Annotated in this window: 64 protein-coding genes; 15 read left to right on the forward strand and 49 right to left on the reverse strand. The window is 59.3% G+C overall.

What is annotated here, in order from left to right; genetic code table 11:
• Positions 1-135: 135 nt before the first annotated feature.
• From rplQ to rpsJ, 28 genes are all read right to left on the reverse strand, one after another.
• Positions 136-519: a 50S ribosomal protein L17 gene (gene rplQ / locus OKB77_RS16020; protein WP_005307999.1), complete on the reverse strand. Its 384-nt coding sequence runs from the start codon at positions 517-519 to the stop codon at positions 136-138.
• Between the two features lie 43 nt (positions 520-562).
• Positions 563-1,552, reverse strand: a complete 990-nt coding sequence (locus OKB77_RS16025) for a DNA-directed RNA polymerase subunit alpha (protein WP_005307997.1) — start codon at positions 1,550-1,552, stop codon at positions 563-565.
• Between the two features lie 25 nt (positions 1,553-1,577).
• Positions 1,578-2,198 carry a 30S ribosomal protein S4 gene (gene rpsD, locus OKB77_RS16030; RefSeq protein WP_005340600.1) on the reverse strand — a complete coding sequence of 207 codons (621 nt, stop codon included), beginning with the start codon at positions 2,196-2,198 and terminating at the stop codon, positions 1,578-1,580.
• Positions 2,199-2,237: 39 nt separating this feature from the next.
• Positions 2,238-2,627 (reverse strand): 30S ribosomal protein S11, encoded by a 390-nt coding sequence (gene rpsK, locus OKB77_RS16035; protein WP_005307993.1) that lies wholly within the window; start codon positions 2,625-2,627, stop codon positions 2,238-2,240.
• Positions 2,628-2,641: 14 nt separating this feature from the next.
• Positions 2,642-2,998, reverse strand: a complete 357-nt coding sequence (gene rpsM / locus OKB77_RS16040) for a 30S ribosomal protein S13 (protein WP_005307991.1) — start codon at positions 2,996-2,998, stop codon at positions 2,642-2,644.
• 139 nt (positions 2,999-3,137) lie between these two features.
• On the reverse strand, positions 3,138-3,251 hold the full coding sequence (gene rpmJ / locus OKB77_RS16045; protein WP_005319705.1) for a 50S ribosomal protein L36: 114 nt from the start codon (positions 3,249-3,251) through the stop codon (positions 3,138-3,140).
• Between the two features lie 27 nt (positions 3,252-3,278).
• Entirely contained in the window at positions 3,279-4,607 is a 1,329-nt protein-coding gene (gene secY / locus OKB77_RS16050) for a preprotein translocase subunit SecY (protein WP_005340602.1), read from the reverse strand.
• Between the two features lie 8 nt (positions 4,608-4,615).
• Positions 4,616-5,053 (reverse strand): 50S ribosomal protein L15, encoded by a 438-nt coding sequence (gene rplO, locus OKB77_RS16055; protein ID WP_005340604.1) that lies wholly within the window; start codon positions 5,051-5,053, stop codon positions 4,616-4,618.
• A 2-nt stretch (positions 5,054-5,055) separates the two neighbouring features.
• Positions 5,056-5,235: a 50S ribosomal protein L30 gene (rpmD, locus tag OKB77_RS16060; protein ID WP_005307985.1), complete on the reverse strand. Its 180-nt coding sequence runs from the start codon at positions 5,233-5,235 to the stop codon at positions 5,056-5,058.
• A gap of 6 nt (positions 5,236-5,241) precedes the next feature.
• Positions 5,242-5,742 carry a 30S ribosomal protein S5 gene (gene rpsE / locus OKB77_RS16065; RefSeq protein ID WP_005340605.1) on the reverse strand — a complete coding sequence of 167 codons (501 nt, stop codon included), beginning with the start codon at positions 5,740-5,742 and terminating at the stop codon, positions 5,242-5,244.
• A 14-nt stretch (positions 5,743-5,756) separates the two neighbouring features.
• Positions 5,757-6,110, reverse strand: coding sequence for a 50S ribosomal protein L18 (gene rplR / locus OKB77_RS16070; protein WP_005340606.1), 354 nt, complete (start codon positions 6,108-6,110; stop codon positions 5,757-5,759).
• A 9-nt stretch (positions 6,111-6,119) separates the two neighbouring features.
• The gene (gene rplF, locus OKB77_RS16075) at positions 6,120-6,653 is read right to left on the reverse strand and encodes a 50S ribosomal protein L6 (RefSeq protein ID WP_005340607.1); all 534 of its coding nucleotides are present in this window, start codon (positions 6,651-6,653) and stop codon (positions 6,120-6,122) included.
• Positions 6,654-6,666: 13 nt separating this feature from the next.
• Entirely contained in the window at positions 6,667-7,059 is a 393-nt protein-coding gene (gene rpsH / locus OKB77_RS16080; protein WP_005307980.1) for a 30S ribosomal protein S8, read from the reverse strand.
• Between the two features lie 21 nt (positions 7,060-7,080).
• On the reverse strand, positions 7,081-7,386 hold the full coding sequence (gene rpsN / locus OKB77_RS16085) for a 30S ribosomal protein S14 (protein ID WP_005340609.1): 306 nt from the start codon (positions 7,384-7,386) through the stop codon (positions 7,081-7,083).
• Positions 7,387-7,396: 10 nt separating this feature from the next.
• Positions 7,397-7,936: a 50S ribosomal protein L5 gene (gene rplE, locus OKB77_RS16090; protein ID WP_005331162.1), complete on the reverse strand. Its 540-nt coding sequence runs from the start codon at positions 7,934-7,936 to the stop codon at positions 7,397-7,399.
• A gap of 13 nt (positions 7,937-7,949) precedes the next feature.
• Entirely contained in the window at positions 7,950-8,267 is a 318-nt protein-coding gene (gene rplX, locus OKB77_RS16095) for a 50S ribosomal protein L24 (protein ID WP_005307977.1), read from the reverse strand.
• Between the two features lie 11 nt (positions 8,268-8,278).
• Entirely contained in the window at positions 8,279-8,647 is a 369-nt protein-coding gene (gene rplN, locus OKB77_RS16100) for a 50S ribosomal protein L14 (protein WP_005307975.1), read from the reverse strand.
• 147 nt (positions 8,648-8,794) lie between these two features.
• Complete coding sequence (gene rpsQ, locus OKB77_RS16105) at positions 8,795-9,043, reverse strand: 30S ribosomal protein S17 (protein WP_005307966.1); 249 nt, start codon at positions 9,041-9,043, stop codon at positions 8,795-8,797.
• Entirely contained in the window at positions 9,043-9,234 is a 192-nt protein-coding gene (gene rpmC, locus OKB77_RS16110; RefSeq protein ID WP_005307965.1) for a 50S ribosomal protein L29, read from the reverse strand. The genes rpsQ and rpmC overlap by 1 nt, the downstream gene beginning before the upstream one ends.
• Positions 9,234-9,647, reverse strand: a complete 414-nt coding sequence (gene rplP / locus OKB77_RS16115) for a 50S ribosomal protein L16 (RefSeq protein WP_005340612.1) — start codon at positions 9,645-9,647, stop codon at positions 9,234-9,236. The genes rpmC and rplP overlap by 1 nt, the downstream gene beginning before the upstream one ends.
• A gap of 13 nt (positions 9,648-9,660) precedes the next feature.
• Complete coding sequence (rpsC, locus tag OKB77_RS16120; protein ID WP_005307962.1) at positions 9,661-10,374, reverse strand: 30S ribosomal protein S3; 714 nt, start codon at positions 10,372-10,374, stop codon at positions 9,661-9,663.
• A 3-nt stretch (positions 10,375-10,377) separates the two neighbouring features.
• Positions 10,378-10,722, reverse strand: coding sequence for a 50S ribosomal protein L22 (gene rplV, locus OKB77_RS16125; protein WP_005319741.1), 345 nt, complete (start codon positions 10,720-10,722; stop codon positions 10,378-10,380).
• 10 nt (positions 10,723-10,732) lie between these two features.
• Positions 10,733-11,011: a 30S ribosomal protein S19 gene (gene rpsS / locus OKB77_RS16130; RefSeq protein ID WP_005307960.1), complete on the reverse strand. Its 279-nt coding sequence runs from the start codon at positions 11,009-11,011 to the stop codon at positions 10,733-10,735.
• Positions 11,012-11,033: 22 nt separating this feature from the next.
• Positions 11,034-11,855, reverse strand: a complete 822-nt coding sequence (gene rplB, locus OKB77_RS16135; RefSeq protein WP_005340614.1) for a 50S ribosomal protein L2 — start codon at positions 11,853-11,855, stop codon at positions 11,034-11,036.
• A gap of 15 nt (positions 11,856-11,870) precedes the next feature.
• Positions 11,871-12,173, reverse strand: coding sequence for a 50S ribosomal protein L23 (gene rplW / locus OKB77_RS16140; protein WP_005307955.1), 303 nt, complete (start codon positions 12,171-12,173; stop codon positions 11,871-11,873).
• Positions 12,170-12,775: a 50S ribosomal protein L4 gene (rplD, locus tag OKB77_RS16145; protein ID WP_005340616.1), complete on the reverse strand. Its 606-nt coding sequence runs from the start codon at positions 12,773-12,775 to the stop codon at positions 12,170-12,172. The genes rplW and rplD overlap by 4 nt, the downstream gene beginning before the upstream one ends.
• Before the next feature lie 17 nt (positions 12,776-12,792).
• Entirely contained in the window at positions 12,793-13,425 is a 633-nt protein-coding gene (gene rplC, locus OKB77_RS16150; RefSeq protein ID WP_005340620.1) for a 50S ribosomal protein L3, read from the reverse strand.
• Between the two features lie 22 nt (positions 13,426-13,447).
• Positions 13,448-13,759, reverse strand: a complete 312-nt coding sequence (gene rpsJ, locus OKB77_RS16155; protein WP_005307944.1) for a 30S ribosomal protein S10 — start codon at positions 13,757-13,759, stop codon at positions 13,448-13,450.
• 356 nt (positions 13,760-14,115) lie between these two features.
• Between rpsJ and OKB77_RS16160 the strand changes: the two genes are divergently transcribed.
• Positions 14,116-15,030 (forward strand): DMT family transporter, encoded by a 915-nt coding sequence (locus OKB77_RS16160; RefSeq protein ID WP_199427770.1) that lies wholly within the window; start codon positions 14,116-14,118, stop codon positions 15,028-15,030.
• A gap of 37 nt (positions 15,031-15,067) precedes the next feature.
• Here the strand turns inward: OKB77_RS16160 and envZ are convergent, their stop codons facing one another.
• Both envZ and ompR read right to left on the reverse strand, forming a co-directional pair.
• Positions 15,068-16,378, reverse strand: a complete 1,311-nt coding sequence (gene envZ, locus OKB77_RS16165) for a two-component system sensor histidine kinase EnvZ (RefSeq protein WP_064339174.1) — start codon at positions 16,376-16,378, stop codon at positions 15,068-15,070.
• Positions 16,375-17,097 (reverse strand): osmolarity response regulator transcription factor OmpR, encoded by a 723-nt coding sequence (gene ompR / locus OKB77_RS16170; RefSeq protein ID WP_005340625.1) that lies wholly within the window; start codon positions 17,095-17,097, stop codon positions 16,375-16,377. Before ompR ends, envZ begins: the two co-directional genes overlap by 4 nt.
• Before the next feature lie 249 nt (positions 17,098-17,346).
• Between ompR and greB the strand changes: the two genes are divergently transcribed.
• Positions 17,347-17,820 carry a transcription elongation factor GreB gene (greB, locus tag OKB77_RS16175; protein ID WP_005355349.1) on the forward strand — a complete coding sequence of 158 codons (474 nt, stop codon included), beginning with the start codon at positions 17,347-17,349 and terminating at the stop codon, positions 17,818-17,820.
• A gap of 201 nt (positions 17,821-18,021) precedes the next feature.
• Positions 18,022-20,331 carry a Tex family protein gene (locus OKB77_RS16180; protein WP_270817970.1) on the forward strand — a complete coding sequence of 770 codons (2,310 nt, stop codon included), beginning with the start codon at positions 18,022-18,024 and terminating at the stop codon, positions 20,329-20,331.
• 70 nt (positions 20,332-20,401) lie between these two features.
• On the opposite strand, the gene OKB77_RS16185 is transcribed toward OKB77_RS16180, so the two are convergent.
• The 4 genes from OKB77_RS16185 to bioH form a co-directional block, all read right to left on the reverse strand.
• Positions 20,402-20,680 (reverse strand): hypothetical protein, encoded by a 279-nt coding sequence (locus OKB77_RS16185; RefSeq protein WP_005355353.1) that lies wholly within the window; start codon positions 20,678-20,680, stop codon positions 20,402-20,404.
• A gap of 85 nt (positions 20,681-20,765) precedes the next feature.
• Positions 20,766-21,533 carry a putative metalloprotease CJM1_0395 family protein gene (locus tag OKB77_RS16190; protein WP_123172164.1) on the reverse strand — a complete coding sequence of 256 codons (768 nt, stop codon included), beginning with the start codon at positions 21,531-21,533 and terminating at the stop codon, positions 20,766-20,768.
• A gap of 1 nt (position 21,534) precedes the next feature.
• Positions 21,535-21,768, reverse strand: coding sequence for a flagellar basal body rod C-terminal domain-containing protein (locus OKB77_RS16195; RefSeq protein ID WP_270817972.1), 234 nt, complete (start codon positions 21,766-21,768; stop codon positions 21,535-21,537).
• A 71-nt stretch (positions 21,769-21,839) separates the two neighbouring features.
• Positions 21,840-22,604 carry a pimeloyl-ACP methyl ester esterase BioH gene (bioH, locus tag OKB77_RS16200; RefSeq protein WP_270817974.1) on the reverse strand — a complete coding sequence of 255 codons (765 nt, stop codon included), beginning with the start codon at positions 22,602-22,604 and terminating at the stop codon, positions 21,840-21,842.
• Between the two features lie 38 nt (positions 22,605-22,642).
• Between bioH and OKB77_RS16205 the strand changes: the two genes are divergently transcribed.
• The gene (locus tag OKB77_RS16205) at positions 22,643-23,371 is read left to right on the forward strand and encodes a ComF family protein (RefSeq protein ID WP_270817975.1); all 729 of its coding nucleotides are present in this window, start codon (positions 22,643-22,645) and stop codon (positions 23,369-23,371) included.
• A gap of 80 nt (positions 23,372-23,451) precedes the next feature.
• Entirely contained in the window at positions 23,452-24,030 is a 579-nt protein-coding gene (gene nfuA / locus OKB77_RS16210) for a Fe-S biogenesis protein NfuA (RefSeq protein ID WP_005340636.1), read from the forward strand.
• 69 nt (positions 24,031-24,099) lie between these two features.
• On the opposite strand, the gene gpsA is transcribed toward nfuA, so the two are convergent.
• Genes gpsA through OKB77_RS16225 form a run of 3 tightly spaced genes read right to left on the reverse strand, consistent with a single transcriptional unit; the run spans position 24,100 to position 26,059 of the window.
• The gene (gpsA, locus tag OKB77_RS16215; RefSeq protein WP_019445045.1) at positions 24,100-25,104 is read right to left on the reverse strand and encodes an NAD(P)H-dependent glycerol-3-phosphate dehydrogenase; all 1,005 of its coding nucleotides are present in this window, start codon (positions 25,102-25,104) and stop codon (positions 24,100-24,102) included.
• Positions 25,105-25,106: 2 nt separating this feature from the next.
• A complete protein-coding gene (gene secB / locus OKB77_RS16220) occupies positions 25,107-25,577 on the reverse strand; it encodes a protein-export chaperone SecB (protein WP_005340639.1) in 471 nt (156 codons plus the stop codon).
• Between the two features lie 50 nt (positions 25,578-25,627).
• The gene (locus OKB77_RS16225; protein ID WP_005340640.1) at positions 25,628-26,059 is read right to left on the reverse strand and encodes a rhodanese-like domain-containing protein; all 432 of its coding nucleotides are present in this window, start codon (positions 26,057-26,059) and stop codon (positions 25,628-25,630) included.
• Positions 26,060-26,305: 246 nt separating this feature from the next.
• Between OKB77_RS16225 and gpmM the strand changes: the two genes are divergently transcribed.
• The gene (gpmM, locus tag OKB77_RS16230; RefSeq protein WP_270817978.1) at positions 26,306-27,835 is read left to right on the forward strand and encodes a 2,3-bisphosphoglycerate-independent phosphoglycerate mutase; all 1,530 of its coding nucleotides are present in this window, start codon (positions 26,306-26,308) and stop codon (positions 27,833-27,835) included.
• 9 nt (positions 27,836-27,844) lie between these two features.
• Complete coding sequence (envC, locus tag OKB77_RS16235; protein WP_199415579.1) at positions 27,845-29,197, forward strand: murein hydrolase activator EnvC; 1,353 nt, start codon at positions 27,845-27,847, stop codon at positions 29,195-29,197.
• 133 nt (positions 29,198-29,330) lie between these two features.
• Here the strand turns inward: envC and OKB77_RS16240 are convergent, their stop codons facing one another.
• Complete coding sequence (locus OKB77_RS16240; protein WP_005340643.1) at positions 29,331-29,981, reverse strand: Qnr family pentapeptide repeat protein; 651 nt, start codon at positions 29,979-29,981, stop codon at positions 29,331-29,333.
• 89 nt (positions 29,982-30,070) lie between these two features.
• Between OKB77_RS16240 and OKB77_RS16245 the strand changes: the two genes are divergently transcribed.
• Positions 30,071-31,078 carry a substrate-binding domain-containing protein gene (locus OKB77_RS16245; RefSeq protein WP_042054228.1) on the forward strand — a complete coding sequence of 336 codons (1,008 nt, stop codon included), beginning with the start codon at positions 30,071-30,073 and terminating at the stop codon, positions 31,076-31,078.
• Between the two features lie 84 nt (positions 31,079-31,162).
• Here the strand turns inward: OKB77_RS16245 and OKB77_RS16250 are convergent, their stop codons facing one another.
• The 3 genes from OKB77_RS16250 to OKB77_RS16260 are packed head-to-tail and all read right to left on the reverse strand — an operon-like array spanning position 31,163 to position 34,116.
• Entirely contained in the window at positions 31,163-31,804 is a 642-nt protein-coding gene (locus tag OKB77_RS16250; RefSeq protein WP_005342660.1) for a bifunctional 4-hydroxy-2-oxoglutarate aldolase/2-dehydro-3-deoxy-phosphogluconate aldolase, read from the reverse strand.
• Between the two features lie 9 nt (positions 31,805-31,813).
• A complete protein-coding gene (gene edd, locus OKB77_RS16255; protein ID WP_100644830.1) occupies positions 31,814-33,610 on the reverse strand; it encodes a phosphogluconate dehydratase in 1,797 nt (598 codons plus the stop codon).
• Entirely contained in the window at positions 33,607-34,116 is a 510-nt protein-coding gene (locus OKB77_RS16260; protein WP_005340649.1) for a gluconokinase, read from the reverse strand. The genes edd and OKB77_RS16260 overlap by 4 nt, the downstream gene beginning before the upstream one ends.
• Positions 34,117-34,361: 245 nt before the next feature.
• On the opposite strand from OKB77_RS16260, the gene gntU reads away from it, so the two are divergent.
• From gntU to OKB77_RS16280, 4 genes are all read left to right on the forward strand, one after another.
• Positions 34,362-35,702, forward strand: coding sequence for a gluconate transporter (gntU, locus tag OKB77_RS16265; protein WP_106844211.1), 1,341 nt, complete (start codon positions 34,362-34,364; stop codon positions 35,700-35,702).
• A 150-nt stretch (positions 35,703-35,852) separates the two neighbouring features.
• On the forward strand, positions 35,853-37,202 hold the full coding sequence (gene pssA / locus OKB77_RS16270; RefSeq protein WP_005342654.1) for a CDP-diacylglycerol--serine O-phosphatidyltransferase: 1,350 nt from the start codon (positions 35,853-35,855) through the stop codon (positions 37,200-37,202).
• Positions 37,203-37,392: 190 nt separating this feature from the next.
• On the forward strand, positions 37,393-39,462 hold the full coding sequence (gene recG / locus OKB77_RS16275; protein WP_270817979.1) for an ATP-dependent DNA helicase RecG: 2,070 nt from the start codon (positions 37,393-37,395) through the stop codon (positions 39,460-39,462).
• 31 nt (positions 39,463-39,493) lie between these two features.
• Positions 39,494-41,611 carry an AsmA family protein gene (locus OKB77_RS16280; RefSeq protein WP_265776197.1) on the forward strand — a complete coding sequence of 706 codons (2,118 nt, stop codon included), beginning with the start codon at positions 39,494-39,496 and terminating at the stop codon, positions 41,609-41,611.
• Between the two features lie 54 nt (positions 41,612-41,665).
• Here OKB77_RS16280 and OKB77_RS16285 read toward each other — a convergent pair whose 3' ends face one another.
• Complete coding sequence (locus tag OKB77_RS16285; RefSeq protein ID WP_139733571.1) at positions 41,666-42,574, reverse strand: bifunctional GNAT family N-acetyltransferase/hotdog fold thioesterase; 909 nt, start codon at positions 42,572-42,574, stop codon at positions 41,666-41,668.
• 51 nt (positions 42,575-42,625) lie between these two features.
• Here OKB77_RS16285 and OKB77_RS16290 point away from each other — a divergent pair, with 51 nt between their 5' ends.
• Positions 42,626-43,306: a spermidine synthase gene (locus OKB77_RS16290; RefSeq protein WP_265776224.1), complete on the forward strand. Its 681-nt coding sequence runs from the start codon at positions 42,626-42,628 to the stop codon at positions 43,304-43,306.
• Here the strand turns inward: OKB77_RS16290 and dtd are convergent.
• From dtd to OKB77_RS16315, 5 genes are all read right to left on the reverse strand, one after another.
• Positions 43,295-43,732 carry a D-aminoacyl-tRNA deacylase gene (gene dtd / locus OKB77_RS16295; protein ID WP_005356887.1) on the reverse strand — a complete coding sequence of 146 codons (438 nt, stop codon included), beginning with the start codon at positions 43,730-43,732 and terminating at the stop codon, positions 43,295-43,297. The two genes, OKB77_RS16290 and dtd, sit on opposite strands and share 12 nt — an antisense overlap.
• Positions 43,733-43,818: 86 nt before the next feature.
• Positions 43,819-44,691: a virulence factor BrkB family protein gene (locus OKB77_RS16300; RefSeq protein WP_005340664.1), complete on the reverse strand. Its 873-nt coding sequence runs from the start codon at positions 44,689-44,691 to the stop codon at positions 43,819-43,821.
• A gap of 176 nt (positions 44,692-44,867) precedes the next feature.
• Positions 44,868-46,109: a malic enzyme-like NAD(P)-binding protein gene (locus tag OKB77_RS16305; protein WP_199427780.1), complete on the reverse strand. Its 1,242-nt coding sequence runs from the start codon at positions 46,107-46,109 to the stop codon at positions 44,868-44,870.
• A gap of 254 nt (positions 46,110-46,363) precedes the next feature.
• Complete coding sequence (locus OKB77_RS16310; RefSeq protein WP_005355439.1) at positions 46,364-47,590, reverse strand: aromatic amino acid transporter; 1,227 nt, start codon at positions 47,588-47,590, stop codon at positions 46,364-46,366.
• A 169-nt stretch (positions 47,591-47,759) separates the two neighbouring features.
• Positions 47,760-49,193: a DUF2867 domain-containing protein gene (locus OKB77_RS16315; RefSeq protein ID WP_199427781.1), complete on the reverse strand. Its 1,434-nt coding sequence runs from the start codon at positions 49,191-49,193 to the stop codon at positions 47,760-47,762.
• A gap of 286 nt (positions 49,194-49,479) precedes the next feature.
• Here OKB77_RS16315 and OKB77_RS16320 point away from each other — a divergent pair, with 286 nt between their 5' ends.
• The gene (locus OKB77_RS16320; RefSeq protein ID WP_190973194.1) at positions 49,480-50,571 is read left to right on the forward strand and encodes a hypothetical protein; all 1,092 of its coding nucleotides are present in this window, start codon (positions 49,480-49,482) and stop codon (positions 50,569-50,571) included.
• A 61-nt stretch (positions 50,572-50,632) separates the two neighbouring features.
• Here OKB77_RS16320 and priA read toward each other — a convergent pair whose 3' ends face one another.
• Positions 50,633-52,840, reverse strand: a complete 2,208-nt coding sequence (gene priA / locus OKB77_RS16325; protein WP_150389943.1) for a primosomal protein N' — start codon at positions 52,838-52,840, stop codon at positions 50,633-50,635.
• 147 nt (positions 52,841-52,987) lie between these two features.
• On the opposite strand from priA, the gene rpmE reads away from it, so the two are divergent.
• Complete coding sequence (gene rpmE, locus OKB77_RS16330; RefSeq protein ID WP_005340673.1) at positions 52,988-53,203, forward strand: 50S ribosomal protein L31; 216 nt, start codon at positions 52,988-52,990, stop codon at positions 53,201-53,203.
• A 110-nt stretch (positions 53,204-53,313) separates the two neighbouring features.
• Here rpmE and OKB77_RS16335 read toward each other — a convergent pair whose 3' ends face one another.
• Positions 53,314-53,964 carry a chromophore lyase CpcT/CpeT gene (locus OKB77_RS16335; RefSeq protein ID WP_021230765.1) on the reverse strand — a complete coding sequence of 217 codons (651 nt, stop codon included), beginning with the start codon at positions 53,962-53,964 and terminating at the stop codon, positions 53,314-53,316.
• Positions 53,965-54,048: the final 84 nt, after the last annotated feature.

The following is a 54,048-nucleotide window of genomic DNA, read 5'->3' on the forward strand; positions in this document are numbered from 1 at the left end:
GCAGTTGAGGCAGTTGAGGCAGTTGAGGCAGTTGAGGCAGTTGAGGCAGTTGAGGCAGTTGAGGCAGTTGAGGCAGTTGAGGCAGTATCAGAATGGATTAAAAGAAAAGCCGGGACAAGCCCGGCTTTTTCTTTATCACTCAGCAGCTGCTTCAGCAGCGGCCGGGCGGTCTACCAGCTCAATATAAGCCATAGGGGCGTTGTCGCCTGCACGGAAACCGCATTTCAGAATGCGAGTATAACCGCCGGCGCGCTCCAGGTAGCGCGGGCCCAGTTCATTGAACAGCTTAGCCACGATCGCGTTATCGCGAGTACGGGCAAATGCCAGGCGACGATTAGCAACGCTATCAGTCTTGGCAAGGGTGATCAGCGGTTCAACTACACGACGCAGCTCTTTTGCCTTAGGCAGAGTCGTCTTGATGATCTCATGACGAACCAGGGAGCTGGCCATGTTGCGGAACATTGCCTGACGATGGCTGCTGTTCCGGTTCAGTTGACGACCACTCAAACGATGGCGCATGACCTTATCCTTCTAACTAAATCTGTGAAACCCGTAATCTGGATTACTCGTCAGCGATGCTGGCGGGCGGCCAGTTCTCAAGGCGCATGCCAAGAGACAGACCACGGGAGGCCAACACGTCCTTGATCTCAGTCAGGGACTTCTTACCGAGGTTAGGAGTCTTAAGCAACTCAACTTCGGTACGCTGTACCAGATCACCAATATAGTGGATAGCTTCTGCCTTCAGACAGTTCGCAGAACGAACTGTCAGCTCCAAATCATCGACAGGACGTAGCAGAATCGGATCAAACTCGGGTTTCTCTTCTTTCTTCTCGGGCACGCTGACATCGCGCAGATCCACGAAAGCTTCCAGTTGCTCGGCCAGAATAGTGGCAGAACGACGGATGGCTTCTTCAGGATCCAGGGTACCATTGGTCTCCATGTCGATGACCAGCTTGTCCAAGTCGGTACGCTGTTCCACACGTGCTGCCTCAACATTGTAGGCAATACGAACGATGGGGCTGAACGCGGAGTCCAGCAGCAGGCGACCAATCGGGCGCTCTTCGTCATCGTTGTGAACACGAGCAGAAGCAGGCACATAACCACGACCGCGCTGAACTTTCAGGCGCATGCTGATTTCAGCATTGGCACCAGTCAGGTGGCAGATTACATGCTCCGGGTTTACGATCTCGACTTCATCACCGTGAGTGATATCACCAGCGGTAACGGGGCCTGTTCCAGACTTGGTCAGGGACAGAGTTACCTCGTCCTTGCCTTCCAGCTTCACAGCGATACCTTTCAGGTTGAGCAGGATTTCAAGAATGTCTTCCTGTACACCTTCTTTGCTGCTGTACTCATGCAGTACCCCGTCAATTTCGACTTCAGTAACTGCACAACCGGGCATAGATGACAGCAAAATACGACGCAGGGCGTTGCCCAGCGTGTGACCAAAGCCACGCTCGAGTGGCTCAAGAGTCACTTTCGCATGAGTCGGGCTAACTTGCTCGATGTCAACTAGCCGCGGTTTAAGAAAATCTGTTACAGAACCCAGCATTGTGTCCTCTCTTTAGAAGCTAGCTTTACTTGGAGTAAAGCTCGACGATCAGCTGTTCGTTAATGTCGGCAGACAGGTCGGAACGCTCTGGCAGACGCTTGAAAGCACCTTCCATTTTAGCGGCGTCAACCTCTACCCAAGTCGGCTTCTCACGCTGACCAGCAACTTCCAGGGAAGCTTTGATACGCGCTTGCTTCTTAGCCTTCTCACGAACGCAGATCACGTCCTCAGGGGAAACCTGGAAAGAAGGAATGTTCACAACGCGACCGTTAACCATGATGGCCTTGTGGCTCACCAGCTGACGAGATTCAGCACGGGTAGCGCCGAAGCCCATACGGTAAACAACGTTGTCCAAACGACCTTCCAGCAGCTGCAACAGGTTTTCACCGGTGTTACCCTTTTGACGGGCAGCATCGCGGTAGTAGTTGCGGAACTGTTTTTCCAATACGCCGTAGATACGACGAACTTTTTGTTTCTCGCGCAGCTGAACACCGTAGTCGGACAGACGCGCTTTGCGCGCACCGTGCTGACCAGGGGCGGTGTCAATCTTGCACTTAGAATCAATCGCACGAACACCTGACTTCAGGAAGAGGTCGGTGCCCTCACGACGGCTAAGCTTAAGCTTAGGACCGATATATCTTGCCATCTTCTTTCTCCAACAATCCTAGACCAAGTAGCTACAGCGTTATACGCGGCGCTTCTTGGGAGGACGACAACCGTTGTGCGGGATCGGAGTCACATCAGTAATGTTAGTGATGCGGAAACCAGCCGCGTTCAGGGCGCGGATGGAAGACTCACGACCGGGACCCGGACCTTTGACCATGACTTCCAGGTTCTTGACGCCATATTCTTTGGCCATCTCACCAGCGCGCTCGGCAGCTACCTGAGCAGCGAACGGGGTGGACTTACGAGAACCACGGAAACCGGAACCACCAGAAGTAGCCCAAGACAGAGCATTGCCCTGACGGTCAGTAATGGTCACGATTGTGTTGTTGAAAGATGCATGAACGTGCGCAATACCGTCGCTCACTTGCTTTTTAACGCGCTTGCGAGCACGAGTCGGAGTTTTAGCCATTTTCTACCTTCCCGTTACTTCTTGATAGCCTTGCGCGGACCCTTACGGGTACGAGCGTTGGTCTTGGTACGTTGACCACGAACAGGCAGGCTACGACGGTGACGCAAACCACGGTAGCAACCCAGATCCATCAATCGCTTGATGTTCATGGAAATCTGACGACGCAGGTCACCTTCAACGGTGAATTTACCTACTTGTTCACGCAGACTCTCGATCTGAGCTTCGTCCAGGTCTTTAATTTTCACATTCTCAGCGATACCGGCTGCGGCACAGATGGCCTTGGAGCGGGTACGACCGACGCCATAAATAGCAGTCAAAGCGATGACTGCATGCTTATGGTCAGGAATGTTAATGCCAGCGATACGGGCCACTATTCACTCCTACATATAGTAGATTACGACCACCACAAAGCCCGTGAGCGGATACGTGGCGGTCAACCAATACACAACAAAAGTTGGCTGGCTATATTAGCCAGCACAACTATTTGTTGCAAGTACTAACCGTAAAAAATTAGCCTTGGCGCTGTTTATGCTTTGGCTCGCTGCAAATCACACGCACCACACCGTGACGCTTGATGATTTTGCAGTTACGGCAGATTGCCTTAACGGAAGCACGAACTTTCATTGCTTAACTCCGTAACTACGCCGACCTTTAGCGGCCGTAGCCCTTCAGGTTGGCCTTCCTCAGGACGTCGCCATATTGATGAGACATCATATGGGTTTGTACCTGAGCCATGAAGTCCATGATAACTACCACGATAATCAGCAGCGAAGTGCCACCGAAGTAGAACTGTACGTTCCAGGCAGTCATCAAGAACTGGGGTACCAGACAGATAAAGGTTATATAAAGCGCACCTGCCAATGTCAGGCGAGTCATAACCTTATCGATGTAACGTGCTGTCTGCTCGCCCGGGCGAATCCCCGGGATAAAGGCTCCACTCTTCTTCAGATTATCTGCTGTCTCGCGGGGGTTGAACACCAGCGCGGTATAGAAGAAACAGAAGAAGATAATGGCTGCTGCATACAGCATCTCGTAAAGCGGTTGACCCGGCTGCAGGACCATAGAGACCTGTTGCAGGATATCAGCTACTTTACCCTCACCCTGACCAAACCAGGAGGTAATGGTCCCCGGGAAGAGGATGATACTGGATGCGAAAATCGCAGGAATCACACCAGCCATATTCACTTTCAACGGCAGGTGTGTGCTTTGCGCGGCAAATACCTGGCGGCCTTGTTGACGCTTGGCATAGTTAACGACGATACGACGCTGACCACGCTCCACGAACACCACAAAGTAAGTCACTGCGAAAACAATCAAGCCCAGCAACAACAACAGCAGGATGTGCAATTCCCCTTGACGTGCCTGTTCGGCCGTAGCGCCAATGGCATGCGGCAGACCAGCAACGATACCTGTGAAAATAATCAACGAGATACCATTACCAATCCCACGCTCGGTTATCTGCTCACCCAACCACATCAAAAACATGGTACCGGTGACCAGACTCACAACCGCTGTGAAATAGAAGCCCAGACCCGGATTAGTCACGAGTCCATGCATCATATTCGGCAGACCGGTTGCAATACCAATGGCCTGGAAAGTTCCCAAAACCAGCGTGCCCCAACGGGTATATTGGCTAATCTTGCGACGGCCGGATTCACCTTCTTTCTTGAGTTCAGCAAGAGCGGGGTGAACCACTGTCAGCAGCTGGATAATGATCGATGCCGAAATGTACGGCATGATCCCCAACGCAAGAATAGAAGCACGCGAGAGTGCACCACCACTGAACATGTTGAACATCTCAATGATGGTGCCCTTCTGTTGCTGGAACAACTCGGCCAGTACGGCGGCGTCAATACCAGGAATCGGCACATAAGAGCCTGCACGGAAAACGATAATCGCCCCGAGAACGAAGAGCAGACGGCTCTTCAGTTCACTCAGACCACCCTGTGCTTTAACATCCAATCCTGGTTTCTTAGCCATTGTACTGATTATTCCTCGATTTTACCGCCAGCGGCCTCGATGGCTGCGCGTGCACCTTTGGTGACGGACAGACCACGAACGGTCACAGCACGGTCAATGTTGCCTGACAGAACAACTTTAGCGAACACGATGTTCTTAGTAACAACACCGGCTTGCTTCAGAGTGCTCAGGTCGACCACATCACCTTCTACCAGGGCGATTTCGTTCAGACGCACTTCGGCAGAAACCAAAGATTTGCGAGAGAAGAAACCGAACTTCGGCAGACGGATTTTCAAAGGCATCTGGCCACCTTCGAAACCGTTGCGAACTTTGCCGCCACCGGAACGAGAGGTTTGGCCTTTAACACCACGACCACCAGTCTTGCCCAGGCCGGAGCCGATACCACGACCACGACGTTGTTTTTCAGGCTTGGAACCAGCGGCCGGAGACAGAGTGTTCAGACGCATGCTTAGCCCTCCACCTTAACCATGTAATAAACCTGGTTGATCATGCCGCGTACGCAAGGAGTATCTTCCAGCTCAACGGTGTGACCAATGCGACGCAGACCCAGACCACGCAGAGTCGCCTTGTGCTTTGGCAGACGGCCGATAGAGCTGCGAGTTTGAGTTACTTTTACAGTGTTAGCCATGTCGCATTACCCCAGAATTTCTTCAACGCGCAGACCACGCTTGGCAGCGATCTGTTCCGGTGATTGACCGTGAACCAGAGCGTCTACAGTAGCGCGAACAACGTTGATTGGGTTGGTGGAACCGTAGGTCTTGGCCAGCACGTTGTGGATACCGGCAACTTCCAGAACAGCACGCATAGCGCCGCCTGCAATGATACCAGTACCTTGGGAGGCCGGCTTCATGAACACGGTGGAGCCAGAGTGAACACCACGCACCGGGTGGTGCAGAGTGCCGTTGTTCAGCTCAACCTTGTTCAGGTTACGCTTAGCCTGTTCCATTGCTTTTTGAATAGCAGCCGGAACTTCACGGGCTTTACCGTAACCGTAACCTACACGGCCGTTACCATCACCCACCACGGTCAACGCGGTGAAGGACATGATACGACCACCTTTAACAGTTTTCGAAACACGGTTTACTGCAATGAGCTTTTCTTGCAGTTCGCCGGCTTGAGATTCGACTTTAGCCATCTTCGACTCCTAGCTTAGAACTGAAGACCAGCGTCACGTGCGGCAGCTGCCAGGGCAGCGATGCGACCGTGATACTTGAAACCGGAACGATCGAAAGATACGTTCTGAACGCCTTTGGCAATAGCACGCTCAGCGATAGCCTTACCTACAGCGGTAGCAGCATCTGCATTACCGGTGTATTTCAGAGCTTCACTGATGGCTTTCTCTACTGTGGAAGCAGAGGCCAGAACTTCGGAACCGTTGGCTGCAATAACCTGCGCATAGATATGACGCGGGGTACGGTGAACAACCAGACGGGTAGCTCCCAGTTCCTGCATCTTTTTCCGAGCACGAGTAGCACGACGGAGACGAGCTGCTTTCTTGTCCATAGTGTTACCTTACTTCTTCTTAGCTTCTTTAGTACGCACTTGCTCGTTGGCATAGCGTACACCCTTGCCCTTGTAGGGCTCCGGAGCGCGGTAAGCACGGATATCGGCGGCGACTTGGCCAACCAGCTGCTTGTCGACGCCACGCAGAACGATTTCTGTAGCAGTCGGGCACTCAGCGGTCACACCAGCCGGCAGCGCATGCTCTACCGGGTGAGAGAAGCCCAGAGCCAGCGCAACAGCATTGCCCTTGATGGAGGCTTTATAACCTACACCAACCAGCTGCAGCTTGCGCTCGAAGCCTTGGGTAACACCGATTACCATGTTGTTGACCAATGCACGGGCAGTACCGGCCTGAGCGTCAGCACCAGCGATGCTGCCGCGCGGGGCGAACTTCAGTACATTGTCTTCTTTGGTCACTTCTACACCGGCGTGAATAGAGCGAACCAGAGAACCTTTACCACCTTTGATGGTCAGTTCCTGGCCGTTCAGAGTCACCTCTACGCCAGCAGGAATAGTGACGGGTGCCTTAGCAACACGAGACATTTCCTACCTCCTATTAAGCGACGTAGCAGATGATCTCACCGCCCATGCTTGCTTTGCGAGCAGCACGGTCAGTCATCACACCTTTAGACGTGGACACGATAGCAACACCGAGACCGCCCATAACTTTCGGCAGATCAGTAGTGCGCTTGTAAATACGCAGGCCTGGACGGCTTACGCGTTGGATCAGTTCTACAACTGGCTTGCCCTGGAAATATTTCAGTTCAATTTCCAGTTCCGGCTTCACGTCACCAGCTACGGAGTAGCCAGCGATGTAACCTTCTTCTTTCAGCACTTTGGCGATAGCCACTTTCAGCTTGGAAGAAGGCATGGAAACCGCAACTTTGCTCGCCGCCTGACCGTTACGGATGCGGGTCAGCATATCCGCGATCGGATCTTGCATGCTCATAAGTCTAACTCCCGAGATTCGTTACCAAGAAGCCTTCTTCAGGCCCGGAATTTCGCCCTTCATGGCATGCTCACGCACCTTGATGCGAGACAGGCCAAACTTGCGCAGGAAACCGTGCGGACGACCAGTAATATTGCAACGGTTACGCTGGCGGGACGGACTGGAATCACGGGGCAGCTGTTGCAGTTGCAGTACAGCATCCCAACGCGCTTCTTCAGAAGCGTTCATGTCAACGATGATAGCTTTCAGCTCGGCACGCTTGGTCGCGTACTTGGCTACCAGCTTGGCACGCTTTGCTTCGCGCGCTTTCATGGATGTTTTAGCCATAACCCTAACCTTACTTGCGGAATGGGAAGTTAAAGGCAGCCAGCAGAGCACGGCCTTCTTCATCGGTATTCGCGGAAGTGGTGATGGTGATATCCAGACCACGGACGCGATCGACTTTGTCATAGTCGATTTCCGGGAAGATGATCTGCTCACGCACGCCCATGGAGTAGTTACCACGACCATCGAACGCTTTAGCGTTCAGGCCACGGAAGTCACGGATACGCGGTACGGAGATGCAGATCAGCCGTTCCAGGAACTCCCACATACGCTCGCCACGCAGGGTTACTTTACAACCTATCGGGTAGCCTTCACGAATCTTGAAGCCCGCAACAGATTTGCGAGCTTTGGTGATCAGCGGCTTCTGACCGGAAATGGCAGCCATATCGGCAGCAGCATTTTCCAGCAATTTCTTGTCAGAGATCGCTTCACCAACACCCATGTTCAGGGTGATTTTCTCGATCCGAGGGACTTGCATGATAGTCTTGTAACCGAACTGCTTGGACAGTTCATTTACTACATCGGATTTGTAGTAATCATGCAGTTTCGCCATCGTTAAACTCCAATTACTTCACAAGTTCGCCGGTGGATTTGAAGAAACGGACTTTTTTGCCGTCTTCAATCCGGAAACCAACGCGGTCAGCTTTGCCAGTGGCAGAGTTGAACAGCGCTACGTTTGATACATCGATGGGGGCTTCTTTGGTGACGATACCGCCAGCCTGACCCAGTGCGGGTACCGGCTTCTGGTGTTTCTTCACCTGGTTGATGCCTTCCACGATTACCTTACCTTTTGCAATCAGGACTTGAGTGACTTTGCCACGCTTGCCCTTGTCTTTGCCGGTAAGAACAATCACTTCGTCTTCGCGACGGATTTTAGCTGCCATCGTTCGACTCCTTACAGTACTTCGGGTGCCAGGGACACAATCTTCATGAACTTCTCATTACGCAGTTCACGGGTCACCGGGCCAAAAATACGAGTACCGATTGGCTGTTGGTTGTTGTTAAGCAACACAGCCGCATTGTTGTCGAAACGGATGACAGAGCCGTCCGGACGACGAACGCCTTTACGGGTGCGTACGACCACCGCGTTATACACATCACCTTTCTTCACTTTACCGCGAGGAATGGCTTCCTTGATGGAAACCTTGATGATGTCGCCGATGCCGGCGTAACGGCGGTGCGAGCCACCCAGAACCTTAATACACATTACACTGCGAGCGCCGGAGTTGTCGGCAACACCCAGCATACTTTGCATCTGGATCATCTTAGTGCTCCGCTTTGTTTACTTCTTATCCCTAATGGGATCTGGCTGCCTTCAAAAGGCGCGAAACTATAACACAGGATTTTCAGAAAAGGTAGCCTAAAAAACAAACGGCCCCTGAAAGGGGCCGCTTGGACTACAAAGTACCGATTAGGCCTTTTCTACAACGGCAACCAGGGTCCAGGACTTGGTCTTGGACAGCGGGCGGCATTCGCGGATTTCCACGAGGTCGCCAGCTTTGCACTCGTTGTTTTCGTCATGCACGTGCAGCTTGGTAGTGCGCTTGATGATCTTACCGTAGATCGGGTGCTTTACCTTGCGCTCGATAGCAACAGTGATGGACTTGTCCATCTTGTCGCTGATTACACGACCTTGCAGAGTACGGATCTTGTCAGTCATTACGCACCTGCCTTCTCAGTCAGTACAGTCTTGATACGTGCGACGTCACGACGCACTTGTTTCAGAGTGTGAGTCTGAGCCAGCTGGCCGGTGGACGCTTGCATGCGCATGTTGAATTGCTCGCGCAGCAGGCCCAGCAGCTCCTGGTTCAGTTCTTCGACGCTCTTTTGACGCAGATCTTGGGCTTTCATCACATCACCGTCTTAATTACGAAAGTGGTCTGAACAGACAGCTTAGCTGCGGCCAGGGCAAACGCTTCACGCGCCAGAGCCTCAGGTACACCGTCCATCTCGTACAGAACCTTGCCAGGCTGGATCGGGCAAACCCAGTATTCCACGTTACCCTTACCTTTACCCATACGAACTTCGAGGGGCTTTTCGGTGATGGGCTTGTCCGGGAACACACGGATCCAGATCTTACCTTGACGCTTAACGTGACGGGTCATGGCACGACGGGCTGCTTCGATTTGACGAGCAGTCAGTTGACCACGGGATGTCGCCTTCAGGCCAAAGGTACCGAAGGATACTTCGTTACCAGAGGTGGCCAGACCGCGGTTACGACCCTTGTGGGTCTTGCGGAATTTAGTACGCTTAGGTTGCAACATTTACCGAATCTCCTTACTTAGCAGCGCGGCGCTTGTTGTCACGCTTGGGCTTTGCAGGAGCTTGCTCTTGAGCAGCGGCAGCGTTAACAGCAGCCAGACCGCCCAGAACTTCGCCCTTGAAGATCCAAACTTTAACGCCGATCACACCGTAAGTGGTGTGGGCTTCAGAAGTTGCGTAGTCGATGTCGGCACGCAGGGTGTGCAACGGCACACGACCTTCACGGTACCATTCGGTACGCGCGATTTCAGCGCCGCCCAGACGACCGGAAACTTCCACTTTGATGCCCTTGGCACCCAGGCGCATTGCGTTCTGTACGGCGCGCTTCATAGCACGACGGAACATTACACGACGCTCCAGCTGGGAAGTGATGCTGTCGGCAACGAGTTTGCCATCCAGCTCCGGCTTGCGGACTTCGGAAATGTTGATCTGAGCAGGCACGCCAGCAATAGTGGCTACAGCTTTGCGCAGTTTCTCAACGTCTTCGCCTTTCTTACCGATGACAACACCCGGACGAGCGGTGTGAATGGTCACACGGATGCTCTTGGCCGGACGCTCAATGGTGATCTTGGACAAGGACGCGTTTTTCAGTTCCTTGGTCAGGAACTGGCGTACTTGAAAATCGCTGTACAGGTTGTCAGCGAAGTCTTTGGTGTTCGCGAACCAGGTAGAATTCCAAGGCTTGGTAATACCCAGGCGAATGCCATTAGGATGTACTTTCTGACCCATTGCTTATCTCCCAGCCTTAGCGTCGGATACCACTACAGTGATGTGAGCGGTACGCTTGAGGATACGATCCGCACGACCTTTGGCACGCGGACGGATGCGCTTCATGGAGGGACCTTCGTCGACCATGATAGTAGCAACACGCAGCGCGTCGATATCGGCGCCTTCGTTGTGCTCAGCGTTTGCAATGGCAGATTCCAGCACTTTCTTAACCAGCACTGCAGCCTTTTTCGGGCTGAAGGTCAGGATATTCAGAGCCTTGTCTACGGACAGACCACGTACTTGATCGGCTACCAGACGAGCTTTCTGGGCAGAAGTACGGGCATAACGGTGTTTAGCGATAGCTTCCATCATTTATCCCTTAGCGCTTCTTAGCCTTCTTATCAGCAGCATGGCCGCGATAAGTACGAGTCGGTGCGAATTCACCCAGTTTGTGACCGATCATTTCTTCGGTAACGAAAACCGGAACGTGCTGACGACCATTATGGACAGCGATGGTCAAACCGATCATGTTCGGGATGATCATTGAACGACGGGACCAGGTTTTAACCGGCTTTTTATCCCCGCTTTCCACCGCTTTCTCTACCTTCTTCAGCAAGTGCAGGTCAATAAATGGACCCTTCTTGAGAGAACGTGGCATGGTGATTCCTCTATGTTAACAATTACTTGTTACGACGACGTACGATGTACTTGTCGGTACGCTTGTTCTTACGGGTCTTGAAGCCTTTAGCCTTCTGGCCCCATGGGGACACAGGCTGCATGCCCTTGTTACGACCCTCACCACCACCGTGCGGGTGGTCAACCGGGTTCATCGCCATACCGCGAACGGTCGGACGAATACCACGCCAGCGGTTTGCACCGGCTTTACCCAGTTGACGCAACATGTGCTCGGAGTTACCGACTTCACCGATGGTAGCGCGGCACTCGGCCAGAACTTTACGTACTTCGCCGGAACGCAGACGCAGAGTTACATAGTTACCTTCACGAGCCAGGATCTGGATGAAAGTACCAGCGGAACGAGCCAGCTGGGCACCTTTACCAGGCTTCATCTCTACAGCGTGAACGGTAGAACCAACCGGGATGTTGCGCATCGGCAGGGCGTTACCTACCTTGATGGCTGCATCAGCACCAGAAGCGATCGCGTCACCAGCTTTCAGGCCTTTCGGAGCCAGGATGTAACGACGCTCACCGTCTGCATACAACACCAGAGCGATGTTAGCGGTACGGTTCGGATCGTATTCCAGGCGCTCTACTTTAGCCGGGATACCGTCTTTGTCGCGCTTGAAGTCGACGATACGGTAGTGCTGCTTGTGACCACCACCGATATGACGGGTAGTGATACGGCCGTTGTTGTTACGACCACCGGACTTGCTTTTGCTGTCCAGCAGAGCGGCGAAGGGCTTGCCCTTGTACAGCTCTTGATTGACGATCTTGACGACGTGGCGGCGGCCCGGAGAAGTAGGCTTGCACTTAACGATTGCCATTTTTGAGAACTCCTCTTACTCGGCTGCGCCCATGAAGTCGATGTCCTGACCAGCTTTCAGGGTCACATAAGCCTTTTTCCAATCGGAACGACGGCCTACGCGTGCACCTGCGCGCTTGGTCTTACCCTTCATGTTCAGGGTACGGACGGTCTCAACTTCGACCTCGAACAGTTTCGCAACTGCAGCTTTGACTTCCGCCTTGGTAGCATCAACAGCAACTTTGAACACGATAGTGTTCTGCTTTTCTGCAACCATGGTGCTCTTTTCAGAGATGTGCGGAGCCTTCAGAACTTTCAGCAGACGCTCTTCACGGATCATGCCAGCATCTCCTCGATTTGCTTAACTGCGTCAGCAGTCATCAGAACCTTGTCGAAAGCGATCAGGCTGACCGGGTCGATACCGGCAACGTCACGCACGTCAACTTTGTACAGGTTGCGAGCAGCCAGGAACAGGTTCTCATCGACTTCAGCAGTCACGATCAGAACGTCAGTCAGTTCCATTTCTTTCAGCTTGGCGATCAGTTCTTTGGTCTTCGGAGCTTCGATGCCGAACTTCTCAACAACGATCAGGCGCTCTTGACGTACCAGCTCGGACAGAATGCTACGGATAGCGCCGCGGTACATCTTCTTGTTTACTTTCTGGCTGTGATCTTGCGGCTTAGCAGCAAAAGTCACACCACCGGAACGCCAGATGGGCGAACGGATGGAGCCAGCACGGGCACGACCAGTACCCTTCTGACGCCACGGCTTTTTGCCGCCACCAGACACTTCAGAGCGAGTCAGCTGCGCACGAGTACCCTGACGGGCACCAGCGGCATATGCAACGACGACCTGGTGAACCAGAGCTTCGTTGAATTCGCGCCCGAAGGTAGTCTCGGAAACTTCAAGAGCGCTCTTGGCGTCTTTCATTACCAATTCCATTACTATCTCCTCAGACGTTACGCTTTGACGGCAGGTTTGACGATCACGTTGCCGTTGGTTGCACCCGGTACTGCACCTTTGATGAGCAGCAGGTTGCGTTCAGCGTCAACACGAACCAGTTCCAGGTTCTGAGTCGTTACACGCTCAGCACCCATGTGACCAGCCATCTTTTTGCCCTTGAATACACGACCCGGAGTCTGGTTCTGACCGATAGAACCCGGAACGCGGTGAGACAAGGAGTTACCGTGGGTCATATCCTGGGTGCGGAAGTTGTGGCGCTTAACAGTACCAGCAAAGCCCTTACCTTTGGATGTGCCGGTAACGTCTACCAGCTTAACGTCAGCGAGAAGATCTACTTTCAGCTCGCTACCAACAGTGAAAGTTTCACCGTTGTTCAGGCGGAATTCCCACAGACCGCGACCGGCTTCTACACCAGCTTTGGCGAAGTGGCCAGCTTCCGGCTTGGTCACACGGCTGGCTTTCTTGGCGCCAGTGGTAACCTGAATAGCGTTGTAGCCGTCGGTTTCTACAGATTTGACCTGAGTTACACGGTTAGCTTCAACTTCGATAACAGTCACCGGGATAGAAACGCCATCTTCAGTGAAGATGCGAGTCATACCCACTTTGCGACCTACAAGACCGATTGTCATTGTTATCAACCTCTTTCCGTAATTAACCCAGGCTGATCTGGACGTCTACACCAGCTGCCAGATCCAGACGCATCAGGGCGTCAACGGTCTTGTCAGTCGGCTCAACGATGTCTACCAGACGCTTGTGAGTGCGGATCTCGTACTGATCACGCGCATCTTTGTTGACGTGCGGGGAGATCAGGACGGTGAAGCGCTCTTTGCGAGTCGGCAGCGGAATAGGACCGCGAACCTGCGCGCCAGTGCGCTTAGCAGTTTCAACGATTTCCGCAGTGGATTGATCAATCAGGCGATGATCAAAAGCCTTCAGGCGGATACGGATTCTTTGGTTCTGCATTGACAGAGCTCCAATAGATAAAAGAACATAAATCAACACCGCCCGACCGAGATTTCTCCCGCCAGAGGTGTGATTTTTCACGTTTCCCCCCATATCGGGAGGACTGTATGGCTGGCTCCTGTAAACAGGAAACTCAGCAGCAGACATATCGTCTGGCTTACCTCATGGGTAAGCGGAGGGGATTATACGGATTTTTCAAATTTGCGCAAGGGAGAGCGAACAGATTATGCGCAGTTTTATGTGACAGATGGATCTCGCCTGCGGCAACGCACTCTGCAGCCAACACCAAGGTAACGACAATGTTACAAGCAGACTGGTAGACTGTGCGCTTGCCTCTGTCAGTGGAACGACATCCCATGCTCAAAGATCAAAAGAAAGCCTATCAGTATGGCCTTTGCGCCGTTGCCCTCTGGTCGACGGTCGCCACAGCCTTCAAGATCTCCCTCGCCTATTTCGAACCTGTGCAACTGTTGCTTGTGGCCGCCTTCACCTCGACTCTCACGCTGACAGCCGTCGTCGCCAAACAGGGCAAACTGCCGCTGCTGAGGAGCTACATCAAGGCCAGCCCTTTCTACTACCTGACTCTGGGCGTGCTGAACCCCTTTCTCTATTACCTGTTGCTATTCAGGGCCTATGACCTGTTGCCTGCCCAGCAGGCACAGACCCTCAACTACACCTGGGCCATTACCCTCAGTCTGCTGGCCGTCCCCTTCCTCGGCCAGAAGCTGCGTCGGCGTGATGGCGTCGCTATCGTGCTGGGGTATTTTGGCGCGCTGGTGATCGCCACCAGAGGGGATGTATTCGGCCTCCAGTTCGACAGCCCCCTCGGCGTGACGCTGGCGCTGGTCTCGACCCTCATCTGGGCCAGCTACTGGATCCTCAACACCCGCAATCAGGGCGATCCCATCGTCAGCCTGTTGCTCGGCTTTATGATCAGCCTGCCTTTTATCGTCGTTGCAACCTGGTTGCTCTCCGATTTTGCCATGACCGCCTGGCAGGGATGGGCTGGTGCCATCTATGTGGGACTGTTCGAAATGGGCTTCGGTTTCGTGCTCTGGCTGATGGCGCTGCGCCATGCCACCAACACGGCCCCCATCAGCAACCTCATTTTCATCTCGCCGTTTGCCTCACTGGTGCTGCTCAATCTGCTGATCGGCGAAGCCATCCATCCGGCCACCCCCATCGGGTTGGCGCTCATCGTTGCCGCCCTGTTGATCCAGCAGCTCAAGTACGGCAAACGCTATCGAGCATCAGTCGAAACCAAGAGCTGACCATGCAGAAGGGCGTATCCACAGATACGCCCTTCTCTCAATCCATCCACTCCTGTGGCTGATGTTTCGGCAGCCGCATCTCGACCAACAAGCCGCCGAGATCCGAGCTTCCCAACCGGATAGTGCCATGGTGCTGGGCGACTATCTTGGCCACGATGGCCAACCCCAAGCCACTACCGCCAACGGTACGCGCCACATTACCCTGAGTAAACGGCTTGAGCACCCGGGAGTAGTCCTGCTCCGGAATGCCGGGGCCATCATCGGAAAGGCGCAGGCGCACCCAGTGCCCGTCGTCCTTCAACTCGGCATACAAGCGGCTCGCCCCATAACGCTGCGAGTTGCTTGAGAGGTTGTTCAACACCCGCCGGATACTGACCGGATTGCAGGCCACCCGCACCGCCTCTTGCGGCAGCGCCAGATCAACCTCCAGCCCCTGCTCCGAGTAGATCAGTAAGGTATCGTGCACCAGCTGGGTCAGATCGATCGGCTCCAGATCCTGGCCCTCATCCGGGCGGATGTAATCGATGAACTGATCGATGATGGCATTGGACTCATCGATGTCGGCGTTGATGCTCTCCTTGAGGTACTCGTCACCGGAGGACATCATCTCGGTCGCCAGCCGGATGCGGGTCAGCGGGGTACGCAGATCGTGGGAAACCCCCGCCATCATCAGGTTACGCTCTTCGATCAGGCTCTTGATGGAGTGGGACATATGGTTGAAGGTGCGGGTCAGTCGCCGCACTTCCCGTGAGCCAAGCTCCCCCAGCGCCTCCGGGAAATGGCCCCTGGCAACAGCAACGGCACCAGCCTCGAGATCTTCGAGCGGGCGCACCAGCTGCCGGGCAAAGCGCCAGGCCGCAAACAGGGTGATCACCAGCAGCACGCTCAGATAGATGATAAGGGGTTCGATATCGTCATCTTCGATCTCGGTCAGCGGGATCCGCACCCAGATTTTGCTGGCCTGCGGCGGCTGGATCCAGATGATGTAGTGATCCTGGATCTCGACCCGCACCTTGGCCGGGCCACCCAGTTCGCGACTGATGTTCTCCTCCAGATAGGGGTACGGCTTGGCCTCGTTGAAGCCATGCTGCACCGCCTCGCTCTGGGTATAGATATCGGTACCGGTCGTCACATAAACCAGCGCCTCGGCATCTTCGCTCAGCGCCAGTTGTTCAGTGTTGACCGGAAAGATCAGCTTGACCTGATTGGCCAGCAAGTGACTGATCTGCTTGACGGTTGGCGCAAGCAGATAGTTATAGAAGGTGACGTAGGAGACCGCTTGATAGACCACCAGGACAGCAGCCAGAAACCAGAGCATGCGCGAGAACATGCTGCCGACTTTTTTCATGCACCGTCACCATCTGGCACGAACACATACCCCAGACCCCACACGGTCTGCAGGTAGCGGGGCTGGGCCGGATCCTGCTCCAGCAGGCGGCGCAGGCGAGAGACCTGCACGTCGATGCTGCGCTCGGTGGCGGTGTATTCGCGGCCACGGGCCAGATTCATCAGCTTGTCGCGGGAGAGCGGCTCGCGCGGATGACTGACCAGCACCTTGAGCACCGCAAATTCACCGCTGGTGAGCGCCATCGGTTCGCCATCCCGACTCAGCTCGCGGGTCGCGAGATTGAGCTGGAAGGCACCGAAGTTGACCACCTTTTCTGCAGCAGAAGGAGCCCCCGGCAGCTCGACGGTATGGCGGCGCAGCACGGCACGGATCCGCGCCAGCAGTTCGCGGGGGTTGAACGGCTTGGGCAGATAGTCATCGGCCCCCATCTCGAGCCCGACGATGCGATCCACTTCATCCCCCTTGGCGGTGAGCATCAGAACAGGGATCTGGTTGCCCGCTTCCCGCAGACGGCGGCAGATGGAGAGCCCATCCTCCCCCGGCAGCATCAGGTCGAGCACCATCAGGCTGAAGTTTTCACGAGTCAGCAAGCGATCGGCCTGCTCGCCATTAGCTACGCCGCGCACTACGAATCCCTGCTCGGTGAGATAGCGTTCCAACAGGGAACGTAATTTCAGGTCATCGTCCACGACCAGGACCTTGTATTGCTGCTGACTCATTGCTTTGCCTCTTCATTCTTTAGCTGCCCCCAATACTAGGGGGGGATATAGCGGGAGCAAAGCACAAATATGTTACCGGTTATTACCCATCCCGAGAGCGTGACGACCATCAAGTCACTGCGCTGTCCAGCCACATCCTCAATGGCTCCCGCCAAGCTGGCGCAATTTCTCTCGACAGCAAGAGGACAAAAGCTAATATTCCCGAGCAGTTAGCGATGAATACCCCTCTTTGACCAGGTCCGCATCACCATGAAGACAAAGCTGATCACCCGCGAAGGCTACAACAAGCTGAAAGAAGAGCTCGATTTCCTCTGGCGTCAGGAGCGCCCCGAGGTCACCAGGAAGGTGGCATGGGCCGCCAGTCTGGGGGATCGCAGCGAAAATGCCGACTACCAGTACAACAAGAAGCGGCTGCGGGAGATCGACCGGCGGGTGCGTTACCTGCGCAAATGTCTCGAAGAGCTGGGGATCGTCGACTATGCCCCCGCGCAGGAGGGCAAGGTCTTCTTCGGCGCCTGGGTCGAGGTGGAAAACGAAGAGGGCGAGACCAAGCGCTTTCGCATCGTCGGCTATGACGAGATCTTCGAGCGCAAGGATTACATCTCCATCGACTCCCCCATGGCCCGCGCCCTGCTCAAGAAAGAGGTCGGTGATGAAGCCATCGTCCGTACGCCAGTTGGTGACGTCTGCTGGTATATCAACGAGATCAGCTACCCCAAATAGCCGGACTACTGGTGAGCTGCTTGCCACAGGCACATCCTGAGTCACAGGTGCAATGGCAAGATATGCGCTCTCCCCTGCGACTTATCAGTCTGACGGGTGCAGACCCCGGCGCAGGGTGGCATCCCGCAACACGACCCCATATAGTGCTCACACTTGGCGCCTGATGGCGCGGACTCGACCACAGAGGCCCTCAACAACATCATGATGCAAACCATAGAGAGACAGATTGCCGGTGAGCTCAATGCTCGCCCCGAGCAGGTGCAGGCCGCAGTGCGCCTGCTGGATGAAGGCTCGACCGTGCCCTTTATCGCCCGTTACCGTAAAGAGGTGACCGGCGGTCTGGACGACAGCCAGCTACGTACTCTGGAGAGCCGCCTCGGCTATCTGCGTGAACTGGAAGATCGCCGTCAGGTGATCATTCGCTCCATCGAGGAGCAGGGCAAGCTGACCCCCGAGCTGATGCGCGAATTGAACGGTGCCGACAGCAAGACCCGGCTGGAAGATCTCTACCTCCCCTACAAGCCCAAGCGCCGCACCAAGGGGCAGATGGCGATCGAAGCCGGGCTGGAGCCGCTGGCCAACCTGCTGCTCAGCGACCCGATGCAGGATCCCGAGCAAGCGGCTGCCGCCTTCCTCAATCCCGAACAGGGCATTGCCGACAGCAAAGCGGCTCTCGATGGCGCCCGCTATATCCTGATGGAGCGCTTCGCCGAGCAGGCCGACCTGCTGGAGAAGCTGCGCGACTACCTGTGGCAGAACGCCACCCTGCGCGCCCGCGTGGTGGCAGGCAAGGAGCAGGAAGGGGCCAAGTTCAAGGACTATTTCGAACACGACGAACCACTGCACAAGGCCCCCTCACACCGGGTGCTGGCCATGCTGCGCGGCCGCAATGAGGGGATCCTCAATCTGGCGCTGGTCACCGGTGACGATGAGAGTGCCAGCCCCTGCGAAGGGATCATTGCCCACCACCTCAAGCTCAATCTGCAGAACCGCCCGGCCGACAAATGGCTGCAAGGGGTAGTGAGCTGGACCTGGAAGATCAAGTTGTCGCTTCAGATGGAGACAGAGCTGATCGGCCGCATCCGCGAGTCGGCAGAGGAGGAGGCGATCAAGGTGTTCGCCATGAACCTCAAGGATCTGCTGATGGCGGCCCCGGCGGGCATGCGCTGCACCATGGGGCTGGATCCGGGCATCCGCACCGGGGTCAAGGTTGCCGTGGTGGATGCCACCGGCAAACTGGTCGATCACGCAACCATCTATCCGTTCGAACCAAAACGCCAGATTGATCAGAGCCTCAAGACCCTGAGCGAGCTGTGCCAGAAACACAAGGTCGAGCTCATCAGCATCGGCAACGGTACCGCTTCGCGGGAGACCGACCGCCTGGTCAGCGACCTGTTCGAGCGCTACCCCGCCGCCAAGGCGCAGAAGATAGTGGTGAGCGAAGCGGGAGCCTCGGTCTACTCCGCCTCCGAACTCGCCTCCCAGGAGTTCCCGGATCTCGACGTCTCGATCCGTGGCGCCGTCTCCATCGCCCGCCGCCTGCAAGACCCGTTGGCCGAGTTGGTCAAGATCGACCCCAAGAGTATCGGGGTAGGTCAGTATCAGCACGACGTCGGCCAGAGCCAGCTGGCCCGCCGGCTGGATGCCGTGGTCGAGGATTGCGTGAACGCGGTCGGGGTCGATGTGAACACCGCCTCGGTCGCCCTGCTCAACCGGGTTTCCGGCCTCTCCCAGACGTTGGCCCAGAACATCGTTGCCTACCGGGATGAGCACGGCGCATTCAAGAGCCGTCAGCAGTTGCTGAAAGTGAGCCGGCTCGGCTCCAAAGCCTTCGAACAGTGCGCCGGCTTCCTGCGCATTCGCGGCGGCAGCAATCCCCTCGACAGCTCGGCGGTGCACCCGGAGTCCTATCCGGTGGTGGAGCGGATCCTCGCCAAGCTGGAGCAGACCGTGGAGAGCCTGCTCGGCAACAGCAGCCTGCTGCGCAGCCTGAAACCGGCCGACTATACCGATGAGCAATTCGGCGTACCTACCGTCACCGACATCATCGGCGAGCTGGACAAGCCGGGCCGCGACCCGCGCCCCGAGTTCAAAACCGCGACCTTCAAGGAAGGTGTGGAGCAGATCAGCGACCTGGTGCCAGAGATGGTACTGGAAGGGGTGGTCACCAACGTCACCAACTTCGGCGCCTTCGTCGATATCGGTGTTCATCAGGACGGTCTGGTGCACATCTCCTCCCTGACCGACCGTTTCGTCAAGGATCCCCGTGAGGTGGTCAAGGCGGGCGACATTGTGCGGGTCAAGGTGCTGGAAGTGGACGCCCCGCGCAAGCGGATCAGCCTCACTATGCGCCTCGACGAAAAGGCAGGGCAACCCGCCCGCAAGCCGGCTGAAGCGCGCAACAGCAGTGCTGGCAACACCAAACCAAGAAATGAGCCGCGCCAAAGCCCCCCTATTGGTGGTGCCATGGGCAACGCTTTCGCGGCAGCGCTCTCCAAAGCGAAAAAGTAGCGACACCTTCCAGAACACCTCTGAATGCAAAAAGCCCCACAAGGGGCTTTTTTACACGCGAAGCTCAGGATCACTGCGTCAGGGCAGCAAGTATGCTCTCGGGCTCTCCATGCTGGGCCAGCACCTCCCGCAGTCGATTGAATGCCTTGCAGGCCTCTTGCGGATACTTGCCGTAAGAGACAACGCCGGTGTGGCTCCAGCCAGCCGCCAGCATCACTTTCTTCTTGAAACTGGTTCCTTCAGTTCCCCCTCCCCCGAGCTGCATCAGAAACTGCTCCATCTGCAGGTGGGGAGGCGGTACACGGGAGAAGGTGGTGAAATCTTCCGCTTTGACTTCATCGAAATGCATGACAGCTCCTGTGAAATTGGAATGGGCCTGATCTTCAGGTTAGTTGCAAAACAGGCAAAGGAGCTGAAAGTTTGGCGAGGGTGATTCAGATATGCAGACTGAGGGACTGGGTAGAAGCCGGGCTGACAGCCTGTCGATAGTGGCCCGCGATGACGCTGTTGCGCTTGTCCATATAGGCACTCAGCACACCGCCAGATTTCGCGCTCTGCTCGGCCATCAGCTCTTTGCGCGCCTTGGCTTCACTCGCGGCGGCGCTGCGTGCAACGGCCAAATCCTGCGCGGAAGGCTCGGCAGGCGCCAGCGCTGCAGAGCGGATCTGCTGCATCTTGGCGATGGTAGCGGCAGGGTCACCGGGTACGACACTGGTATCGATTTGGACTTCGCCACCCGTCGCATAACGCTTGCCATCCGGCCCTTGCGTAAACTGATAGGTGGGCGAGCTGGCGTACTCTCCACCCGCAGACTGGTGCGCCTGCTCGTGAGTGCGCACCTCCTTGTCACGCTCGACAAGATCCTGAACCTGCTGCTCTTGCCGCTGTTGCTGCTCCTGCTGTTTGGGATCTTGCTGCTTGCGCTGCCCATCCTCACCGGTAGCCTCGACAAAGCGATTATCTGGCAGTGTCGTCGGGGCTAATTGCCCGGTTTCACGGCTGTTCTGGGAGCTCTGATTGCTGGAGGCCTGACCGGCTTTGGATTTCTCTTTCTGGGAGCCGACTTCAGATTCGGCAACGGAGGCTTGGCCCGCACGGGCCTGCGGGATCAGTTCTGCCCGGCGATTATCCGTCCTCGCCGCTTCCACCTGGGGTTGCAGCTGTGTCGGGATAAGGGGAGGCAGACTGACATTGATGTTCATCTCACACCCGGATGTCGATCAGGGTTCCCATCATATCGCTGGCAGTCTGCACTACCTTGGCGGAAGCGCCAGCCTGTTCCTCGGCCACCTTGAGATTGACAAGCTCATCGGTCACTTGCACCTGATCCCCGCTGGGGGTGTTGAGGCGGGCGATCTGATTGGATGCCTTGTCGGCAATCTGCTCGGCTCGCTGAAATCCCTGTACCCCGCTGTTGAAAGCAGAATCAATACGCATGGTGTTACTCCTCTGGTCACAGCTTAATTATCCGCCAGACCAGAGGATTAATGAAGCTTGCCGGCTGTTTTTTAGCCAACAAAATCTCGAACGATTTCAATGAATTCGTCAGGGTGGGAGATAAAAGGTGCGTGTGAGGCCTTATTGATAGTCACGCTGCGGCTGGCAGGGTAGAGATCATCCAACAGGGGAATGGCCGCCTTGGGCACCAATGAATCCAGTCGGCCATAGATCCGCAACCAGGGCAGATCTAGCTCCCGCAGCGGTTCGCGCAGGTCAATGTCGGCCAACAGCGTCAGCCCGGCCTCAAGTGCGGCAAACTGGGGCGCCGGGCGCTCGGCCAGCCAGTGGCGCAACTGACGGATATCGTCCCGGGCGTGTTCACTGCCCATTGCCTGGATCGCCAGAAAGCGCTCTATGGTCTGGCGAAAATCCCCCGCCAGCATCTGGTTGAAGCCTGTCAGTACCTTGGGGGCGATCCCCGGCCACTCATCGCGGGCCATAAAACAGGGGGAGCTGGCTACCGTGATCAGGGAGTGCAGCCGATCGGGATGAGTCTGCGCCAACTGGCTTGCCACCAGACCGCCGAGCGACCAGCCAAGCAGATGGCACTTCTGCGGCAAGATGGCGGCCACCTGCTCGGCAAGCCAGAGCAGGCTGTAATCCACCTCGTCTGCCAGCGGGCTGTTGCCAAAACCGGGCAAATCCACCAGATGAACCCTGTAGTGGGGCGCCAATTGCTGGGCAACACCATGCCAGACCGCACCGTTCATCCCCCACCCGTGCAACAGCACCAGATCGGGCCCCTGGCCAAACTGCTCTACCGATATGCTCATCTAGACTCAAGATCCCTGTTCATGCTCATGGGGTCAGCATGTTAAAGCGACTGCTCGCTAAAGCAAGCCCGCTGCTCGGCAGCCACGGTGACTGGCAAGGGAGTTGCATCCTCTGTCATCAAGCTTGCGACAACGAGCCCCTGCTCTGCAGCTGGTGTCGGCAGGCGCTGCACCAGTCACAGCCGAGATGCCGCCTCTGCGCCGCACCGCTGGCTGACTATATAGAAGAGAGCATACCGGTCTGTGGCCGCTGCCAGCGCAGACCTCCCCCCTGGGATCGGTTACAGGTGATTGGCGACTACCAAACCCCCTACCCGATACTGATCCCCCAGCTCAAATATTCCGGCCAGATCCTGCTGGCGCCACTACTGGCACGCCTCTTCGCCGATCATCTGGATGACAACGAGCCGCCGGAGGCAATCATTCCTGTTCCCCTGCACTGGTGGCGGCAGTGGCGGCGCGGGTTCAATCAGGCGGAGGAGATCGCGCAAGCCCTTGGCGAGTTCACCGGCATTCCCTGCGACAACACCCTGTTGCAGCGCATCAAGGCAACACCGCAGCAAACAACCCTGAGCGCCGGGCAGCGGCGGCGCAATCTGCGCGGGGCATTCCGGATCCGCTCCCACCAATACCATCATGTCGCCCTGCTCGATGACGTTGTGACCACAGGCGCCACCGCCGGTCAGCTCAGCCGTCTGCTCCATGAGAGCGGCATCACAAACGTAGAAGTGTGGGCGATCTGTCGTACCCTGCGGCACAGCAAGTAGCCATCGGCATGCTACCCAAGCATTAATAACCGCGTTATCATGAATACCCTAGTCGTACACTCAGGTTTATGAGGATAGTGATGATCAGCATTTCCGACGCCGCCCAGGCCCATTTCCGTAAACTGCTGGAAAAACAGCCTGATGGCACCAATATCCGGGTGTTTGTGGTCAATCCGGGAACCCAGAATGCCGAGTGTGGCGTATCGTATTGCCCACCCGATGCCGTGGACCCGGAAGATCAACACCTGCCCTTCAGCGGCTTCGACTGCATGGTCGATCCCCTGAGCGCCCCCTTCCTGGTGGATGCCACCATCGACTTCGTGACCGATCAGATGGGCTCCCAGCTCACCCTGAAAGCACCGAACGCCAAGATGCGTAAAGTGGCCGATGACGCGCCGCTGATCGAGCGTATCGAGTACGTGTTGATGTCCGAAGTGAACCCCATGCTGGCCGGTCACGGTGGCAAGGTCACCCTGGTCGAGCTGACTGAAGACAAACTGGCCATCCTGCAGTTTGGCGGTGGTTGCAACGGCTGCTCCATGGTCGATTACACCCTGAAAGAGGGGATCGAGAAGCAGCTGCTGGAGAAGTTCCCGGGTGAGCTCAACGGTGTGAAAGACGCCACCGAGCACCAGCGCGGCGACCACTCTTACTACTGATTTGCAGCCCTTGCAGCAAAGAAAAGGCCCCGCCATCTGGCGGGGCCTTTTGCATGGGCAATCGGCAGATTACTCGTCCTTCTTGTCTCGCGACAGCAGGGCGATGGCCGCCTCTTTCGGGTTCTTACCCTCGTAAAGCACCTTGAAGATCTGCTCGCAGATGGGCATCTCGACGCCGCAGCGGGCCGCCAGCAGATGCACCTCTTTGGTGTTGCGATACCCCTCCACCACCTGACCGATCTCGGTCATGGCAGTGTTCACATCCTTGCCAGCCCCGAGGGCCAGCCCGAAGCGACGGTTGCGCGACTGGTTGTCGGTACAGGTGAGCACCAGATCCCCGAGCCCCGCCATCCCCATAAAGGTTTTGGCATCGGCACCCAGCGCCGCCCCCAGACGCTGCATCTCCACCAGACCCCGGGTGATGAGCGCGGTTCTGGCATTGGCGCCAAACCCGAGCCCGTCGGAAAGGCCGGCACCGATGGCGATGACGTTCTTCACCGCCCCACCCAGCTGCAGACCGACGAAATCCGGATTGGTATAGACCCGGAACGAGCGGCCACAGTGCAGCAGGTGGGAGAGATCGTCGGCGAACTCGTCGTGAGTCGAGGCGACCGAGATGGCGGTCGGCAAACCGGCAGCCAGCTCCTTGGCGAAGGTGGGGCCAGAGATCACCGCCAGCGGCATCTCGTCACCCAGCACTTCACGAGCCACATCCTGCAGCAGACGGCCACTGTCCGGCTCCAGACCCTTGGTGGCCCAGGCGATACGGGTATCGGGGCGCAGGAAGGGCTTGATCCGGGTCAGCACATCGCCAAATACATGGCTCGGCACGACCAGCAGCAGCACGGGGGCAGCCTGTACCGCACGTTGCAGATCCGCAGTTAGCTGCAGATCGGCAGGAAAAGGGACATCAGGCAGAAAAGCCTTGTTGCAGCGGTCTTGTTCCAGCTCGGCGACATGAGCAGGGTCGTGACCCCACAGCAGGGTCGGATGACCGTTGCGCGCCAGAGAAATGGCAAGGGCGGAGCCATAAGACCCCGCCCCCAAGACCGAGATAGCGATCTGGTCAGCCATTATCAGGCTTCCGCAGTCGCCTGCTGGGCCTGTGCTTGCGCCATGTGCTGGGCAAACAGGGCATCGAAGTTGACCGGTGCCAGGTTCAGCTGCGGGAAGGAACCCTTGCTCACCATGTTGGCCACGGCTTCGCGGGCATACGGGAACAGGATGTTCGGGCAGAAGGCAGCCAGGCAGTGAGCCAGTTGCGGCTCCGGCAGGTTACCGATGGTGAAGATACCAGCTTGCTGTACTTCGCACAGGAAGGCGGTTTCGGTTTCCAGTTTGCAAGTTACGGTCAGGGTCAGGACAACCTCGTACACGTTCTCAGCCAGGATGTTGGTCTTGGTATCCATATCCAGCTTGACGTCCGGCTGCCACTCTTTCTGGAAGATGTGCGGGGTATTCGGCGCTTCGAAAGAGACATCCTTGGTGTAAACACGTTGGATGTGGAATTCCGGTTGTACTTCCTGGTTGTTGATCTCGTCAGCCATTTCGTTTGATTCCTTGTTATATGGATAAGTGGGCTCAGGCCCTGCTTAAATCAGCGTTTCTTGGTTACCGGCAGATTTTCTGCACGCCATTGGGCCATGCCACCGCCGAGCACGTAAACCTGCTTGAAGCCAGCTTTGCTCAGCTGACGGCCCGCGCCGCCCGCAGTCATTCCCGACTCGCACACCACTATGATTGGGGCATCTTTATGCTTTTCAACCGGGCCCAGATTATTGCTCTGGATCTGGGTCAGCGGCAGGTGCTGGGCACCGGCCAGATGGCCCTTGGCGTACTCTTCCTGACTGCGAATATCCACCACGGTGGCATTCTCGCGGTTGATCAGCAGGGTCGCGGTGTGGTTGTTGACGGTTTTTACCGGGGACAAACGGGCACGCACAGTGGTGTAAACCAGGGTGCCAGCCAGACCCAACCAGGCTGCGGTCAGCAGCGGGTTACGGGCCGCAAAATCCAAATACTCTTGCATCTTCTACTATCCAGGGACCAAGACAAGGGCCCGAGTATACATGGGGGTATTGATAAGATCAGCCATCTTGGCGGCAAAGCGCGAGCAGGCTCCCATCATCATTGGGCTGCGAGCATGGCAGGAAGAGCGTGGCTTGCGGGGCCACGGGAGCGCCCCTTGGCTATCAGGTGACTATTTCGGCAGATGTAGTAATATTACGCTAGTTTCATTTCCCGCATTTTTTCCAATCCGAGAGGACATAGTCTTATGTCAACAGCTAAGAAACCTTTGGTTCTGGTCATCATGGACGGTTGGGGCTACAGCACCAAGCAAGAGCACAACGCCGTCGCTGCCGCCAAGACTCCCAACCTCGATCGTCTGGCCCGTGACTACACCAGCACCCTGATCTCCGGCTCCGGTCTGGATGTCGGTCTGCCGGATGGCCAGATGGGCAACTCTGAAGTAGGCCACGTCAACATCGGTGCCGGTCGCATCGTCTATCAGGAGCTGACCCGCATCTCCAAAGACATCCAGGACGGCGAATTCTTCCAGAACGTCGAGCTGGCCAAGGCTGTTGACGCTGCCGTGACCAACGGCAAAGCCGTTCACATCATGGGCCTGATGTCCCCGGGTGGCGTACACAGCCACGAAGAGCACATCATGGGCATGATCGAAATGGCCGCCAAGCGTGGCGCCGAGAAGATCTACCTGCACGCCTTCCTGGATGGCCGCGACGTTCCGCCGCGCTCCGCCCAGTCCTCCATCGAGCTGTTCGATGCCCTGTTCGCCAAGCTCGGCAAGGGTCGTTTCGCCTCCATGATCGGCCGTTACTTCGCCATGGACCGTGACAACCGCTGGGATCGCGTGCAGCAAGCCTATGACCTGATGACCCAGGGCAAGGGCGAGTTCACCGCCGAGAGCGCCACCGAAGCGCTGGCTGCCGCCTATGCCCGCGACGAGAACGACGAGTTCGTCAAAGCGACCCGCATCGGCGAAGCTGCCCCGATGGAAGATGGCGATGCGCTGATTTTCATGAACTTCCGTGCCGACCGTGCCCGTGAAATCACCCGCGCCTTCGTTGACACCGACTTCACCGGCTTCGCCCGTGCAGTCGAGCCGAAGCTGAACTTCGTGATGCTGACCGAATACGCGGCCGACATCAAAACTGCCTGTGCCTACCCGCCGACCGCTCTGGTCAACACCCTGGGTGAGTGGCTGGCCAAGCAGGGCAAGACCCAGCTGCGCATCTCCGAAACCGAGAAGTATGCTCACGTCACCTTCTTCTTCAACGGTGGCGAAGAGTCCTGCTTCACCGGCGAAGATCGCGAGATCGTGGCCAGCCCGAAAGTGGCGACCTATGACCTGCAGCCGGAAATGAGCTCCGAAGAGCTGACTGACAAGTTGGTTGCAGCCATCAAGAGCGGTAAGTACGACGTCATCATCTGTAACTACCCGAATGGCGACATGGTTGGTCACACCGGTGTATTCGATGCCGCCGTCAAAGCGTGTGAAGCCGTTGACCACAGCATCGGTCGTGTCACCGACGCGCTGGCCGAAGTGGGTGGCGAGTGCCTGATCACTGCCGACCACGGCAACGCCGAGAAGATGCTGGACGAAGAGACTGGTCAGGCCCACACCGCCCACACCAATCTGCCGGTTCCGCTCATCTATTTCGGTCGCAAAGCCGAGGTAGTTGAAGGTGGCAAACTGTCCGATTTGGCCCCCACCATGCTGACCCTGATGGGTCTGCCGGTACCGCCGGAAATGACTGGCAAGCCCCTGATGATTCTGAAATAATCCTTCCCCATGCGGGGATGCGAAGTTATTTCACAGAAAACCAGTCGCGTCGGCCTGTTGGCCGGCGCGCTGTTTTTTTGCCTGTCATTTGGCGCCAGCACACCGGCTTTGGCCGCCAATCAGCAGCTGGGCACCATGCAGTCCCAGATCAAAGAGCAACAGAAGACCATCAAGCTCAGCAAGCAGGAGCTTGCCAAGCTCAATACCCAGCTCAAGGCTGACGAGCAGGCCATCTCGGCCGCCGCCGCTAAACTCAACCAGACCAGGCAGCAGTTGAAGCAGAACCAGCAGACGCTGGCGACCCTGCAAAAAGACAAGCTGGCGCTGGAAGTTCAAGCCAAACATCAAAAACAGTTGCTGGCCAAACAGGCGGAGAGCGCCTTTCAAGCGGGCAACCACGACTACCTCAAACTGCTGCTCAATCAGCAGGATCCGGCCAAACTGAGCCGCTCGCTCGACTACTACGACTACCTCAACAAGGCCCGCATCGACGCCATCGACGCCCTGCGCGCCACCCGTGACAAGCTGGCGAAAAACCAGCAGGCCACCAAAGAGACCGAGACCAGACTGCAGACCCTGCTTGCCGAACAGCAGGAGCATCACCAGACCCTGCTGGCCAGCCAGCAGAGCCGGGCCAAGGTGCGCAACCAGTTGCAGCAGTCGGTACAGGATGACGAGCAGAAGCTCACCAAGCTGGTCAAGGCGGAGAAAGCGCTGAAAGCCCGGCTGGAGGAGCTGCGCCGCAAGCGAGAAGAGCAGGAGCGCCGTGAACGGGCCGAGCGGGAGCGGTTGGCCAAGCTGAAAGCGGAGCAGGAGCGTCAGCGCAAGCTGGCCGAACAGCGCCGCGCCGAGCAGCAGCGACTCGCCGCCCAGCAGAACAAAACCGTCAAACCGGCAGAACCGGTCGAAGAGGTGGCCAGCAGCAAACCGGAGCGTGGCTCGGGCATCAGCAGTGCCGGTCACTATAGCGGCCTCAAGACCAATGGCAGCCTGCGCTGGCCGGTACAGGGACCGATCCTCATCTCCTACGGTTCGCCGCGCACCGCTCAGCTCAAGTGGAAAGGCACCCTGATCGGCGCCAGCGAAGGAACCCAGGTCAAGGCGGTCGCACCGGGACAAGTGGTCTATGCCGACTGGCTCGACGGTTTCGGCATGCTGCTGGTGATCGACCACGGTAAAGGCTATATGAGCCTCTACGGTCACAATCAGTCGCTGCTGCGTCAGGTGGGCCAGAATGTGGAACAGGGTGAACCTGTGGCACTGGTCGGTGACAGCGGCGGTCAGGACAGACCGGGCCTCTACTTCGAAATTCGCTATCAGGGCGAAGCCATCAACCCGACCAAATGGCTGGCCAAGGGGTGAGTCAACCCGGCCGACAAATGCATCACACGCTCACTAGCAAAAGCCTGCATCACGCAGGCTTTTGTCGTTTCAGGAGTACAGCAACCCGCTGTCGCTCCCATTTGATGAAAAATTACCTAATTTTTCGCTAGGCTCAGGGGAAGACAACCAGACCGATCTGCTCCAGCAAGGTCTGCTGCTGATCCTCGTTGATCTGCACCCCTTGCAGATCGACCCGGCGCAGATCCAGCCCCGGCAGATCGCACTGGCGCAGATCGCAGCCCTGCAGCTTGAAGCTGGTCCAGTCGATCTGGCCAAACTCGGAGCCGCTGAGATCGGAACCCGCCAGCGAGGCACCAAACAGGTTGGCTCCCTGCCAGCGGTTGCCGGTCAGCTCGCACTTCTCCAGCAGACAACCCTCGAAGCTGGCATAGCTGAAGTTGTTGCCGGTCAGATGGGCCTCGCAGAAGTAGCTTTTGGCGGTGATCTGGTTGGCGAAGCTGGCATGGCTGAAGTTGATACCGACCGCCTGACAGTCGCGCATCTCCAACCCCAGACACTGGCTGCGGCTGCAATCGGCCATGGTGAGATCGCAGCGCAGGAAGCTGGCCTCGCGCAGATCACAACCCTGCAACAGGCAGCCCCGTTCACTCTCCCGATCGTAGAAGCTGCAGTCGATGAAGCGACTATCGCTCAAATCCAGCCAGGAGAAGTTGCAGCCGATAAAGCGGCACTCCGAGAACTGCTCCCCCTCCACATCCTGTTGCTCGAACCGGACATCCACGAACTGCTTGCCTCTGATCATCGGAAAACTCCTGCAAAAACGGCTTCATATGCTGACTTTATCCGCCAAAAACGGTAATGTTACATGTAACATCCACGCTGGACACCCCTATGAGCCCCACCCGCAAGCGCCGCCCCACCCTGCAAGATATCGCCGACCAGACCGGCGTGACCAAGATGACTGTCAGCCGCTATCTGCGTGACCCACAGACCGTAGCGGAGGGGACCCGCGAGCGGATCGCGGCGGTGGTGGAAGAGCTGGGTTATATCCCCAATCGGGCGCCGGATATTCTCTCCAACGCGACCAGCAAGGCGATCGGCATCCTGATCCCCTCCCTCTCCAACCAGGTCTTCTCGGCGGTGATCCATGGCATCGAGTCGGTAACCCGACCGGCAGGTTACCAGACCTTGCTGGCCCACTACGGCTACAGCCCGGAGCGAGAAGAGGAGCAGGTCGCATCCCTGCTCTCCTATCACGTGGATGGGCTGATCCTCTCCGACAGCCAGCACACCGAGCGCACCCGCAAGATGATCGCCACCGCTGGCATTCCGGTGGTGGAGACCATGGATCTGCCGCAAACCCCCATCGACATGGTGGTCGGCATGGACCATAGAGCCGCCGCCCGGGCCATGGTAACAGAGATGCTGCGCCGGGGCCGACGCAAGGTGGTCTATCTGGGGGCACGGCTCGACGTGCGCACCCAGCTGCGGATGGAGGGTTACTATCAGGCGATGACCGACTTCGGCCTCACCGGCCAGCATCTGCTGACCGAACAATCCTCCAGCTTCACTCTGGGGGGCGAGCTGCTGGATCAGGCGCTGGTACGCTATCCCGACCTCGACGGCCTGTTCTGCACCAACGATGACCTGGCGGTGGGCGCCCTGTTGCAGTGTCAGGCCAAGTGGATCCCGGTGCCCCAGCAGATCGCCATCGCCGGTTGCAACGCCCTCGACATTGGCCACGCCATGACCCCCAAGCTGGCCAGTATCGCCACCCCGCGGGAAGCGATCGGCCGGGAGGCAGCCACCATGCTGCTGGCGCGTCTCAACGGCCAATCCCAATCCGACACCCGCAAGGATATCGGCTTCTCCCTCTATGTCGGGGAGAGTCTGGGTTAATCCCTTCCCTCACCCACTTAAGTCACGCCGATAACAAACAGGCCACCCGAGGGTGGCCTGTTTGGTTTTCTGCACAACGGAGGCTTAGCGTTTAACCAGCTCAACCGCTTCGCGGGAGAGGCGGGTCACCTCTTCCCAGTTGCCGCTCTTGACCGCATCGGCCGGCAGCATCCAGGAGCCGCCGACGGTGGCAACGCACTTGAGCGCCAGATAGTCGGCCACGTTTTTCGGGCCGATACCACCGGTGGGGCAGAACTTCACCTGGGGCAGTGGGGCGGCAATGGCGGAGAGCGCCTTGGTGCCGCCGTTCGCTTCGGCCGGGAAGAACTTCAGGTGGTCATAGCCTGCTTCCAGCGCCTGCATCACTTCAGACGGAGTCGCCACGCCCGGGATCAGCGGTGCAGTGCTCTTGGCCGCGTGGGCCAGCAGGGCCGGGGTCATGCCCGGGGAGATGACGAAGCGGGCACCGGCAGCGACGGCGGCGTCAAACTGCTCGCAGTTAAGCACGGTACCGGCACCGACCATGGCATCCGGCATCGCCTTGGCGATGAGGGCGATGGCATCGAGCGCCACCGGGGTGCGCAAGGTGATTTCGAAGACAGAGATGCCGCCGTCGAGCAGCGCCTTGGCCATCGGCAGGGCCTGATCCAGCTCGTTGATAACCATCACGGGGACCAGCGGGGAGGCGGCAAACACCTCGGCCGGGGTCACTTTCCAGTTCTGCATAGCTCTTCCTTAGTCAAAGATGGTAGCGCCACACTCGGCGCTCGATACCGCGCGACGCATCACGCTGAACAGTTCACGGCCCCACCCCTCTTGTTCCAGAGTGAGGTCAATCTCGGCCTGGGTACGGCCACTCAAATCGGTCAGGCAGTCGAGGCTGCCGTTTACCGCATCAACCCGCAGCAGATCGCCGTCAGCAAGCAGGCCGATGGCCCCGCCGTGCAGCGCTTCCGGGGTGACGTGGATGGCGGCCGGGATCTTGCCGGAGGCGCCGGAGAGACGGCCATCGGTGACCAGCGCCACCTTGAAACCCGCCTTCTGCAGGTTGCCGAGCACCGGCATCAGCTTGTGCAGCTCCGGCATGCCGTTGGCGGCCGGGCCATTGTGGCGCACCACGATCACGGCATCCTGATTGAGATCGCCCGCCTTGTAGGCTGCTTCCACCGCATGCTGGGAGGAGAAGACCCGCGCCGGTGCTTCAATCACCCGATACTCGGGAGCCACGGCGGAGACCTTGACCACGGCGCGGCCCAGATTGCCCGCCAGCAGCTTGGTGCCGCCAGTGGCCTGGAATACGCTGCCGGAAGGCGACAACACGCTAGCATCGCCGCTCTCGCCCACCGGCTGCCATACCAGCTGGCCATCCACCAGTGCCGGACGGCTGAGGTAATCCTGCATCTCGCCAAAGACCGGAGTGGCGTCCATGTGGATCAGCCCCTCTTGCGCCAGACGGCGCATCAGGCCGGGCACGCCGCCTGCCTGTTCGAAGGCGTTCACGTCGGCCGGGCCGTTCGGGTACATGCGAACCAAGAGCGGCACTACGTCGGAGAGATCGCTGATGTCATCCCAGGTCAGTACCAGACCGGCCGCGCGAGCCAGCGCCACCATGTGGATACTGTGGTTGGTGCTGCCGCCGGAGGCGAGCAGGGCCACCAGACCGTTGACCAATGAACGCTCGTCCAGCACTTCGCTCAACGGGCGATAGGCCGGGGAACCCGGGATCATGGCGCTGATACGGCGGGCCGCTTCGGCGGTCAGGGCGCGGCGCAGCTCGCTATGGGGATGCACAAAAGCGGAGCCCGGCAGCATCAGGCCCATGGCCTCGAATACCAGCTGGTTGGTGTTGGCGGTGCCGTAGAAGGTGCAGGTGCCTGCCGCGTGGTAGGCGCCGCACTCCATCTCCAGCAGGGCATCGCGACCCACTTCACCGGCAGCGTACTTCTGACGCACCTTCACCTTCTCGTCATTGCTGATGCCGCTCGCCATGGGGCCGGCAGGCACAAATGCCGTCGGAAGGTGAGCGTGGGAGAGGGCCCCCATGATCTGGCCCGGAGCGATCTTGTCGCAAATGCCGAGCAGCAGAGTGGCGTCGAAGGTGTTGTGAGAGAGCGACAGCGCGGTCGCCTGGGCGATCAGGTCACGGGAGAAGAGGGACATGTCCATCCCCGGCTGACCCTGAGTCACGCCGTCGCACATGGCGGGCACGCCGCCGGCGACCTGGGCGCTGTGGCCCAGCTCGGCCAGTACCGCCTTGATCTGATCCGGATAGCCCTGATAGGGCTGATGGGCGCTCAACATATCGTTGTAGGCGGTGACGATGCCGACGTTGGCGCGGGTCATATCGAGAATGCGACCCTTCTCGTCACTGCTGCAGGCGGCCACGGCGTGAGCCAGGTTGCCGCAGGCCAGCGCGGCGCGGGTCTTGCCCTGCTCTGCCTGACGCTGGATGCGGGCCAGAAATGCCTGACGACGGGCGACACTGCGCTCGCGGATGCGGGCGGTGACGTCGGAAATTACCTGATGAATCATTGGGCTTGCTCCAATGCTGTGACGGCGCGGTCAACCACCTGTTCGAAGGTGCCGTCTATATCAATGTGGAATACACCGGCTTCGCCATCCGGGCGCTCCAGGGTATCGAACTGACTTTGTACCATGCTTTCACGCATGAAGTGGCCCTTGCGGGCACGCATCCGCTCGAGGATCAGCGGCTGGCTGCCATCGAGGAAAATGAAGCTGACCGACTCGTTGCCTTCGCGGATCTGGTCGCGGTACTTCTTTTTGAGGGCGGAACAGACAATGATGCCGGTCTCGTTCTTCTGCTCGAGACTGTAGGCGGCGTCGCGGATCCGCTCCAGCCAGGGGGCACGATCCTCATCGTTGAGGGGGTTGCCGCCAGCCATCTTCTGGATGTTGGCCTTGGGGTGCAGGTCATCACCATCGATGAACTTGGCGCCCAGCGCTTCGGCCACTTTCAGACCCACGCTGGATTTGCCGCTACCACACACACCCATCACGATAATGCACTTACCCGCCATAATTTGACCTCTGTCCCACTTTTCAAAAAACCAGCTGTTGATGGGTTCTAATCTAACACGTTACCGGTAACATGTTACCGGTAACGATTGAAAATGTGAAGTCTGCCACAGACTGAGCAAACCCATAGTCACCTGGGCATATGATGTTGAGCCCTTGCCATAAATCTAAATAAATCATAAAGATATGGTTTGCCGACGGATCGGCAAGGTGTCACGACTGAACTTGGAAAAAGGAACGCATAACAATGTCTGACCTCTCCCTGATCATGACAGCCGCCGGCTCGATTGTGCTGCTGCTCTTCCTGGTGATGAAGGCCCGGCTCCACGCCGTGGTAGCCCTGATCCTGGTCTCCATGGTGGCGGGTCTCGCCGCTGGCATGAACCCGGCCGATATCGCCAACACCATCCAGAAAGGGATGGGTGGCACCCTCGGTTTCGTCGCGGTAGTGGTGGCGCTGGGCGCCATGTTCGGCAAGGTGATGGAGGTGACCGGTGCCCTCGACCGGGTAGCCCACACCCTGCTCGGCAAGTTTGGCGTCAAGCGCGCCAACTGGGCCATGGCCCTGACCGGCTTTGTCTGCGCCCTGCCGCTGTTCTTTGACGTGGCCGTGGTGCTGCTGATCGGCGTCGCCTTCGCCATCGTCCGTCGTGGCGGCGGCAGCGTGGTGAAGATCGGTATCGCCCTGCTGGCCGGTATCGCCACCTGCCAGGCCTTCCTTATTCCGGCGCCGGGCCCGATCCTGGTGGCATCTCAACTGGGTGCCGACTTCGGCTACATGATCCTGTTCGGTCTGATCGCTGCCGTACCGGCGCTGATCCTGGCGGGCCCGCTGTTCGGTGACTTCATCAGCAAGATCGTCGATGTGCCGCTGCCTGCCGATGCCCAAAACAGTGTCCACGATGACAGCAAATCCCTGCCCTCCTTTGGGCTGGCCATGGGCCTCATCGGCCTGCCGCTGCTGCTGATCGGCCTCAAGACCATCGTCGGTCGTTTCGTCGAGGCGGGCTCCACCCTGCACAACTGGCTGGAGTTCATCGGTCACCCCTTCACTGCCATCATGGTCGCCTGTCTGGCCGCCTTCTATCTGCTGGGTATTCGCCGTGGCATGTCCCGTGACGAGGTGATGAGCGTCTGCAACAGCGCCATCCAGCCGGCCGGTGTCATCATCCTGGTGACCGGTGCCGGTGGCGTCTTCAAGCAGGTGCTGGTTGATTCCGGCGTAGGCGCCGCGCTGGGCAACATGCTGGCCGACTCCGGTCTGCCTATCGTCGCACTGGCCTTCATTCTGGCCGCTGCGGTACGGGTGATTCAGGGCTCTGCCACCGTCGCCATGCTGACCGCCTGCGGTCTGGTGCTGCCGATGCTGGAGCCGCTCGGCCTGAACGGTGCCCAGCTGGCGGCCGTCACCATCGCCATCGGCGGCGGTGCCATCGTGCTCTCCCACGTCAATGACTCCGGTTTCTGGCTGGCCAACCGCTACCTCGGCCTCTCCGAGAAGCAGACTCTGCAGACCTGGACCGTGATGGAGACCATCATCGGCACCACCGGCGGCGTGATGGCGATGATCATCTACAGCTTCCTCTGACAAGGGCGAAATGCTGACAAAAAGGCCTCACTCGTGAGGCCTTTTTCATCTTTCTGATGATTCTTTCTTTGGCTGAGAGGGCGAGATTGCTAGAATCGCCTATTCATCGCTCCGAGTGGAACGCTTAACCCCGTGATTTCAGGTTTATCTATGCATTCATCGGCCCATTATCGACAACTGCTGGCGCGCCTGCCCCAGATCGCCGTCGCAGCGGATCAGTTTGAAGTGCTCTACAGCGCCCAGGATTTCAAACGCCGCATTCTTGCGCTTATCGCCAGTGCCACCCGGCGCATCTATCTGGTCGCGCTCTATCTGCAGGATGACGAAGCGGGCCGGGAGATCCTCTCCGCCCTCTACGCCGCCAAGCAGCGCAATCCGGCCCTCGACATCAAGCTGTTCGTCGACTTCCACCGTGCCCAGCGCGGCCTGATCGGCAAAGGCAAGCAGGGCGGCAACCACCTGATGTATCAGGCCATGGCTGCCGAACACGAGCACCAGATCGAAATCTACGGCGTGCCGGTCAAGGGGCGCGAGCTGCTCGGCGTGCTCCACCTCAAGGGCTTCATCTTCGATGATGTGGTGCTCTACTCCGGCGCCAGCCTCAACGACATCTACCTGCACCAGCAGGATCGCTACCGCTTCGATCGCTATCACCAGATCACCAGCCCGGAGCTGGCCCGCAGCATGGTCAACTATGTGGATGACCTGTTCGTGAAGAGCGACGCGGTGCAGCGACTGGATCACAGCGACATCCCCAGCGCCAAACAGCTGAAGGGGCCGATCCGCCGCTTCAAGCAGAACCTGCGCCAGAGCCAGTACCGCTTCAGCACCATGCCGGTCAACACTCAGGAAGTGGCCGTCACCCCCATGGTGGGTCTGGGTAAGCGCAACAATCAGCTCAACCTGATGATCCGCAATCTGGTGCGCGCCACCGAGCGGGAGATCTTCATCTGCACCCCTTACTTCAACCCCCCCAAGGAGTTGAGCAAGGATATCGAGGATCTGCTGCAGCGCGGTTGCAAGGTGACCATCGTAGTGGGCGACAAGACCGCCAACGACTTCTTCATTCCACCGGAAGAGAAGTTCTCGACCATCGGTGGCCTGCCCTATCTCTACGAGACCAACCTGCGCAAGTTTGCCGAGCGCAACCAGCGTCACATCGACGACGGCCGCCTCAACCTGATGCTCTGGTGTTGCGAGCGCAACTCCTACCATCTCAAGGGGATCTTCGTGGATGACGAGTGGGCCCTGCTCACCGGCAACAACCTCAACCCCCGCGCCTGGGCGCTGGATCTGGAGAATGGCCTGCTGGTGCACGATCGTCGCCACCTGCTGCGTCCCCAGTTCAACGCGGAGCGGGAGAACATCCTGACCAACACCAAGCGGATCAGTCACTTCGATCAGGTGGAACAGATCCAGGACTACCCGGAACAGGTGCGCAAGCTGCTGGGACGGATCCACCGGGTCAAGGCTCACCTGCTGCTCAAGCGCATCATCTGACCTTGGGCGCCATGCGCCCGCACCTTGCCTGTTGGCAGCCGCACAAAGGCCTCCCGTTTTCGGCAGGCCTTTGTTATATCCGCCGTTCCCCCCGCCTTGGCGACCCTGCCAGCAGCAACTCGGCTTGCATCGGCCCCGCAACAACCCCTATCATCTGGACATATTTACAGTGTTTTCGGGCATCTAATTGATGAAATTGGATAAAATTCCTCTCGATAGCCTCAAGGGTGTCGGCAGCAAGATGCAGGAGAAGCTCGAGCGGCTGGGACTGGCCACGGTACAGGACCTGCTGTTCCACCTCCCCCTGCGCTACGAGGACCGCACCCAGGTGTGGCCCATCGGCGATCTGCCGCCCGGCCTGCACGGCGCCGTCGAGGGCGAAATCCAGGACACTCAGCTGGTGATGGGGCGCCGCCGCATGATGGTCTGTCGCATCAGCGACGGTACCGGCACCCTCACCCTGCGCTTCTTCAACTTCACCGCCGCCCAGAAAAACAGTCTGGCGGCGGGCCGCCTGATCCGCTGTTTTGGCGAGGTGCGCCCCGGCAAATACGGGCTGGAGATGGCTCACCCCGAGTACAAGCTGCTCGGCGAGGAGCAGGTAGGCCAGACCGAAGAGGCGCTCACCCCCGTCTACCCGACCACCGAAGGGCTGCGCCAGCTCACCCTGCGCAACCTCACCGATCAGGCGCTGGCCCAGCTCGACCTCTACGGCGTCGAGGAGTTGCTGCCCGCTGGCCTCTATCCCCATCAGATTGAGCTGGCCGCCGCCCTGAAATTGCTGCACCGCCCGCCTCCCTCGGTGGCGCTGCCGCTACTGGAAAGCGGCCAACATCCGGCCCAGCAGCGACTGGTACTGGAGGAGCTGCTGGCTCACAACCTCTCGGTCTTGAAGGTGCGCGCTCAGGCACAAACCCAGCTGGCCCGCGCCCTCAAACCAGCGCCCGAGCTGGTTGAACAGCTGCTCGGCGCCCTGCCGTTCAAGCCCACCGGCGCCCAGAGCCGGGTAGTAGCGGAGATAAGTAAGGATCTGCAACAGAGCCACCCCATGATGCGGCTGGTGCAGGGGGATGTGGGATCCGGCAAGACCCTGGTCGCAGCGCTGGCCGCCCTGCAGGCCATCGGCAACGGCTGTCAGGTGGGGCTGATGGCACCGACCGAGCTGCTGGCAGAACAGCACGCCATCAACTTCGCCAAGTGGCTGGAGCCGCTCGGCATCGGAGTCGGCTGGCTGGCGGGCAAACAGAAAGGCAAGGCGCGGGAAGAGTCGCTGGCAGCCATCGCCGATGGCAGCGTCAAGATGGTGGTGGGCACCCACGCCATCTTTCAGGAGCAGGTGGTGTTCCAGCGCCTCGCCTTGGTCATCATCGATGAACAGCACAGATTCGGGGTGCATCAGCGCCTAGCCCTGCGCGAGAAAGGGGAGCGGGAAGGGGTACATCCCCATCAGCTCATCATGACCGCCACCCCCATCCCTCGCACCCTGGCGATGACCGCCTATGCCGACCTCGACACCTCGGTCATCGACGAACTGCCGCCGGGCCGAACCCCCATCACCACGGTGGCGCTGCCCGACAGCCGTCGCGGCGACGTGATCGAGCGGGTCAAGCTCGCCTGCACCGAGGGCAAGCAGGCCTACTGGGTCTGCACCCTGATCGAGGAGTCGGAGGTGCTGGAGTGCCAGGCCGCCGAGGATACCGCCGCCGAGCTGCAGAACCTGCTGCCCGGTCTGCATATCGGGCTGGTGCACGGCCGGATGCGGCCGGTGGAGAAACAGCGGGTGATGGAGGAGTTCAAGGCGGGCATACTGCAACTGCTGGTCGCCACCACCGTCATCGAGGTGGGGGTGGATGTGCCCAACGCCAGCCTGATGATCATCGAGAACCCGGAACGACTGGGGCTGGCCCAGCTGCACCAGCTGCGCGGCCGGGTTGGCCGGGGGGCGGTGGCCTCTCACTGCGTGCTGCTCTATCATGCCCCCTTGTCCAAGACGGCCCAGAGCCGGCTCGGGGTGCTGCGGGAGACCAACGATGGCTTTCTCATCGCCCAGCGCGATCTGGAACTGCGCGGCCCGGGGGAACTGCTCGGCACCCGCCAGACCGGTCTGGCCGATCTCAAGATCGCTGATCTGGTACGGGATCAGCCGCTTATTCCACAGGTGCAAAAAATGGCGCGCTTCCTCATGGATAGGCATCCTAGTCATGTCGAACCCTTGATTCGCCGTTGGCTCGGTCTGCGAGACCACTACTCAAACGCCTGACAACAAATCCCAAAACAGGAGGAAAGCAACCATGAATTCCTGGCTACGCGGCCTGCTCTACACCTTCGCCTTCCTGCTGCTGTTTGTCTGGGTTGCCCTCGGCCTGTTCGACGCCGAGCGCGCCAAAGGCCCCATCGCCAGCTGGATCAGCCAGCAGACCGGCGTGCCGGTCACCATAGGGCGACTGGTGTTCAACCCGCTGCACCCTTACACCCTGCTGGCAGAGCAGGTACGCTACGGCGATGCAGTCTCACTCGACAAGATCTATCTGGAGATCGAGAGCATCGACTGGCTGAGCCGCGACGTGCGGATCGCCCATCTCGATCTGATCCGTCCCGCCATCAAGCTGCCGCTACCCAACCAGCTGCCCAGCCTGCCGGTGCACTCCCTCACCATCAGCGACAGCACCATAGACCGGCTAAGTCTGGAAAGCCCCGAGCTGACCCTGCGCGGCCTCAATGCCACCCTGAGTGACTGGGAGCTGATCGATCCGAAACGGCAACCACAGGCCAACCTGAGCCTCAATATCGGCCAGCTGGAGACCCCGCAATTCACCTTCGCCCGTCTCAACCTGCAAGGACGGCTGGAGGGGGAAGTGCTGCGCACCGACAAGCTGGTGACCAACCTGTTTGACGGTCTGCTGGAGACCGGCATGGTACTGGACTGGCCCGCCCGCACCCTGCAACTGCACGATCTCAAGGCGCGCGGCATGCGGGTGGAGCTGGGAGATCTGACACAACAAGGCTTTCCGCAGCGCTTCCCGTTGCAAAGCGTGTCGCTGGATCGCGGTCAGCTGGACGGCGTCAGCCTCAACGACATCAATCAGGAGCTCTCCTTCAACAACTTCAGCGGCCAGCTCACCGCCTTCAACTGGCAGGCGGGCAGCCAGCCCACCGGCTATCTGAGCGGCACCCTGGGGGACATGGGACGCGGCCTGTTCCAGCTGGAGGAGATCAAGGGCAAGCTCGCTTTCTCCTCACAGCAGATCGATGCCGAACTGCAGGGCAAGGCCTATGAAGGGAAGTTCAATGTCGAGCTCTCCCTCGATACCCAGCAGCAGAAGCTGACCCTGAAAGACGTGGCGCTAAGCGGCATGGATATCAGCCTGCCGCAGGGTTGGTGGCAGGATTGGCAGAGCTGGCGCCCGCAGCAGGTCGATATCCGCAAGCTGGCGTTCGACAAGCTCAAGGTGCTCTCCTTCGACGATACCCAGCCCCTGTCGCTGACCGGCTGGCAGCTCTATCTGAGCGATCTCGCCCTGCGCGATAACCAGCCAGGCCCGCTGCTCGGCCGTGCCCGTATCGAGAGCAAGTGGTTCGAGCTGGTGTGGGATGGCCTCAGCGCCCGCAACGGCGAGCTGGATGGGGAGCTGACCCCCAGCTCCTGGCAACTGGGAAAACTCACCAGCTCGCTGCCGGATGAGGGCACTCTCAGCCTGAGTGGCCAGTGGGGCCGCGAACCGGGCCAGAGCAGCCGCCTCCAACTGCAGGCGACCAAGCTGGATCTGCAGCAATGGGGCAAGATATTCCACTCCCCTGTCTCGTTCGCTGGCAAGGCGGACGTGAGCGCCGATCTGCAAGCCGAACATGGCAAAACGGCGGGCGAGTGGCGCCAGAGCCTGCAGGGCAGCTTTGCCCTCGATGCCGACGAGCCGTTCTGGGACAAGGTGAAGATAGATCCGCTGCTGGATGAGTGGTTCAAGGGAGCGACCCCGCCCACCCTGACACCGGATCAGCTGTGGCAGGCGATGCAGGAGGGTGACACCCCCTTCTACCGCATCAAGCTGCAGGGCAAGATCGACAAGGGGCAGCTGCAGCTCGAACAGGCTGGCGCCTCCACCATCACTCATCTGCTGGCGCTGCAAGGGGGGATCGATCTGGTCAACGAACAGTGGCAGCTCGATCTGGGGATCCTCAACGGCAACCGCTGCGCCGAGCTGCTCGGCCAGTGGCGCGGGCCGCTGACGGAACCCACACTGGCCTGGAGCTTCCCGCAGAAGCAGGACGCCTGCGGCTGGGAAGTGGGAGTACGCTATCCGCCGCAAGGCAACAGCGCCCCGCTCTGGCGACCGGCTCCCGCACCGAAAGCCCAAAACCAGGCCCAAGTGCAGACCCAAGCCGGGCAGACAAGCGACAGCCAGCAAGGGTAAAAACAGACAAGGCCTCATGATGAGGCCTTGTTGTTTGATGGGGAAACGACGCAGTTACTGGCCCGGACGGCGGGGCGGCTGCACCACGTAGTGGCCGCAGAACTCCGCCGCCAGTTTGCTGCCGCTGAACAGCTGGATCTTGAGGCTGAAAGTCGCAGGCTCGCCCCGTTTGAGCGGCTGCAGTACGGCGGGCATCCCCTCGCGGGCCACTCGCGCCTCCGGCTCCTCATCGACCGGGCCATGATATTTGATGGTGCTCTCGGCCAGCACCGGCTCGCCCACCAGCCCCTCCTCTTTAAGCTGCAGCCAGATCAGCCCCCAGCCCGCCAGCACGCACTGGCTGTAGACACTGCCGGCGAACATGCTGCCATGCACGTTGAAATTGGCCGCCAGATTGGCCTTGAGGTGGAAGGTCTGGCCGTCGTAGTGGCTGATGTGCATCCCCATCTTCTCGCTGATGGGTACCCCGCGCGACCAGCGGGTGGTGAGATCCTGACACCACTCCGGCCGATACTGGATAGTCTGCAACGGGCTCAGGGATTTGATCATCTGGCGATGGGGAATCCGGCCAAAGGAGACGGGGCCGCCCCCCACTTCGAGAAAGCCGCACTTGCGATAGAACTCCACCGCCTCCTGACGGGCGTTCATCACCAGCCGTTTCACCTTCTCGCTGCGGGCCAGCTCCTCGAGATCCTCCACCATTCGGGCGCCCAGCCCTTGGCCGCGATATTCGGGCCGCAGCGCCATAAAGCGGATCTGCGCCTCGTCGCCGCCGATAAAGAGGCGCCCCACCGCAATAGGGGTACCATCGGGTGCCAGCATCAGTCGGTGAATGGCGACCGTGTCGTATTCGTCCCGCTCGGAACCGACGGGCAGATTGAAGGGTTTACGCAGAAGTTCCCAGCGCAACTGGTAGTAGGCATCCAGCTCGGCGACTGTCTGAGGGGTGACTACCCGGTACATAGTTTCATCCTTGAGTTACACTGGTCGGAAACCATCTTGCCGTGCAAATTCATGGACTTCAATCTGCAAGCGTACCAAGCCGATCACTTGTTGCACCTCAGCGTCAAACCCCAGCGCCGCCTCACGGTACAGGAAAATGACCAGCACCGCTGGCTGGAGATAGACGGCGTGGTGCAATCCGCCATGTCGCTCGCCGACCCCGCGACCCTCTGTCTGCCCCATCAGCGGCTCATCGCCTGCCTGCTGCCGGAGCGGGCTGAGCAGATCCTCGAACTGGGGCTGGGTGGCGGCGATCTCACTCGCCATCTCTGCCAACGCTGGCCCGATGCTCGCCACGAGTGCGTCGACCTCGACGAAGAGGTGCTGACCGTTTATCAGCAGTTTTTCCAGCATCAGGAGAGCGATGAACGCGCCGCTCCGGCACTCCATCAGGCCGATGCCCTCGCCTTTCTCGAGCAGAGCGAGCAGCAGTACGACCTCATCCTGCTCGATCTCTTCAGTCAGGATGGCAACCCGCTGCTGCTGTTTCAGGAGCGGCTCTACCGGGCGCTGGCTCCCCGCCTCTGCGGCACTCTGGTGATCAACCTGCTGCCGCGCACCGAACTGGAGCTAACCCACGCCCTGACACTGATAGAACAGTGGATTGGCCCCGCCACCCCCTATCCGGTTGCGGGGCTTATCAACGTGATCGTCCACGTCACACCGCGGGACGAAATATCCTCAGACCTGTAGCCAGAAGGTCGTCGGTCCCTCGTTGACCAGCGCCACCTTCATGTCGGCGGCAAAACGGCCGGTTTCGGTCGGGATGCCGCTGGCGGCGGCCTTGGCCACGAAGTAGTCATAGAGGCGCTCGGCCTCGCTCGGGTGAGCACCGCAGGAGAAGCTGGGACGCATCCCTCGCTTGGTATCCGCCGCCAGCGTGAATTGGGAGACAACCAGCAGACTGCCGCCGATCTGGCTGACATTGAGGTTCATCTTGCCCTCCTGATCCGGAAAGATGCGATAACCACTGACCCGATGCAGCAACTTGTCGGCCTTGGCCTCGTCATCCCCCTGCTCTACCCCGAGCAGTACCAGCAATCCCTGACCGATGGCGCCGGTCACCTCCCCCTCGACAGTCACGCTGGCCTCGCTGACCCGCTGAATCAATGCAATCACATCCCTCTCCTTTGAAAACAGAACGACCGCCCCCTCACAGGGGCGGTCGTCGATGCTACCAATAAACCGGTGGCCAAGGCGATGGCTTAGCCAAGCTCCTCACTCGCCGGTTTCTCATATTCACCGAGGCAGGCCGTGGTTTCAGCCCCCAGCAGCACCACCAGCCAGCTGAGATAGACCCAGACAAACAGGATCGGGATGGTGGCCAGCGCGCCGTAGATTGCCTGATAGGAGGGGAAGTTGGTTATGTAGATGGCAAAACCGCGCTTGGCCAGCTCGAACAGGGTCGCCGCTACCAGCGCACCGATAAAGGCGTGGATCAGCCGCACCTTGCAGTTCGGCACCACGGTATAGACCAGCAGGAAGGTGAGCACCGAGAAGAGGAACGGCAAGCCGCGCAACAGCAGATAGCCGATGCCGAACAGGCTCTCGGCGCCAAACAGCCGCAGCGAGAAGATGTAGGAGGAGATGGCGATACTGGCCCCGATAAGCACGGGCCCCAGGGTGAGGATCATCCAGTACATGGCAAAGGCCTGCGCCAGCGGGCGGCCCTGGGTCGAGCGCCAGATGTAGTTGAGGTTCTTGTCGATGGCGGAGATCAGCATCAGCGCCACCACCACCAGCGCCCCAATCCCCACAGCCGTGGTGTTGGTGGCATTGGCGACGAAGCCGTCGATGTACTCCTTGAGCATATCGCCCGCGGTCGGCACGAAGTTGTGGTAGACGAACTGCTCCATCGCCTGTTTGAGGCTCTGGAACACCGGGAAGGCGGACATCATGCCAAAGACCACGGCGATCATCGGCACCAGTGAAAGCAGGGTGACATAGGCCAGATAACCGGCGGTAACCGTCAATCTGTCCTGCTGGAAACGGCCCCAGACAAACTGGGCAAAGTGGCGGCCATCATGGCGCAAGAAGGAGAGGGCGTGGGCCAAACGGCCGCTGACAGGCTGCTGCATCTTGATTCTCGTTAGCGTCATAGTGGCAATATTGTGTCAGAGGAGAGCGCTGTTTGACCACCTTTGCACCCGATTTGCCTCCATATGCCCCAACCTGTCGCCCGGCTGGCGTCTCTGGCTGTCGCCAGAAGCAGAAATAAAAACGGCCCCGCTATGGGGCCGTTTGCAACGCCGGATTACAGCATGTAGTCCGCGGGCAGCTCGATGCGGGCAACGCCGGAGGCCACCGCTGCCAGCGCCACGGCGCGGGCTACGCGCGGCAGCAGACGGGCATCCATCGGCTTGGGAATGACGTAATCCTTGCCGAAGGCGAGCTCGCTCACCCCGGCGGCGGTCAGCACCTCGGCGGGCACCGGCTCCTTGGCCAGCGCACGGATCGCCTCGACCGCAGCAATCTTCATAGCATCGTTGATGCGGCTGGCTCGGGCGTCGAGGGCGCCGCGGAAGATGAAGGGGAAGCAGAGCACGTTGTTGATCTGGTTCGGGTAGTCGGAGCGGCCGGTGCCCATGATGAGGTCGCTGCGTACGGCGTGGGCCAGCACAGGCTTGATCTCCGGGTCCGGGTTGGAGCAGGCGAAGATCACCGGGTTGGGCGCCATCAGGGCGACCGCTTCGGCGGGCAGCACATCGGGGCCGGAGACGCCGACAAATACATCAGCCCCTTCGATGACATCCATCAGGGTGCGCAGCGGAGTCTCGTTGGCGAAGCGCTGCTTGTACTTGTTGAGATCGCTGCGGCCGGTGTGGATAACACCCTGACGATCCAGCATGAAGATGTTGTGTGCTCTGGCGCCACACTTGATCAGCAGATCCATGCAGGCGGTGGCGGCAGCCCCCGCCCCCATGCAGACGATGCGGCTGTCACTGATCTGCTTGCCCTGCACTTCCAGCGCGTTGAGCAGCCCGGCGGCGGTGACGATGGCGGTGCCGTGCTGGTCATCGTGGAACACCGGAATGTCGCAGCGCGCGATCAGCGCCTCTTCAATCTCGAAACACTCCGGCGCCTTGATATCTTCCAGATTGATGCCACCGAAGGTATCGGCGATAGCCGCCACCGTGTCGATAAACTGCTGGCTGGTCTCGTGCTTCACCTCGATGTCGATGGCGTCGATACCGGCGAAGCGCTTGAACAACAGGGCCTTGCCCTCCATCACCGGCTTGGAGGCCAGCGGCCCCAAATTGCCCAGACCCAGAATGGCAGTGCCGTTGGAGATGACGGCCACCAGGTTGCCCTTGCCGGTATAGCGGTAGGCATCGGCCGGGTTGGCGGCGATCTCGCGCACCGGCTCGGCAACACCCGGGCTGTAGGCCAGCGCCAGATCACGGGCGGTTTCGGCAGGCTTGGTCAGGGCGATGGCAATTTTGCCCGGTACGGGCTGGGCGTGGTAATCGAGTGCTTCTTGACGCAGATCGGACATGGGGGACCCCGATGTGGTTGGTGCAAATGAGGTGCCGACAGGGGGCACGCAGAAGGGCGGGGATCATAAAAGAAAGCGGTGGACATGCCCAGCAGATCATGCTGCCATCAGCCAGATCAGACCAGTTATTTCAGCACCTTACCCCACCCACACCTACCACTTTAGTTATAGATCCTGCTATGTGGGGTAAAAATGGAGCAAAAAGGGCGGCAAGTTGGCCTTGCCGCCCTTTCTGTCAGTGCTGTAGACCTGACTCAGTTGCCCAGATAGACCGGCAACAGATTTGCCATCGACAGGAAGTGGAACAGCGCGGTCGCCAAACCGAACAGGATCAGCAGCCAGGCCATCAGCTTGCCGCCGGGGGTGACGAAGTGGGGTGTCACTTCGCCCCGCTCGGCCCGCGCCCGGGTGCGCAGCACCAGCAATGCCGGGATGATGCAGGTCCAGATGGTGGCGGCGGCACCGGCATAGCCGATGGCCAGCAGGAAGCCGAACGGGAAGAGCAGGGAGAGCACCAACGGCGGCAGGAAGGTGACCGCCCAGGTCTTGCAGCGACCGGCGCGGCTGTTGTCGAACTTGAACAGATCAGCCAGATAGTCGAACACCCCGAGCCCCACCCCGATAAAGGAGGAGAGAATGGCCGCCATGGAGAAGCCGTTGATGGCGCTGGCCACCTTCTCCGATTCGATCACCCCTGAAAGCGCGGAAAGCAGCACACTCACGTCACCCCCCTTGGCAATCACGGGAGCAAAATCCTGACGGGGCAGGTTGCCGAAGATCCCCAACAGCCAGAGTACGTAGAGCGCCAGCGCGATCAGGGTTCCCCCCAGAATGGCCCATCTGGCCTGCTGCTCGTTCTGGTAGTAGGCACGCAGGGAGGCAACAGAGTGGTGATAACCAAACGAGGTGAGCGCCACCGGCAGCATCGCCATGGCATAGGGGGCGTAGCGACTCTCGCTGCCCGCCAGATCGAGCAGGGTCGGCAGCTTGATACTGCCGAGCAGCCCGGCCACCCCGAGGGCGAAACTGAGGATCATGAAGGCGATCAGTACCACCGAAATACGGTCAACAGCGCGAGTCGAGTGCCACACCACCGCAGAGAAGAGCGCCACGAACAGCACGGACGCGAGCTTGCTGTCGATCCCCAGAATGCCCTGCAGGATGGCACCGGAGGAGGTGATATAGGCGTAGAGCAGAATGCCGCCAACAAAGTAGACCGAGAGGTTGTTGAGGAGATTGAGCTTCTCCCCCAGCAGCTCGCGAGTCACGGTATTGAAGGAGACCCGCATGTCGTGGTGCTGGAAGGATTCCAGCAGCATCCAGCCGGAGAGGGTCATCATCACCATGGTGACGGTCAGCGCCAGCACCGACCAGAGGGTCCAGGCCCCCGCCCCCGAACTCGGCAGACCGAGCATGCCAGCTCCCACGCAGACGCTGGCAATGATGCAGGCGCCCCCCAAAATTGACGGTTTTTTCTTCATAATCCCTTCTTTTTCTGACTGATTATCTATCCGCGGTAAACAAGACCGCGGCATGATGCCAGCCTTTGCCATGAGACGCCTACCACTATCTGCCATAACCGGGCATGGCCGCCGCATAAAAAGTGCCCCGAACGGGGCACTCTATCAGCGGGGATGGTGTGAATAGGGGTTAATCCATCACCGGGATACCTGCCCTCGCCTCAGCCTGACGGGCGATGGCCTCGGTCATCCCCTGAAAAATGAAGAGGTGGAACGGCAACATGGCGAGCCAGTAGGCCAACCCCCAGGCGCCCTGCGGGTGCCAGTGAGCTGTGACCCGGATGCGGGTCAGGCCAGATTCCTCCGGCAGGATGTTGAACTCCAGCCGCCCGACGCCCGGGGCCTTCATGTTGAACAAGAGATCGAGCCTGCGCCCCTCATCCACCCCGAGGATCTGCCAAGAGTCGAGCATGTCACCCTTCACGAAGCGATCCGGATTGGTGCGACCACGAGTGCGGGCCGGGCCGCCGATCAGATGATCCATCCATTCGCGCACCACCCACAGCTGGTTCATGTAGAAGTAGCGCTGCTCACCCCCCAGCTGCTGCAACACCTGCCACACCACCTCGGGCGAGGCGAGGCAGATGGCATCGCCGCTGGCGGTGCGGTCGTAGAAACCATATTCGGGATGGCGCCAGCGCAGGCCGAGCGGCGTCTCCTGCCCCTGCTGCTCGGCACCCAGCTTCTGCTCCAGCGCCAGACTCTCCGCCAGCGCCTCGTCGAAGCTGAGCAGGGTCTGTGGCAGCAGGGCACGCAGCGGGCCGTCATCGGCCGGAATATCGTGCTTGAGACCGCCCACCAGCGCCTTGGCCACCGGCTGCGGCACCGAGGTGACAAACTGCAGCCACCAGGCGGAGAGACGCGGACTCAAAAACGGGATGGGAATGATAGGGCAACGCTTGCCGATATGGGCGGCGAACTTCTGCAACTGCTGTTGATAGCTGAGCAGTTCTGGGCCGACCGCATTGAAGATGCGGCCATCCACCTCGTCGGCTTCCACCAGCCCACCCAGATAGTGCAGCAAGTTGGAAAGCGCAATCGGCGGCGTACGCGAGCGCACCCATTTGGGTGTCACCATCAGCGGCAGGTTGAACACCAGATCCCGCATCACCTCGAACGCCGCCGAGCCGGGCCCGACAATGATGCCGGCACGCAGCTCCACCGTAGGCACACCGGATTCGCGAAACAGCTCGCCACAGTGGCGGCGGGAGTTGAGATGGCGACTGTTGCAATGCTCCGGCTGGATTGCCCCGAGATAGATGATGCGGCGCACCCCGGCGGCGCGGGCGGCGGCAGCAAAGTTCTTCACCCCCTGCTGCTCCAGCCGGTGAAAATCGGCCCCCGCCCCCATGGCATGCACCAGATAGAAAACGGTATCTATGCCCGCCAGCGCAGGCAGCAAAGTGATGGGCTTGAGGCTGTCGGCGAGGCGAAACTCGACTCCCTCAGGCAAGCGGCAGGGACGGCGCGCCCCGGCAATCACCTTGTAGCCCAGGGTTTGCAGGTGGGGCACCAGATAGGAGCCTATATAGCCCGCCGCTCCCATCACCAGACAATTACGCATGAGTGAAGCCCTCAACATCATTGATGCAAGGGGCGCCAGACAGGAATCCACCATAGCCCGCCACGTCCATCACCAGACAATTTCTCATGTAATTCTCCCTATCCTCACCGATGCCGCTTGTCAGCCAGAGTGCGCCGCGTTACCTGAAAATGTTCAACTACAGCGCCACCATCCAGTCTCTTGCCATCCTGCCACGCCACCACCTTGCAACCTAGTACTAACCACCTCCCTGATTAGTCCGATTTGGTGTTAAGCCCTGCTCACTAACCGGTCGATAACTGACCAGATGTATAGCGCCGAGGGCGAATGTATGCGCATCGATCACTACGACCTCCAGGGGGAGGTGCAATACCGGCAACAACAGGCCCAGAGCCGCAAGGTGCGCAACCTCGGGCCAGTGCCACCCGCCGTCAATCCACCGGAGGGCAACAACACGGCAGTGGCCGGCGAACGCAGCAGCACTCTGACCCTCACCAGCGCCCTGACGCTGCAAACCGCGAGGCAATCAGCCGCCAGCCAGCAAGCGGCAACACCTCCCGCCCCGCCCGCAGCGGAAGTCGGCAAAGAGCAGGATGGCATTCCCGACGATGGGCTGGATAACCGCCAGCGGCTGATCAAGCTGATGATTGAGGCGATGCTGGGCCACGAAATCGAGCTGCCCAAGCCGATCAAGCCCACCGAAGAGGGGGGCGAAGGGGTGACCCAAGGAGAAGCAGCAGCTCAGGCCGCCGAGCCGGATCAACTGGTGGAGGTGACAGACACCCTGCTGCAACAGGAGCAGCTCAACGTGGTGGCATCGGCCAGCGTAGCGACTCGGGATGGTCAGACTATTCAGCTCGATCTCGGCTTTGTGCTCGACTGGCGCCAGCTGGAGGTGAGCCAGCGGCGCACCACCCTCAATGCCCTCAAGGATCCGCTGGTGCTCAGCCTGGACGGCAAGATAGCCGGCCTGACCGACGCCCGGGTCAAGTTCGACATCGATCAGGATGGCAAAGAGGACAGCCTGCCGGGCCTGAGTGAAGGCAGCGGCTTCGTGGCGCTGGATCGCAACGGCAACGGCACCATAGATGACGGCGGCGAGCTGTTCGGGGCCCGCTCCGGCAACGGTTTTGGCGAGCTGGCGACCCTGGATGAGGATGGCAACGGGGTGCTGGACGAGCGGGATAGCCAGTTCTCGGCGCTGCAGTTCTGGCAGCCGGAGCAATCCCCCATCGCTCTGGTGGAGCTGGGGATCGGCGCCATCCTGCTCCATCCCCTCGACACCCCCTTCAACCATCTGGGGGAGAGCGGCAATCAGGGGGTGCTGCGCCAGTCCGGTCTCTATGTAACCGAACAGGGCAAGGGCGGCTGGGTGCAGCAGATCGATCTGCGGGTCTGAACCCGGCACCCGCATGGCAAACCCGGTCGCTGACGAAGCCCGTCAGCGACCGGAATCTGACTCAGTTCAGCTCGGTGGGGTCGATATCGAGGCTCCAGCGTACCCGCTTGGTCTCGGGCCACCCCTCCAGCTCCTTCACCGCCCAATCCAGCAGCTGGGCCAGTGGCGCCCGGTTGGGCCCCTGCACCAGCAACTGCATGCGGAACTTGCCCGCCTTGCGCTCCATAAAGCCGCTGATGGGCCCGAGCACCTGAACGTGGGGATAACGGGCGCTGCGCAGGGTATCGGCGAGGCGGGCGAGGAACAGCTGCACCTCGTCACGGCCGTTGGCCTCGGCCCGAAACAGTCCCTGATAGCTGAACGGCGGCAACCCCAGCAGGCGGCGCTCTTTCAGCGCCGTGTCGGCGAAGTGGCCGTAGCCATTCTGGGTCAGATCCTGCAGCAGGGCGTGCTCCGGATGGTGGCTCTGCAGCACCACCAGCCCGGGTTTGCTGGCGCGACCGGCGCGACCCGCCACCTGGGTGTAGAGCTGGGCAAGCTTCTCGGCGGCGCGAAAATCGGCGCTGAACAGGGCACCATCCACATCCAGCAGACCCACTAGCGTCACGTCCGGGAAGTGGTGGCCCTTGGCCAGCATCTGGGTGCCGATCAGGATCTTGTACTTGCCCGCCTTGATGTCGCCGAGGTGAGTCTCCAGCTCCCCCTTGCGGCGGGTGTTGTCCCGATCGATGCGCACCACCGGATATTGCGGGAACACCGTGGTGAGCAGCTGTTCCAGCTGTTCGGTGCCCACTCCCGACCCGATCAGCTCGTTGCTGCCACACTCGGGGCAGTGGTGGGGCAAGGGGCGCACGCTGTCGCAATGATGGCAGTGCAGCCGTCGTCCGGCCTGATGCCAGGTGTACCAGGCATCACAACGCTCACAAGCGGCGCTCCAGCCACATTGGTGACAGATCAGAGCCGGGGCATAGCCACGGCGGTTGAGAAACAGCATCACCTGATTGCCCGCCGCCAGATGCTCTGCCATCAGCTGCTCCAGCTGGGGGGAAAGCCCGGCCTGCAACCGCACGTTTTTGATATCGAGGATCACCTGACGGGCGGTCTGGGCGTTACCGGCACGCCGAGTCAGGGTGAGATGGTGATACTTACCGGTGCGGGCGTTGTGCAGCGTCTCCAGCGACGGGGTAGCCGAGCCAAGCAAAATGGGGATACCGGCACGATGAGCCCGCATCACCGCCAGATCCCGCGCGTGGTAGCGAAAACCGTCCTGCTGCTTGAAAGAGCCGTCGTGCTCTTCGTCGATGATGATGATGCCGAGGTTGTGAAACGGGGTGAACACCGCCGAGCGGGTGCCGATCAGGATGGCGGCGCCGCCGTCGCGGCAGGCGAGCCAGGCGTCGAGCCGTTCCCGATCGTTCATGGCGGAGTTCATCGCTACCACCGGCACGTTGAAGCGGCGCCGGAAGCGGTTGATGGTCTGCGGGGTGAGACCGATCTCCGGAACCATCACCAGCGCCTGCTTGTCCGCCTTGAGCAGGGGCTCAAGGATGCTTAAATACACCTCGGTTTTGCCGGAGCCGGTAATGCCATCCAGCAGGAAGGCACCGAACTTGTCGCTCTGGCTGGTAACGGCAGAGACAGCCAGCGCCTGCTCGCCATTGAGGCGCAGCCCCTCCCCCGGTTCAAAACGGGCGGCCCAGTCGCCGTCATGGCTTGGCTCCAGCGAGCGCTTCTCCAGCAGCCCCTTCTTCTCCAGCGCGGTGAGAGCGGCGCTCTGGATCTCCTCCTGCTTGAGGGCGGAGGGGGTCTGCGGTCCTTTGCGCAGCAGGGCGAGCGCTTGCTGCTGCTTGGCCGCCCGCTTGAGCTCGTTAAGGTCGATGGCCATGCCCGCCTCGGTGGCAAACCAGAACTCCAGCTCCCGATAGGCGGCTGGCTCCCCCTTGCGCACCAACACCGGCAGGGCATGGGGCAGCACTTCCCCCAGCGGATGCTGGTAGTAGCTGGCGCTCCAGTTCATCAGCGCCAGAATATCCGGCCCCAGCACCGGAGCCGTGTCCAATACCCGTTTGATGGGCTTGAGCTTGTTGCGGGGCACCTGGCTGTCGGCCGGATGATCCACCACCAGCCCGACCAGGGTCTGGGGACCGAAAGGGATCTCGACCCGGCAACCGGGGGCAGGTAACGGCAGGGGAGAGAGATAGTCGAAGTGACGGCGTAACGGTACCGGGACAGCGACACGAACCAGATCCAGCGTTTGGGAAGAATTCACCAGGGGTTGCCTATTTTTTCTGCGAAGCCACTTGCCTGATCTCAGGCATTTCCTATATTATTCGCAGCCTTTGAAACTGTGTTCAACAATCGTGTGGTGTCCGACAAGAGATCGGATGGCGACACGGCCTATTAATTGAGGTTGTCCATGAAAGCTGGTATCCATCCTGACTACGTAGCCATCACCGCCAAGTGCTCTTGCGGTAACGTCATCAACACTTTCTCTACCATCGGTAAAGATCTGAACCTGGACGTGTGCTCCGAGTGCCACCCGTTCTACACCGGCAAGCAGAAAGAAGTTTCTAGCGGCGGCCGCGTAGACAAGTTCAACAAGCGTTTCGGTGCGATGACCACCAAGAAGTAATTTTACTTCTGAAGAATTCTGAAAAAGGCGCCCAATGGGCGCTTTTTTCATTGTCTTTGTCCCGTCCTGAATATGGTTTATCCCTTTCCCTCAGCCAGACGCACTCTCCCCTACTGGCCAAACCCTTTGGAACGACGCAAATAGACATACCCCTCACCCGGGCTACCCCAGCGCGGGCTCCCTGCGTTGTCATAGGCGCGATCCAGCAATCTGACGCTATCGGGGCCAATCCAGATATGCTGCACCAGCGTCGTGGCACCACCAAAATCGGTAGAGCAATGGCCCACCCGGGTATGACCGGCATATTCGCCGGAGGGAGTGCGTGTCAGCCAGATCTCGCATCCGTGACGCAAGGAGAGCTGCTGCGGGGTCAGACTGTCGAGCAGGGCGGGATCATGCCAGGCACCGGCAAAATCGGTGGCTCGGGGCATGGTCAGCTCTGCCATCAGGATCCGCCCGTCAGGGGCAGGTGAGAAGCGATAGATGCGCTGGCGGAAAGGACGGACGGAGCGCATGCTCAGATACTGCTCGGCATAGACCCAGCGATAGCCCTGATAGCCGGGCCAAATCTCCATCAGGCGCAGCTCGGCACTGGTAAAGCGGCTGTCGTAACTGGCCTGCTCCCGGCTCGTAAAGGCCCCGTTGAACCAGCTGAGTAGCGGCTCCATACCGGGCTTGAGTGGGGTAGCCTGAGGCGCCGATCCTGCCAACACCAGACAGGAACAGAGCAGCCCGAATACGGCCACCAGCAACTTTGCCATCGAATCCTTCCGAATCATCATAGTGGCGGCGATTATATGAGCGAATGTCCCCAATAACAGCCATTACGATCAAATCATTGCCAC

Source organism: Aeromonas sp. Y318-3 (assembly GCF_027706185.1).
GTDB classification, from domain to species: Bacteria; Pseudomonadota; Gammaproteobacteria; order Enterobacterales; family Aeromonadaceae; genus Aeromonas; species Aeromonas veronii.

Coding starts and splice junctions, on each gene's coding strand:
- rplQ (WP_005307999.1), bottom strand. CDS start 519: ATGCGCCATCGTTTGAGTGGTCGTCAACTGAACCGGAACAGCAGCCAT.
- OKB77_RS16025 (WP_005307997.1), bottom strand. CDS start 1,552: ATGCTGGGTTCTGTAACAGATTTTCTTAAACCGCGGCTAGTTGACATC.
- rpsD (WP_005340600.1), bottom strand. CDS start 2,198: ATGGCAAGATATATCGGTCCTAAGCTTAAGCTTAGCCGTCGTGAGGGC.
- rpsK (WP_005307993.1), bottom strand. CDS start 2,627: ATGGCTAAAACTCCGACTCGTGCTCGCAAGCGCGTTAAAAAGCAAGTG.
- rpmJ (WP_005319705.1), bottom strand. CDS start 3,251: ATGAAAGTTCGTGCTTCCGTTAAGGCAATCTGCCGTAACTGCAAAATC.
- secY (WP_005340602.1), bottom strand. CDS start 4,607: ATGGCTAAGAAACCAGGATTGGATGTTAAAGCACAGGGTGGTCTGAGT.
- rplO (WP_005340604.1), bottom strand. CDS start 5,053: ATGCGTCTGAACACTCTGTCTCCGGCCGCTGGTTCCAAGCCTGAAAAA.
- rpmD (WP_005307985.1), bottom strand. CDS start 5,235: ATGGCTAACACTGTAAAAGTAACTCAAACTCGCAGCTCTATCGGCCGT.
- rpsE (WP_005340605.1), bottom strand. CDS start 5,742: ATGGCTAAAGTCGAATCTCAAGCCGGCGAACTGCAAGAAAAGCTCATT.
- rplR (WP_005340606.1), bottom strand. CDS start 6,110: ATGGACAAGAAAGCAGCTCGTCTCCGTCGTGCTACTCGTGCTCGGAAA.
- rplF (WP_005340607.1), bottom strand. CDS start 6,653: ATGTCTCGTGTTGCTAAGGCACCCGTCACTATTCCTGCTGGCGTAGAG.
- rpsH (WP_005307980.1), bottom strand. CDS start 7,059: ATGAGCATGCAAGATCCGATCGCGGATATGCTGACCCGCATCCGTAAC.
- rpsN (WP_005340609.1), bottom strand. CDS start 7,386: ATGGCTAAAACATCCATGAAAGCGCGCGAAGCAAAGCGTGCCAAGCTG.
- rplE (WP_005331162.1), bottom strand. CDS start 7,936: ATGGCGAAACTGCATGATTACTACAAATCCGATGTAGTAAATGAACTG.
- rplX (WP_005307977.1), bottom strand. CDS start 8,267: ATGGCAGCTAAAATCCGTCGCGAAGACGAAGTGATTGTTCTTACCGGC.
- rplN (WP_005307975.1), bottom strand. CDS start 8,647: ATGATCCAGATGCAAAGTATGCTGGGTGTTGCCGACAACTCCGGCGCT.
- rpsQ (WP_005307966.1), bottom strand. CDS start 9,043: ATGACTGACAAGATCCGTACTCTGCAAGGTCGTGTAATCAGCGACAAG.
- rpmC (WP_005307965.1), bottom strand. CDS start 9,234: ATGAAAGCCCAAGATCTGCGTCAAAAGAGCGTCGAAGAACTGAACCAG.
- rplP (WP_005340612.1), bottom strand. CDS start 9,647: ATGTTGCAACCTAAGCGTACTAAATTCCGCAAGACCCACAAGGGTCGT.
- rpsC (WP_005307962.1), bottom strand. CDS start 10,374: ATGGGTCAGAAAGTACATCCTAATGGCATTCGCCTGGGTATTACCAAG.
- rplV (WP_005319741.1), bottom strand. CDS start 10,722: ATGGAAGCTATCGCTAAACACCGTTATGCCCGTACTTCTGCCCAGAAA.
- rpsS (WP_005307960.1), bottom strand. CDS start 11,011: ATGCCACGTTCTCTCAAGAAGGGTCCATTTATTGACCTGCACTTGCTG.
- rplB (WP_005340614.1), bottom strand. CDS start 11,855: ATGGCAATCGTTAAGTGCAAGCCTACTTCTCCGGGCCGCCGCCACGTC.
- rplW (WP_005307955.1), bottom strand. CDS start 12,173: ATGATCCGTGAAGAGCGTCTGCTGAAAGTTCTGAAGGCTCCGCACATC.
- rplD (WP_005340616.1), bottom strand. CDS start 12,775: ATGGAATTGGTAATGAAAGACGCCAAGAGCGCTCTTGAAGTTTCCGAG.
- rplC (WP_005340620.1), bottom strand. CDS start 13,425: ATGACAATCGGTCTTGTAGGTCGCAAAGTGGGTATGACTCGCATCTTC.
- rpsJ (WP_005307944.1), bottom strand. CDS start 13,759: ATGCAGAACCAAAGAATCCGTATCCGCCTGAAGGCTTTTGATCATCGC.
- OKB77_RS16160 (WP_199427770.1), top strand. CDS start 14,116: ATGCTCAAAGATCAAAAGAAAGCCTATCAGTATGGCCTTTGCGCCGTT.
- envZ (WP_064339174.1), bottom strand. CDS start 16,378: ATGAAAAAAGTCGGCAGCATGTTCTCGCGCATGCTCTGGTTTCTGGCT.
- ompR (WP_005340625.1), bottom strand. CDS start 17,097: ATGAGTCAGCAGCAATACAAGGTCCTGGTCGTGGACGATGACCTGAAA.
- greB (WP_005355349.1), top strand. CDS start 17,347: ATGAAGACAAAGCTGATCACCCGCGAAGGCTACAACAAGCTGAAAGAA.
- OKB77_RS16180 (WP_270817970.1), top strand. CDS start 18,022: ATGATGCAAACCATAGAGAGACAGATTGCCGGTGAGCTCAATGCTCGC.
- OKB77_RS16185 (WP_005355353.1), bottom strand. CDS start 20,680: ATGCATTTCGATGAAGTCAAAGCGGAAGATTTCACCACCTTCTCCCGT.
- OKB77_RS16190 (WP_123172164.1), bottom strand. CDS start 21,533: ATGAACATCAATGTCAGTCTGCCTCCCCTTATCCCGACACAGCTGCAA.
- OKB77_RS16195 (WP_270817972.1), bottom strand. CDS start 21,768: ATGCGTATTGATTCTGCTTTCAACAGCGGGGTACAGGGATTTCAGCGA.
- bioH (WP_270817974.1), bottom strand. CDS start 22,604: ATGAGCATATCGGTAGAGCAGTTTGGCCAGGGGCCCGATCTGGTGCTG.
- OKB77_RS16205 (WP_270817975.1), top strand. CDS start 22,643: ATGTTAAAGCGACTGCTCGCTAAAGCAAGCCCGCTGCTCGGCAGCCAC.
- nfuA (WP_005340636.1), top strand. CDS start 23,452: ATGATCAGCATTTCCGACGCCGCCCAGGCCCATTTCCGTAAACTGCTG.
- gpsA (WP_019445045.1), bottom strand. CDS start 25,104: ATGGCTGACCAGATCGCTATCTCGGTCTTGGGGGCGGGGTCTTATGGC.
- secB (WP_005340639.1), bottom strand. CDS start 25,577: ATGGCTGACGAGATCAACAACCAGGAAGTACAACCGGAATTCCACATC.
- OKB77_RS16225 (WP_005340640.1), bottom strand. CDS start 26,059: ATGCAAGAGTATTTGGATTTTGCGGCCCGTAACCCGCTGCTGACCGCA.
- gpmM (WP_270817978.1), top strand. CDS start 26,306: ATGTCAACAGCTAAGAAACCTTTGGTTCTGGTCATCATGGACGGTTGG.
- envC (WP_199415579.1), top strand. CDS start 27,845: ATGCGGGGATGCGAAGTTATTTCACAGAAAACCAGTCGCGTCGGCCTG.
- OKB77_RS16240 (WP_005340643.1), bottom strand. CDS start 29,981: ATGATCAGAGGCAAGCAGTTCGTGGATGTCCGGTTCGAGCAACAGGAT.
- OKB77_RS16245 (WP_042054228.1), top strand. CDS start 30,071: ATGAGCCCCACCCGCAAGCGCCGCCCCACCCTGCAAGATATCGCCGAC.
- OKB77_RS16250 (WP_005342660.1), bottom strand. CDS start 31,804: ATGCAGAACTGGAAAGTGACCCCGGCCGAGGTGTTTGCCGCCTCCCCG.
- edd (WP_100644830.1), bottom strand. CDS start 33,610: ATGATTCATCAGGTAATTTCCGACGTCACCGCCCGCATCCGCGAGCGC.
- OKB77_RS16260 (WP_005340649.1), bottom strand. CDS start 34,116: ATGGCGGGTAAGTGCATTATCGTGATGGGTGTGTGTGGTAGCGGCAAA.
- gntU (WP_106844211.1), top strand. CDS start 34,362: ATGTCTGACCTCTCCCTGATCATGACAGCCGCCGGCTCGATTGTGCTG.
- pssA (WP_005342654.1), top strand. CDS start 35,853: ATGCATTCATCGGCCCATTATCGACAACTGCTGGCGCGCCTGCCCCAG.
- recG (WP_270817979.1), top strand. CDS start 37,393: ATGAAATTGGATAAAATTCCTCTCGATAGCCTCAAGGGTGTCGGCAGC.
- OKB77_RS16280 (WP_265776197.1), top strand. CDS start 39,494: ATGAATTCCTGGCTACGCGGCCTGCTCTACACCTTCGCCTTCCTGCTG.
- OKB77_RS16285 (WP_139733571.1), bottom strand. CDS start 42,574: ATGTACCGGGTAGTCACCCCTCAGACAGTCGCCGAGCTGGATGCCTAC.
- OKB77_RS16290 (WP_265776224.1), top strand. CDS start 42,626: ATGGACTTCAATCTGCAAGCGTACCAAGCCGATCACTTGTTGCACCTC.
- OKB77_RS16300 (WP_005340664.1), bottom strand. CDS start 44,691: ATGCAGCAGCCTGTCAGCGGCCGTTTGGCCCACGCCCTCTCCTTCTTG.
- OKB77_RS16305 (WP_199427780.1), bottom strand. CDS start 46,109: ATGTCCGATCTGCGTCAAGAAGCACTCGATTACCACGCCCAGCCCGTA.
- OKB77_RS16310 (WP_005355439.1), bottom strand. CDS start 47,590: ATGAAGAAAAAACCGTCAATTTTGGGGGGCGCCTGCATCATTGCCAGC.
- OKB77_RS16315 (WP_199427781.1), bottom strand. CDS start 49,193: ATGCGTAATTGTCTGGTGATGGGAGCGGCGGGCTATATAGGCTCCTAT.
- OKB77_RS16320 (WP_190973194.1), top strand. CDS start 49,480: ATGTATAGCGCCGAGGGCGAATGTATGCGCATCGATCACTACGACCTC.
- rpmE (WP_005340673.1), top strand. CDS start 52,988: ATGAAAGCTGGTATCCATCCTGACTACGTAGCCATCACCGCCAAGTGC.
- OKB77_RS16335 (WP_021230765.1), bottom strand. CDS start 53,964: ATGGCAAAGTTGCTGGTGGCCGTATTCGGGCTGCTCTGTTCCTGTCTG.